At 44.1% G+C, this 51436-nt stretch carries 30 protein-coding genes; 22 read left to right on the top strand and 8 right to left on the bottom strand.

Going from position 1 to position 51436, the window contains the following annotated elements; genetic code table 11:
* Window positions 1–189 precede the first annotated feature (189 nt).
* From HMPREF2794_RS13735 to recJ, 7 genes are all read right to left on the bottom strand, one after another.
* Complete coding sequence (locus HMPREF2794_RS13735; protein ID WP_010536552.1) at window positions 190–963, bottom strand: prephenate dehydrogenase; 774 nt, start codon at window positions 961–963, stop codon at window positions 190–192.
* 100 nt (window positions 964–1063) lie between these two features.
* Complete coding sequence (locus HMPREF2794_RS13730) at window positions 1064–2125, bottom strand: bifunctional 3-deoxy-7-phosphoheptulonate synthase/chorismate mutase type II (protein WP_055268527.1); 1062 nt, start codon at window positions 2123–2125, stop codon at window positions 1064–1066.
* Window positions 2126–2215: 90 nt separating this feature from the next.
* The gene (locus HMPREF2794_RS13725) at window positions 2216–3397 is read right to left on the bottom strand and encodes a pyridoxal phosphate-dependent aminotransferase (protein WP_070751679.1); all 1182 of its coding nucleotides are present in this window, start codon (window positions 3395–3397) and stop codon (window positions 2216–2218) included.
* The gene (locus tag HMPREF2794_RS13720) at window positions 3372–4220 is read right to left on the bottom strand and encodes a prephenate dehydratase (RefSeq protein WP_070751678.1); all 849 of its coding nucleotides are present in this window, start codon (window positions 4218–4220) and stop codon (window positions 3372–3374) included. The genes HMPREF2794_RS13725 and HMPREF2794_RS13720 overlap by 26 nt, the downstream gene beginning before the upstream one ends.
* Window positions 4221–4570: 350 nt before the next feature.
* Entirely contained in the window at window positions 4571–5533 is a 963-nt protein-coding gene (locus HMPREF2794_RS13715; protein ID WP_055268529.1) for a tetratricopeptide repeat protein, read from the bottom strand.
* Between the two features lie 39 nt (window positions 5534–5572).
* On the bottom strand, window positions 5573–7477 hold the full coding sequence (locus HMPREF2794_RS13710; RefSeq protein ID WP_070751677.1) for a RecQ family ATP-dependent DNA helicase: 1905 nt from the start codon (window positions 7475–7477) through the stop codon (window positions 5573–5575).
* Complete coding sequence (gene recJ / locus HMPREF2794_RS13705) at window positions 7470–9188, bottom strand: single-stranded-DNA-specific exonuclease RecJ (RefSeq protein ID WP_010536558.1); 1719 nt, start codon at window positions 9186–9188, stop codon at window positions 7470–7472. The genes HMPREF2794_RS13710 and recJ overlap by 8 nt, the downstream gene beginning before the upstream one ends.
* A gap of 436 nt (window positions 9189–9624) precedes the next feature.
* Between recJ and HMPREF2794_RS13700 the strand changes: the two genes are divergently transcribed.
* Window positions 9625–10479: a phosphodiester glycosidase family protein gene (locus HMPREF2794_RS13700; protein ID WP_022301952.1), complete on the top strand. Its 855-nt coding sequence runs from the start codon at window positions 9625–9627 to the stop codon at window positions 10477–10479.
* Between the two features lie 232 nt (window positions 10480–10711).
* On the opposite strand, the gene HMPREF2794_RS13695 is transcribed toward HMPREF2794_RS13700, so the two are convergent.
* Window positions 10712–11149 (bottom strand): acyl-CoA thioesterase, encoded by a 438-nt coding sequence (locus HMPREF2794_RS13695; protein WP_070751676.1) that lies wholly within the window; start codon window positions 11147–11149, stop codon window positions 10712–10714.
* Window positions 11150–11227: 78 nt separating this feature from the next.
* On the opposite strand from HMPREF2794_RS13695, the gene HMPREF2794_RS13690 reads away from it, so the two are divergent.
* The 21 genes from HMPREF2794_RS13690 to HMPREF2794_RS13590 all read left to right on the top strand — a co-directional run.
* Window positions 11228–11791: an L-threonylcarbamoyladenylate synthase gene (locus HMPREF2794_RS13690; protein ID WP_055268530.1), complete on the top strand. Its 564-nt coding sequence runs from the start codon at window positions 11228–11230 to the stop codon at window positions 11789–11791.
* Window positions 11792–13588 carry a chloride channel protein gene (locus tag HMPREF2794_RS13685; RefSeq protein ID WP_022301954.1) on the top strand — a complete coding sequence of 599 codons (1797 nt, stop codon included), beginning with the start codon at window positions 11792–11794 and terminating at the stop codon, window positions 13586–13588.
* 113 nt (window positions 13589–13701) lie between these two features.
* A complete protein-coding gene (fmt, locus tag HMPREF2794_RS13680; protein ID WP_055268736.1) occupies window positions 13702–14670 on the top strand; it encodes a methionyl-tRNA formyltransferase in 969 nt (322 codons plus the stop codon).
* A gap of 52 nt (window positions 14671–14722) precedes the next feature.
* Window positions 14723–15373, top strand: a complete 651-nt coding sequence (gene rpe, locus HMPREF2794_RS13675; protein WP_010536564.1) for a ribulose-phosphate 3-epimerase — start codon at window positions 14723–14725, stop codon at window positions 15371–15373.
* 8 nt (window positions 15374–15381) lie between these two features.
* Window positions 15382–17502 (top strand): ComEC/Rec2 family competence protein, encoded by a 2121-nt coding sequence (locus tag HMPREF2794_RS13670; RefSeq protein WP_070751675.1) that lies wholly within the window; start codon window positions 15382–15384, stop codon window positions 17500–17502.
* A 45-nt stretch (window positions 17503–17547) separates the two neighbouring features.
* Complete coding sequence (locus HMPREF2794_RS13665) at window positions 17548–18585, top strand: DHH family phosphoesterase (RefSeq protein WP_010536566.1); 1038 nt, start codon at window positions 17548–17550, stop codon at window positions 18583–18585.
* A gap of 118 nt (window positions 18586–18703) precedes the next feature.
* Window positions 18704–19348, top strand: coding sequence for a BamK family beta-barrel-assembly machinery protein (locus HMPREF2794_RS13660; RefSeq protein ID WP_070751674.1), 645 nt, complete (start codon window positions 18704–18706; stop codon window positions 19346–19348).
* 30 nt (window positions 19349–19378) lie between these two features.
* Window positions 19379–20767 (top strand): phosphoglucosamine mutase, encoded by a 1389-nt coding sequence (gene glmM / locus HMPREF2794_RS13655; protein ID WP_022301958.1) that lies wholly within the window; start codon window positions 19379–19381, stop codon window positions 20765–20767.
* A 193-nt stretch (window positions 20768–20960) separates the two neighbouring features.
* Entirely contained in the window at window positions 20961–24935 is a 3975-nt protein-coding gene (locus HMPREF2794_RS13650) for a helix-turn-helix domain-containing protein (RefSeq protein WP_070751685.1), read from the top strand.
* Between the two features lie 302 nt (window positions 24936–25237).
* Window positions 25238–28381, top strand: a complete 3144-nt coding sequence (locus tag HMPREF2794_RS13645; protein WP_083312082.1) for a SusC/RagA family TonB-linked outer membrane protein — start codon at window positions 25238–25240, stop codon at window positions 28379–28381.
* Window positions 28382–28402: 21 nt separating this feature from the next.
* A complete protein-coding gene (locus HMPREF2794_RS13640) occupies window positions 28403–30337 on the top strand; it encodes a RagB/SusD family nutrient uptake outer membrane protein (protein WP_070751673.1) in 1935 nt (644 codons plus the stop codon).
* Between the two features lie 37 nt (window positions 30338–30374).
* Window positions 30375–31730 carry a basic secretory protein-like protein gene (locus HMPREF2794_RS13635; RefSeq protein ID WP_070751672.1) on the top strand — a complete coding sequence of 452 codons (1356 nt, stop codon included), beginning with the start codon at window positions 30375–30377 and terminating at the stop codon, window positions 31728–31730.
* 24 nt (window positions 31731–31754) lie between these two features.
* Window positions 31755–33110 (top strand): hypothetical protein, encoded by a 1356-nt coding sequence (locus tag HMPREF2794_RS13630; RefSeq protein ID WP_234076368.1) that lies wholly within the window; start codon window positions 31755–31757, stop codon window positions 33108–33110.
* 78 nt (window positions 33111–33188) lie between these two features.
* The gene (locus tag HMPREF2794_RS13625; RefSeq protein ID WP_070751682.1) at window positions 33189–34580 is read left to right on the top strand and encodes an alpha-L-fucosidase; all 1392 of its coding nucleotides are present in this window, start codon (window positions 33189–33191) and stop codon (window positions 34578–34580) included.
* 304 nt (window positions 34581–34884) lie between these two features.
* Window positions 34885–38832: a helix-turn-helix domain-containing protein gene (locus HMPREF2794_RS13620; protein ID WP_070751671.1), complete on the top strand. Its 3948-nt coding sequence runs from the start codon at window positions 34885–34887 to the stop codon at window positions 38830–38832.
* Between the two features lie 629 nt (window positions 38833–39461).
* On the top strand, window positions 39462–42614 hold the full coding sequence (locus tag HMPREF2794_RS13615) for a SusC/RagA family TonB-linked outer membrane protein (protein ID WP_010536576.1): 3153 nt from the start codon (window positions 39462–39464) through the stop codon (window positions 42612–42614).
* A 24-nt stretch (window positions 42615–42638) separates the two neighbouring features.
* Window positions 42639–44603 carry a RagB/SusD family nutrient uptake outer membrane protein gene (locus HMPREF2794_RS13610; RefSeq protein ID WP_010536577.1) on the top strand — a complete coding sequence of 655 codons (1965 nt, stop codon included), beginning with the start codon at window positions 42639–42641 and terminating at the stop codon, window positions 44601–44603.
* A 42-nt stretch (window positions 44604–44645) separates the two neighbouring features.
* A complete protein-coding gene (locus HMPREF2794_RS13605; protein ID WP_070751670.1) occupies window positions 44646–46187 on the top strand; it encodes a C2 family cysteine protease in 1542 nt (513 codons plus the stop codon).
* A 25-nt stretch (window positions 46188–46212) separates the two neighbouring features.
* Window positions 46213–47448, top strand: a complete 1236-nt coding sequence (locus tag HMPREF2794_RS13600; protein ID WP_010536579.1) for a DUF4302 domain-containing protein — start codon at window positions 46213–46215, stop codon at window positions 47446–47448.
* A gap of 283 nt (window positions 47449–47731) precedes the next feature.
* Complete coding sequence (locus HMPREF2794_RS13595) at window positions 47732–50017, top strand: GH92 family glycosyl hydrolase (RefSeq protein ID WP_022301964.1); 2286 nt, start codon at window positions 47732–47734, stop codon at window positions 50015–50017.
* 6 nt (window positions 50018–50023) lie between these two features.
* The coding region (locus tag HMPREF2794_RS13590) for a GH92 family glycosyl hydrolase (RefSeq protein ID WP_139147254.1) at window positions 50024–51436 on the top strand (1413 nt) is incomplete at its 3' end.

Below are 51436 nucleotides of genomic sequence, written 5' to 3'. Positions count from 1 at the left end.
ATAATTTAGTTCATTTCGGTACAGTATGGAGCTCAAACAGGCTTTTCGGACTGCCCCCTAATGTGTGTCCGATATAAGAATTAACCTATGAGGGCATAGAAATGAAGAATGATGGATGAAGAATTACTTTGCAGCGTGATAGCGCAGCTAATTCTTCATTCATCATTCTTCATTCTCCATTCAAAAGGCTTATTTGATCTTTTCCCGAATTTTCGTAAGATAGGCTTTCATGCCATCCGCGTCTTTCTTTTCGATGATTTCGAGAAGATTTTTCAACTCCGTCCGGATATTGGTTACTTGTCCCGGGGTGCGTGGGTTGAACAGGATTTCCTGAAGGAGGTAATCATCTTCGCTCAGTAGTCCTTTTGCGATAGCCATATGCTTCTTGAAAGTAGTTCCTGGAGCTTCCTGATGCTTCATCACTGCAGCAAAAACGAAAGTCGAAACGAACGGAATGGAGAGCGAGTATGCTACCGTTTCATCATGTTCGTCGAACGTGTATTCGAAGATATTCAGGCGTAGCGTCTGGTAGAGATCTTTGAAGAAAATCTTTCCCAAGTGGTCTCCTTCACTGATGATAATTGCGTTCTCGCTGCTCAGATTGCTGAGGCTGGCAAATGTCGGACCGAACATCGGGTGACTGGAGACATACCGGAATCCGCTTTCTTCGTAGAACTTCTTCAGTCCTGTCTTTACGGAAGCGATGTCACTGATGATACAGTCTTTGGGAAGCACAGGCAATACTTTGCGGAAGGCGTCCAGCGTATACTTTACTGTAGCGGCATTGATAACCAGTTCCGGTTCGAAGTCCTTGATCTCTTCCAATGTGGTGAAGCGATAGGTATTATACACGAAACGCAACTGGTGCGGGTTGACATCGAACACGGCTGTCTCATGCTGAAAGCTCAGTATATCAGTAAAGAAAGAGCCCATCTTGCCGGCTCCGAGGATTAATATTCTCATATCTATTATTTATTGGAGAGTTTTGAGTTACTATTGACTTTCTGGTCGGCCTCAGTTTATTTGTTAGTTTCCATTTGATTCTTGATTTCTCTTTCGCTTTTTATTTATTGATAATCTCGATCTGTTGGCGGACAGACTCTTCGTGGATTGCTTCGAAGATAAGCTTCATAAAGTCTGCGCTCATACCACATTGTTCTCCTTGCGCACCGCGTTTCTCCAGAATTTCATTGTAGCGTCCGGCTTGAAGAACGGTGATTCCATGTTCTTTCTTATAAGTACCGATTTCACGTGCTACGCGCATTCTTTTTGCCAGTTCCTGAATAATGTTGTCGTCACATTCGTCGATTTGCTTACGCAACTGAGTCAGACTTTCTGTGGTCTGGGTTTCTGTACGGATCACCAGTAAATTGAGAATGTAGTCGAGTACATCCGGAGTTACCTGCTGAGAAGCATCGCTCCATGCACAGTCCGGATTACAGTGGCTTTCTACGATCAGACCGTCGAAGTTGAGGTCCATTGCCTGTTGGCAGAGCGGGGCAATCAGTTCGCGTTTTCCTCCGATGTGGCTCGGGTCGCAGAAAATCGGCAGATTAGGCAGACGGCGGCGCAGTTCGATAGGAATGTGCCATTGCGGAAGGTTGCGGTATATCTTTTTGTCGTAGCTGCTGAAACCACGGTGGATAGCTCCCAGACGTTTCAGACCTGCATTGTTGATGCGCTCCAGTGCGCCGATCCATAATTCCAGGTCAGGGTTTACCGGGTTCTTTACCAATACGGGGATATCAACGCCTTTCAATGCATCGGCTATTTCCTGCACGGCGAAAGGATTGGCTGTGGTACGTGCACCCACCCAAAGGATATCGATTCCGGCTTTCAGACATTCGTAAACGTGTTTGGCAGTCGCTACTTCGGTAGAAACATACATACCTGTTTCTTTCTTTACTTCCTTCAGCCAGGCAAGTCCTTCTACACCGATTCCTTCGAAACCTCCCGGTTTGGTACGCGGTTTCCAGATGCCGGCGCGGTATATCTTTTGTCCTTTAGCTGCCAGCTGTTTGGCGGTGTCCATTACTTGCTCTTCAGTTTCTGCGCTGCACGGACCGGCAATAACAATCGGTCTTTTAGCTTCAATACCTGGTAATAAAATTGATTCGAGTTCCATATTCTTATTGTTTTTATTTTATTCTTGTTCTTATTCTTTGGGACAGACGTTTGTCTGGTCTGCCTTTTGAGTTATTCTAATCGGTCTTTTTTAAAAAAGTTTCTTGATTCTTTCTAATGCTTCCGCTAACTTGGCATCTTTGCAGCAAAGAGAAATACGGATGTATCTTGCTCCGTTGCTGCCAAAGATAAATCCCGGAGTGATGAAGACTCTTGCTTCATGCAATACTTTTTCAGTCAGTTCCTCTACGTCTTTGCAGGAAGCGGGAATCTTTCCCCAAAGGAACATTCCCACTTGATTTTCATCGTAGGTACAGCCCAGCGCTTTCATTATTTCACCGGCCAGATGGCGGCGGCCACGATAGTTGTGGTTGTTGCCTTCGTACCAGTCCGCTTCGGCTTCCAAAGCTGTGGCAGCTGCCAGTTGCATGGCACGGAACATTCCGCTGTCGATATTGCTTTTTACTTTCAGTATCCATTGTACGAATTCTGCATTCGATGCCAACATTCCGATACGCCATCCCGGCATGTTGTGGCTTTTGCTCATGGAGTTGAATTCGATGCAGCATTCTTTGGCTCCCGGTACACTGAGAATACTGATCGGCTTTTCGTTCAGGATAAAGCTGTACGGGTTGTCATTCACGATGACGATATTCTTGCGGCGTGCGAAGTCTACCAGACGTTCGTAGAGTTCCGGAGTGGCGTTGGCTCCTGTCGGCATATTCGGATAGTTGGTCCACATTAGTTTCACGCGGCTCAGGTCCATCTTTTCCAATGCTTCAAAGTCGGGCATCCATCCATCCTCTTCTTTCAGGTCATAGCTGATCACTTCCGCACCGAGTATTTTACTCAGTGAAGTATAAGTAGGGTATCCCGGATTGGGTACCAATACCTGTTCACCCGGATTAACGAAAGCCAGTGTGACATGAAGGATACCTTCTTTAGAACCAATCAGTGGCTGTATTTCCGTATTCGGGTTCAGTTCTACTCCATACCAGCGTTGATACCAGGCTGCGAAACCTTTCCGGAGTTCCGGTATGCCCACATACGGTTGGTAGCCATGTCCGTTGGGATCGTGTGCATTGTTGCACAATGTTTCGATTGTTTCTTTGGAAGGAGGCATATCAGGACTTCCGATACCCAGACTGATAACGTCCTTTCCTTCTGCATTCATTTGTGCTACCTCTTTCAGTTTCTTCGAGAAGTAGTATTCGCTGACACTTGCCAATCTTTCGGCAGGAGCGATTTTATACGTTTGACTTTCCTTCTGCATATTCGCCTAATATTTTAAGTTCTTTGGTTAATGGAGTAATTGCTGCAATAGATTGTTTATATCTCAGATAATCATTGAAAGACACGTCAACGTAAAATTGATATTCCCATTCCCGTCCGATGATCGGCAGCGATTGTATCTTTGTCAGATTGATGTTGTAGAACGAAAGAATGGATAATACTTGCGACAGGCTTCCTTCTGTGTGTGGCAATGTGAATACCATGCTTGCCTTGTTGGTCGCCTTTGCGTGATGCTGGCGGAGTTCGTCCACTTGCCACGGATCGGCAACTACCAGAAAACGGGTGAAGTTGTGCTTGTTGGTTTCGATGCCTTCTTGGAGCACTTTCATTCCGTAGCGTTCTGCCGCCGTTTTCGAGCAAATGGCTGCATGCCCTTTCAGGTTTTCTTTCTTGATGATTTCCGCGCTGCGTGCCGTATCTTCTCCTTCCACTACTTTGAGTTGCGGATGCTGATTCAGAAAATCACGGCATTGCATCAGGGCGATAGGGTGGGAGTTGACTTCTGTCAGGTCTTCCCAGTTTTCTTCGGGCAGACAGACGAAGCTATGTGAGATGCGCAGCTTGTATTCACCGATAATCTGTGTGCCGCTTTGTCTCAACAATTCATTGTTGTGCAGCAGGCTTCCCGCTATCGTATTTTCGATGGCTAGCATTCCGATAACTTGGCTGTCTTTCCGTATCGAAGTAAACACGTCTTCGAAGCTGGCACAACAGATTAACTCTATTTCTTCTCCCTCGAAGTACTTGTGTGCGGCGATATCGTGATATGAGCCGAGTGTTCCTTGAATTGCTATCTTTTTCATTGTTCTAATAGGGTTATATAAAAAAATCCCGCGTCCATATGGAAGCGGGATTTATATGATTAATTTCTTCATCTCAGTCCTTAAGCATCATGTCACTTGATACATACAAACTCCCGCTCTACTTTCTGGCTAAAGTAAAAGTAAAAAAAGAAGTAATATGCATAAGAAAATGATTTCATACGAATCTTTGTTTCTGCTTTGGTTTCTAATTCTGGGGCAAAAGTAATAATTTTCTGTTAGATGCAAACAAAAAGCGATACTTTTTTTGTTTTCTTCCCTAAAAAAGATGAAAAGGTCACCTGATATGACAGTAATGTTTCAGTTGAAAATGAGTATATGCTGCTGTCTGCTTAGAAGATTCCCGGAAGTGCTTCCGGCTTCGGTCCCAGATTCTTGAATTCTCCGTTCAGACCGGCTTCATCTTTCGGGTTCAGCTCCAGTGACTTCTTCATATCTTCTACGGAGCCGTCTTTATCACCGCTCAATAGCTTGGCACGTCCGCGTTCTTTATAGGCTTCGGCGAAATTCGGGTTCAGTTCGATGGCTTCGTCAAACAGGCTGATAGCTTCTGTCAGTTTCTTCTGATTGATATAAAGCTGTCCCAGATAGAGGTAGGCTTGTTCGTTGAATGGGTTTATTTCCGTTACAAATTTGTAGTCCGTTTCTGCTTCTTCTTCCTGTCCGTTGGCTTCTTTCACCTTGCCACGCAGCAGGATGGCGGTCTCTTCTTCCGGATTCTGGGCGATTACGGCGTCTATGTCCTCCATTACTTCCTTGTATTGCTTCATTTGTAGCAAAGCCTCTGCGCGCATCAGACGAGCTTCGATGAAGTCGTCTTTCAGAGTGATGGCTTTCGTCAGATGGGCAATGGTCATGATTTCGTCATCCTGTCCTTTGCGGGCTTTTCCCAGCAGGAAGTGTGCGACTGCATTTCCTTCTTCGATGGCGATTGCTTTGCTGGCAGCTTCTTCCATAGCTTTGTAGTCTTCCTGGATGTAGCAGACATTGGCCAATGTGAGGAATGTGCTGGTGACATGAGGCTCCATCACTGCCATTTTTTCCAGAATTTCGCGAGCCTTTTCTGTTTCTCCCATTGGGATATAGAGTTGGCTGAGGTAACCCATTGTCTCGAAGTCCTCTTCGATGGCAAGTGCCTTGGTGAAGCATTTTATGGCATAATCCGGACGTCCCATGCGCTGTGCGCGCAGACCGTCATATTTGAATATTTCGAAGTTTTTCTGATCGTTCTTTTGTTTTTCACTTTCCGGTGTTTCAGACTTACCGGAGAAAAAAGATTTAAAAAAGTTCGGCATGGTTGCGTTATTTTAGAGTTTGTCTGCAAATGTAATAACTTATTTTGAAATATGTAGCATTCCGTCCTGCATCTTCAGTCCGTCTTCGTCTAATAAATATCGGATTACTTGCCCGATATCTTCTTTTTCCGCTTTTATCTTATCGGCAATTTCGGCAGGAGTTAGTGGACTTTGACCAAGCAACTCCAGTATTTGCCTTTTCAATTCCTCATAAGATTTCTCAGATAAGTCGTTGCTGGCACGGTTGCTGAGGCAGACATCACATTGCCCGCAGTTATGTTCGTTTTTCTCTCCGAAGTAGTGGAGAAGCATCCGGCTCCGGCATACGTTTTCGGTAGTGACATATTCTTCCATAGCCTTGATACGTGCTTCATAGCGTGCCTTGCGCTCTTCGTAGACAATAGGGGGAATGTGCAGAAAGCGCAGATCCAATCGTTCGCGTGTATATATAATATAAGGAGTCTTTTTGCGGGGAATGTAATCGACGATGCGGCGTTTGGTTAATGTTACCAGTATGTTATAGATTTGCTGGCGTGTCAGTCCGGTGCGTAGGGCAAGCGATTCTTCGCTGATATAGGCATAATCAGTGAAAACTCCCGTATACGAACGAAGAATCGTTTGTATCAAGGCATCCGCTTCTTTTCCCATTTCCCGCAGTTTATACAGTTCGTCCCGACGGATGATAAAGAGGATTCGTGATGAATTATCCTGTTCGTCCGTGTATTCCAGATAGCCAGCCTGTGTCAGTATTTTCAGGGCACTGTCTACCGGCACCGGGAAGTATTTGAACTTCCGGCAAAATTCTTCCAGATTGAATTCCCGGATACATTGAAATCCGTCACCCATCGCCATTTGATAATAATACTGAAGATGTTCGTAGACATTCAGGATGTATTCTTTTTCGGGAAAGGTGTCGACAATACGTTTGTGGAGTGTCATCTTGTCGGATTTGGCGTACAGGATGACGGCATAAGCTTTCTCTCCGTCTCTTCCGGCACGTCCGGCTTCCTGAAAATAGGCCTCGGGTGAATCGGGCAGGTCGAGATGCAGCACGATACGTACATCGGGCTTGTCGATACCCATGCCGAAAGCATTGGTTGCCACCATGACACGGACTTCTCCGCTTTGCCAGCGTTTTTGCCGAAGGTCTTTGACGGCATTGTCCAGGCCGGCATGATAAAAGTCGGCAGTTATTCCTTCGTTTGTCAACAGTTCGGTGATTTCTTTGGTGCGGCGTCTGTTGCGGACGTAGATAATTGCACTGCCCGATATCCGTTGGAGGATATGCAGCAATTCTTTGGTTTTGTTATCCGTTTTGCGTACGATATATGCCAAATTCTTTCGTTCAAAGCTCATGCGAAAGACATTTCCTTCCCGGAAGTTCAGTCGGGTCTGGATATCTTTTACGACTTCGGGAGTTGCTGTAGCTGTCAGTGCCAGTACCGGTACTCCAGGCAACAGCTCCCGTATTTCTGCGATTTTCAGATATGCCGGGCGGAAGTCGTATCCCCATTGTGAGATACAGTGGCTTTCGTCCACCGTAATTATGGAGACTTTCATCGAACGCAACTTGGTACGGAATATTTCCGTATCCAGCCGTTCCGGAGAGATATAAAGGAACTTGTAATTGCCGAAGATGCAGTTTTCGAGTGCGGTAAGTATTTCTTGCCGTGTCATGCCCGAATAGATGGCAAGGGCTTTGATTCCCCGTTTCCGCAAGTTCTGCACCTGATCTTTCATCAAGGCGATAAGTGGGGTGATGACGATACAAATACCTTCCTGAGCGAGAGCGGGCACTTGAAATGTAATAGACTTACCGCCTCCGGTAGGCATCAGTCCCAGTGTGTCTTTGCCTTCGCCGATACTGGTAATGATCTCCTCCTGCAAGTCGCGGAAGGAGTCATAACCCCAGTATTGTTTTAATATCTCCTGATACTTATTCAATCGGCTTTATATCCTCGATTTGAAGTTGGACTTCGCCACGCTTATGCGTGTTCTCTTCGATTGTATAGCAGATGTCGAATGAACGCTTCGTCTTGATATAGCGCACATGAGAACTTTGTCCGAATGCGATACCGTTCATAACGTTATTCGATTTGTTGTCAACCAGTTCCAGTTTGATATGTTCCTGATCGCGTCCAACCACCTTGCTGGTACCGTAATCATAGACATGATGTGTGCAGAAGATCGGTTTGATGTTGTCCGGACCGAAAGGATTGAATTTCTTCAGGTCATTGAAGAATTTTGATGTAATATCCCTGAAATCAATCTCCGCATCTATGTTGATTACGGCACTGGTTTGTTCCGGCAGGATATGTTGTGACACATACTCTTCGAATCTTCGGGTAAAGACTTCCACATTTTCCACTTTCATGGATAATCCGGCTGCATACGTATGTCCGCCGAAGTTCTCCAACAGATCACGGCAATATTCGATTGCCTTATACACATCAAATCCGGAAACGGAACGTGCGGAACCGGTTGCCATGTCATCTGTTCGGGTGAGTACGACTGCCGGTCGGTAGTAAACTTCTGTCAGACGGGAGGCTACAATGCCGATGACACCTTTATGCCATTCCTCGTTGTAAAGCACGATGGAACGGCGTTCGGAGAGTCCTTCCAGATTGGCAACAATATTGTTGGCCTCTTCTGTCATGCTTTTGTCGAGATCTTTCCGGGTTTCATTGTATTGGTTGATTTGTCCGGCTTTCTCCAATGCTGCCGAGAAGTCCTTTTCCGTGAGCAGGTCTACGGCCTCTTTCCCGTTCTGGATACGTCCGGACGCATTGATGCGTGGTCCGATCTTAAAAACAATATCACTGACGGTAATTTCCTTCTCGGAAAGTCCGCATACGTCGATGATGGCTTTCATGCCAACGCTGGGATTACTGTTCAGTTGTTTCAGACCGTGATAGGCGAGAATACGGTTTTCACCCATGATGGGGACAATGTCCGATGCAATACTCACCGCTACAAGGTCGAGCAGCGGAATCAAGTGATGAAACTCAATACCGTTGTTGATTGCAAATGCCTGCATAAACTTAAAACCGACTCCACAGCCGGAAAGGTGTGTGTATGGATAAGTGTTGTCCAGACGTTTGGCATTCAGAATAGCGACGGCAGGGGGGAGGATATCGTCTGGTACATGATGGTCGCAGATGATAAAGTCGATTCCCTTTTCTTTCGCATACGTGATTTCCTCTACTGCTTTTATGCCGCAGTCGAGTACGATAATCAATCCTACGCCGGTTTCAGAGGCGTAGTCGACTCCTTGTTTAGAAATGCCATACCCTTCGTTGTAGCGGTCGGGTATGTAATAGTCAATGTTCGAATAGAACTGTTGAATGAACTTGTAGACCAATGCTACGGCAGTAGTACCGTCTACGTCATAATCTCCATAAATCAGAATACGCTCTTTCTTTCCCATCGCCCTGTTCAGACGCTCCACTGCAATATCCATATCCTTCATCAGGAACGGATCGTGCAGGTCGGGCAACTGCGGGCGGAAAAACTTCTTGGCATCTGCTGCCTTCGTTATTCCCCGCTGCACCAGAAGTTGTCCAAGTATCGGGCTAATGCCTAATTCCTGGGCCAATATCTGGCTTGTCTCTGCCTGTTCGGGTGTAATGGGTTGATAATTCCATTTGTGATTCATTTTATATATTGTTTTTTCTTTTTCTGTTCTCAGGGGCTGGAAAGGCACTACTTTCCAACAAGGGGTAAAAGTACGAAAAAAAGCGGAAGGGTACAGTAGTTATGACGAAAATATTTCAAAACCTGCGGAATTAGCTCCTTACGGGGTTGGTATTCAAATGGAGTAAATTCGTACAGAAATGAACAAAATTATAAATTGAGGATTAGGCACGGATTACACGGATTTCACGGTTTTAGTGCTATGATTAATTACGTAAAACGACCGTGTTCATCCGTGTCATCCGTGCCTAAATATATTCTTTTCCGATTCAGTTTGCCTCAAATCCGTACAAATGAATTAATTTATATCCGGGTATATTGGTAATATGACAGGAGAAGTATATCTTTGTATGATTAGTTATTACACGAAATGTGAACCCAAAACTTACAGACTGTTTATGAGAAGAAATCTTGTTGGTATCATTGTTCTAATCTTGTTGTCCGTTAAAGTCGTAAATGCACAGACTGTTGCTGATTCTATAGCAATAGTGACAGCTCATTGGGAAGTGGTGACCGTAGAAAATGGAATTGTACATAAGCGGGCTTCCATCCCTTTTCTTTATCAAGGCACTCAGTCCATTAATATATTGGAGATAAATCCGAAGGCTGGCAAAAAGGTCGGTATTGCCTTTACCGGACAATTGGAGAAAATAAGCCGGATTGCCCCGAAACATCAGGCAATCGGAGCCATCAACGGTTCCTATTTCGATATGACGAAAGGAAACTCTGTCTGTTTTCTGAAGGTGGGAAGTCAGGTTGTGGACACTACTTCGTTGGATGAATTGAAGTTGCGGGTGACAGGAGCGGTTTATGAGAAGAAAGGAAAAGTGAAGCTCATTCCTTGGGACAGGCAGATCGAGAAGAACTACAAGAAAAATAAAGGTTCCGTGTTAGCTTCCGGTCCGTTGATGTTGAAAGACGGGAAGTACTATGATTGGAGTCAGTGCGATGCCAATTTTATAGAAACCAGGCATCCGCGTAGTGCTATTTGTCTGACTGAAGAAGGAAAGATTCTGTTTGTTACTGTCGATGGGCGATCTCCGGAAAATGCTGTCGGAATCAACATTCCGGAACTGGCACATCTGCTTCATGTATTGGGTGGAAAAGATGCGCTGAATCTGGATGGAGGAGGTTCTACCGCCTTATGGCTGTCCGGGGCACCGGAAGAGGGAATTGTGAACTTTCCCTGTGATAACAGAAACTATGATCATCAAGGAGAGCGTAAGGTGGCAAACTTCCTTTATGTTCATTAAGAGAGTATTCACATGGTTGCCGTTCACTTTTGGAGAGAGGAATTATATATAATATAATGTATAGGCAAGTAATTTCTATTATATAGCGGACATGATTCAGTATAAAACTTTTTTTATCACTCAGGTTTGGGCTCTCCAAAGTCAGGCACCGATGAGGAATGGTCCCGGCACCGGGGAAGGCCCCCTCCGGCACCGATGAGGAGTATCCCCGGCACCGGGGAACTTATTTCTTTCAGTTTTTCTTCTTGCGTAAGTCTTTTCCTTCAAATTTGCAGATTGCTTCTATCCAATCTTCGGTTAGCGGCATCGATTCATGTTTTTCCAGGTCGAAAGTAACCATGATCGATTGGCAGACACATTTGACTTCCTGCGTTTTCGTGTCAATCACCCGTTGGATGAGATGAAAGCTTTTTGTTCCAATTTCAGAAACGGCGGTTTGTACAGCGATATGATCAGATGCGAAAATCTGCTTTACAAAGTTGGCTTCGATATGAACAACGACTATGCCGATCTTTTCCCAGTCCACTCCCGGACATACAGAAGCAAAGTATTCAGTCTTCCCCAAATCATAGAAAGAAAAGTAAACGGTATTGTTGACGTGGCCGAATTTGTCTACGTCGTTGAAGCGCAACTGGATAGGCAGTACATGATGAAATACGATTTCTTCCATTGTTTTCCCTTAATCTTTTTTATTTCGATGCAAAAGTAGTACTTTTGCGTGTTATTCTCAACAGAAATAGTTCAAGAAATGATAGAAGATATTAAAAAAGCCTGTCAGGTGATGAATGAAGGAGGTGTTATCCTTTATCCCACCGATACCGTATGGGGTATAGGCTGCGACGCTACTAACGAAGAGGCTGTACGCCGGGTGTATGAGATAAAAAAACGTGCCGATAGTAAGGCTATGCTGGTACTGGTGGACTCTCCCGTGAAGGTGGATTTTTATGTACAGGATGTTCCTGATGTGGCATGGGATCTGATAGAAGTAGCCGACAAACCATTGACTATTATTTATTCCGGTGCGCGAAATCTGGCTCCGAACCTGTTGGCAGAGGATGGCAGCGTAGGTATCCGGGTGACCAATGAAGATTTTTCCAGACGACTTTGTCAGCAATTCCGTAAGGCGGTTGTTTCTACTTCCGCCAATATCAGCGGAGAGCCGGGGGCAGCCAACTTTAGTGAGATCAGCGACGAAGTCAAGGCGGCGGTTGATTATATTGTCGGTTTCCGGCAGGATGATATGAGCCGTCCAAAGCCCTCGAGTATTATAAAGTTAGACAAAGGCGGAGTGATCAAGATAATTCGTGAATAAATGAAGAGAGAGGAGAAACTGAGCTTGTTACAGCGTTGTATCAGATGGCGGGAAGCCAATATCAAGGAAAAGCAGTTTATCCTTATATTAAGTTTCCTGGTCGGAATCTTCACTGCGATTGCTGCTTTATTTTTGAAGTTCCTTATTCATCAGATACAAAATTTTCTGACTGACAACTTTAATGCGACATCAGCCAACTACTTGTATTTGGTATATCCGGTAATCGGTATTTTTCTGGCCGGATGGTTTGTGCGCAATATTGTGAAGGATGACATCAGCCATGGAGTTACCAAAATTCTATATGCGATATCGCGTCGTCAAGGACGCATCAAACGGCATAATATCTGGTCGTCTACGATTGCCAGTGCTATCACGATCGGCTTCGGTGGATCGGTTGGAGCGGAGGCCCCGATTGTTTTAACAGGATCTGCCATCGGTTCCAATCTGGGAAGTGTTTTCAAGATGGAACACCGTACGCTGATGTTGCTAGTCGGTTGTGGTGCGGCAGGTGCAATTGCAGGTATCTTTAAGGCTCCGATTGCCGGACTTGTATTTACGTTGGAAGTACTGATGATCGACCTCACGATGTCATCTCTGCTTCCTTTGCTGATTTCCGCCGTAACGGCGGCAACCGTTTCTTATATCACGACCGGGACAGAAGCCATGTTCAAATTCAACCTCGACCAGGCTTTCGAACTGGAACGTATCCCTTATGTGATTCTGCTGGGTATTTTCTGCGGATTGATTTCTCTCTATTTCACACGGGCAATGAACTCTATAGAAGGGGTATTCGGGAAACTCAAGAACCCCTACCAGAAGCTAGCTTTTGGTGGTGTGATGCTAAGTGTGCTGATCTTCCTTTTCCCTCCGCTCTATGGCGAAGGTTATGATACGATCAATCTTTTGTTGAACGGAACTTCAGCAGCGGAATGGGATACGGTCATGAACAACTCTATGTTCTACGGCTATAGTAATCTGTTGCAGGTTTATCTGATGCTGATTATTTTACTGAAAGTGTTTGCTTCCAGTGCGACGAACGGTGGCGGTGGTTGCGGTGGTATTTTCGCACCTTCGCTTTATCTGGGCTGTATTGCCGGATTCGTATTTTCCCATTTCAGTAATGACTTAGCCTTTTCTGCTTATCTGCCCGAAAAGAATTTCGCATTGATGGGAATGGCGGGTGTTATGAGTGGAGTCATGCATGCTCCGTTGACAGGTGTATTCCTGATTGCCGAACTGACCGGAGGTTATGACCTGTTTCTTCCCTTGATGATTGTATCTGTCAGTTCCTATCTGACGATTATTGCTTTCGAGCCTCATAGTATCTATTCGATGCGTCTGGCCAAGAGAGGGCAGCTCCTCACACATCATAAGGATAAGGCGGTATTGACCTTGATGAAAATGGAGAATGTGGTGGAAAAAGACTTCGTGGTAGTGCATCCGGAAATGGATTTGGGAGAGTTGGTGAAAGCCATTGCCGCTTCCCATCGTAACGTGTTTCCGGTGACGGATAAAAAGACCGGTGAATTGTTGGGAATTGTCCTGCTCGATGATATCCGCAACATCATGTTCCGGCAAGAACTTTATCATCGCTTTACTGTTAATAAATTAATGACATCTGCTCCTGCCAAGATATTCGATACGGATGGAATGGAGCAAGTGATGCAGACATTTGATGATACCAAAGCATGGAATCTTCCGGTTGTCGATGAGGAAGGGCGCTATCAGGGATTTGTCTCCAAATCGAAGATATTTAACTCGTACCGTCAGGTATTGGTACATTTTTCCGAAGATTAACCGCAGGTGTACATTTTCAAGTATGGATGATACGGATTAAGCTTGTTGCTCTATGTAACTTCTGACTACCGTGAAATCCGCGTCATCCGTGCCTAAATAATATACTTAAGATGATGAAGAAAGAAGATTTAAGAATCGTTTATATGGGTACTCCCGATTTTGCGGTGGAGGCCCTGCGGCAATTGGTAGAGGGCGGCTATAACGTGGTAGGCGTGATAACGATGCCCGATAAGCCAGCCGGACGCGGACATAAAATTCAATATTCTCCTGTCAAGCGATATGCACTCGAACAGAATTTGCCGTTGCTGCAGCCGGAGAAACTGAAAGATGAGGCTTTTGTGCAGGCCCTTCGTGACTGGAAAGCGGATCTTCAGATTGTGGTTGCTTTTCGTATGTTGCCGGAGGTGGTCTGGAATATGCCGCGGTTGGGTACTTTCAACCTGCACGCTTCGTTGCTTCCCCAGTATCGGGGTGCTGCTCCTATCAATTGGGCGGTTATCAACGGCGATACGGAGACTGGTATCACTACCTTCTTCCTGCAACATGAGATTGATACCGGAAAAGTGATTCAGCAGGTACGTGTACCTATTGCAGATACGGATAATGTGGAAGTGGTGCATGATAAACTGATGGTGCTTGGTGGAAAACTGGTACTTGAAACCGTAGATGCTATATTGAATGATACAGTGAAGCCGATTGCTCAGGAAGATATGGCAGTGGTAGGAGAACTTCGCCCTGCTCCAAAGATTTTTAAAGAGACTTGTCGGATTGACTGGCATTCTCCGGTGAAGAGGGTCTATGATTTCATTCGTGGACTGTCGCCTTATCCTGCTGCATGGAGTGAATTAGTCAGTCCGGAAGGAGAAGCGGTAGTAATGAAGATTTTTGAGAGCGAGAAGATTTATGAGGCACATCAGCTGGCTGTCGGAACAGTTGTGACAGATGGCAAGAAATATATAAAGGTGGCTGTGCCCGATGGATTTGTTTCTGTTCTATCTTTGCAGCTTCCCGGCAAGAAACGTCTGAAGACCGATGAATTGCTTCGTGGATTCCGCTTGTCGGATGGATATAAAATGAATTGATAGAATGAACTGACCACGGTCAAGCTAACTTAGAACTTAAAACAATAGAATGATGAAACCGATTATTTCTCCTTCCATCCTTTCTGCCGACTTTGGGTATTTGGCGAGAGACCTTGAAATGATAAACCGCAGTGAAGCGGAGTGGGTGCATATTGATATAATGGATGGGGTATTTGTTCCTAATATTTCATTTGGCTTTCCGGTACTGAAGTATGTGGCGAAGCTGACTGACAAACCGTTGGATGTACATCTGATGATTGTCAACCCGGAGAAGTTCATTCCCGAGGTAAAGGCATTGGGGGCACATACGATGAATGTCCATTATGAGGCTTGTACTCATCTGCACCGGGTGATTCAGCTAATTAAAGAAGCCGGAATGCAGCCGGCTGTAACTATAAACCCGGCAACTCCTGTTGCTTTACTTCAGGATATTATTCAGGATGTATATATGGTGCTTGTTATGAGCGTAAATCCAGGATTTGGCGGACAAAAGTTCATTGAACATTCTGTAGAGAAAGTCCGTGAACTGCGTGCCTTGATAGAACGAACAGGTTCGAAAGCATTGATTGAAGTAGATGGTGGAGTGAATCTGGAAACTGGTGCCCGCCTGGTGGAAGCAGGGGCAGATGTACTGGTAGCCGGTAATGCAGTCTTTGGAGCACCGGACCCGGAAGAAATGATTCGTCAGTTACACAGGCTGTAACGAATACATTGAATACTGCCTGTTTACATCAGTATCCTTATATACGCCTGATTATCCCGTGGATAGCAGGCGTTTTTTGTGGAGATTGGTTCTTTGATCAATCGGCGGAGCTACTTTGGAGCATTCTGGCCTTTTGTCTCTTTACCGGTCTGTCCATTGCTTTTTATTACTTGGAGCGTTATTCTCTCCGGTGGTGTTTCGGAGTTTCTGTCTTTGCTCTTTGTTTCGCAGGAGGATGGGGAAGTATCAGCTGGCAATTAAAACAAACGGTGTATGACTTTCCAGAAAAGGAAACTGTCTATCGGGTACAGTTAACGGATACTCCTGAAGCGAAAGAACGAACTTTGCTTTGTAGGGTATGGCTTGAAGGACAGCATGATTCATCATACGTATGTCCGATAGGACGGAAGGCGATTCTTTACTTACAGAAAGATTCATTGGTCACTCAATTGAAGGTGGGAGATGAACTGTTTATATCTGTCCGTATTTCTCCACCTGTCAATGGGGGGAATTTCGATGAATTTGACTATGTCCGGTATTTGATGCGGCATGGTATTAGTGGAACGGGCTATGTACCCTCTGGAAAGTGGGTGTGGTTGTCGTCATCCGCCGTGACTTCTTCTCATGCTTCCGGTTTTCTTCATTTCATCCAATATACTGCCATTTCTTATCGGGAAAAGGTGATTGACCTTTATCGAAAGCTGGGATTTGAAGGAGATGAGTTGGCTGTACTCTCTGCGCTGACTGTAGGAGAAAAAGCCGATTTGAGCGAATCTATCCGTGAAAGCTATTCTGTATCCGGTGCCAGTCATATTTTAGCTTTATCCGGTTTGCACATCGGACTTTTATATGCTTTGTTCTTTCTTCTTCTGAAACCTCTTGTACGGAGGTGGCGGGGCATCCGATATTTCCGTTCCGTGCTGCTTCTTGTCTTATTGTGGTCTTTTGCCTTTTTTACGGGACTGTCTCCATCTGTAGTCCGTTCAGTAAGTATGTTTTCAATTTTGACAATTGCTGATCTGTTTGGGGGGCGGTCATTGTCTTTGAATACACTGGCTGCTACTGCATGGGTAATGTTGCTTGGTAATCCGGCCTGGTTATTCGATATTGGTTTTCAATTATCTTTTCTCGCGGTGCTTTCTATTTTGTTGCTTCAGAAGCCTGTCGGTCGGCTGTTACCTGTGAAGAACCGAATAGGAAAATATGTATGGGGATTGATGAGCGTATCCATAGCGGCGCAAATAGGGACCGCCCCACTTGTGCTGCTTTATTTTTCCCGCTTTTCCACTCATTTCCTGCTGACTAATTTAGTGGTTATTCCTTTGGTAACCCTGGCTTTATATACTACCGTCTTTATGCTTTGTCTGACTCCGTTGCCTGCCGTTCAGTACCTTGTGGCAGAAGTAGCCAGATTCTTATTGAAAGCGCTGAATGGTTTTGTCCGATGGATTGAACAACTGCCTTATGCCTCTTTGGATGGTATCTGGGTTTATCAGTTGGAAGTACTGGGCATCTATATATTCTTTCTACTCTTCTTTTATTATTCAAAGACCCGGAGATTCCGGAACTTAGTCATTTGTCTTTCTTTCCTGTTGTGTCTGGGTATCTGTCACACAGTAATGTATGGGTATGACCGTCCTCATTCAAGCCTTGTATTTTATAATGTCCGTGGTTGTCCGGTGGTGCATTGCATCGGAGAGGACAGGCGCTCTTGGTTGAGCTATGCTGATACTTTGCCAGATAAGCATCGATTGCAGATGGTAGCTGCTAATTATTGGAGTCGTCATCAACTCCTGCCTCCGGTAGAAATTACGACTGATTGTCAGGGAGTTGATTTCTCCCGTCATCAGCAGATCGTATTTTATCACGGTTGTCGCATTTGCATGGTGACTGACAATCGTTGGCGAAACAAATCTGCCGTTTCACCGTTATCTATTAATTACATGTACTTGTGCAAAGGTTATAGTGGTCGTCTGGAAGAACTGACCAGACTTTTTTCTCCATCCTTTATCCTATTGGATGCTTCCCTCTCAGATGATCGCAAACGGCTCTTCCGGGAGGAATGTGAGAGGCTGGGTTTACATTTTCTCTCTTTGTCCGAAGAAGGTTCTGTGCGGTTTTTGCTCTAAGTACAAAGAATTATCGTACATTTGCAACTCGAAAAAGAATATGGTATGTTGACTAAAGTAATCGAACAGGCTAAAATCGACCATTTTACAAAATGGTTTGAACGCGCTGACAAAATAGTAATCGTTTCTCATGTATCGCCCGACGGCGATGCTATCGGCTCTTCACTGGGGCTTTATCACTTTCTCGATTCACAAGAGAAAACAGTAAATGTAATTGTTCCTAACGCTTTCCCCGATTTCCTGCGTTGGATGCCGGGAAGTAAGGACATCCTTTTATATGATCGCTATAAAGACTTTGCGGACAAACTGATTGCCGAAGCTGATGTGATCTGCTGTCTGGATTTTAATGCCTTAAAGCGTATTGATGACATGGCAGATGCTGTTGCTGCTTCTCCCGCGCGCAAAGTGATGATCGACCATCATCTTTATCCCGAAGAATTCTGTAAGATCACCATGTCTTATCCTAAGATATCTTCCACTTCAGAATTGATATTTCGTCTGATTTGTCGTATGGGGTACTTTAGTGATATCTCAAAGGAAGGCGCAGAATGTATCTATACCGGTATGATGACGGATACAGGTGGTTTTACCTACAATTCCAACAATCGCGAGATCTATTTTATCATCAGCGAACTCCTTTCAAAAGGGATTGATAAAGACGATATCTATCGCAAAGTGTACAATACTTATTCGGAGAGCAGATTGCGTCTGATGGGGTATGTGTTGTCAAATATGGTGGTTTACTCAGATTACAATGCCGCATTGATATCGCTGACAAAGGAAGAACAAAGTAAGTTTGACTATATAAAAGGTGATAGTGAGGGTTTTGTGAATATTCCCCTCACAATCAAAAACGTTTGTTTCTCCTGTTTCTTGCGGGAAGATACAGAGAAGCCGATGATCAAGATTTCTCTTCGTTCAGTCGGTACTTTCCCATGCAATCAGCTCGCTGCCGAATTCTTTAATGGGGGTGGTCATTTGAACGCTTCGGGCGGTGAATTTTTCGGAACGATAGAGGAGGCGAAAGCCGTTTTCGAACAGGCACTGGAGAAATATAAACCTTTGTTGACAGCCAAAAGCTAAGAATGGAAGGTTAAAAGTAGACAGAGAAAGGTTAAAAGTTACCAACTTTCAACTTTCCCCTTTCATCTTTCAATGAATTTGAGATACATTTGTGCAGAATATAGCTAAATAACAGATAATGAAGAAACTTGTATTTTTATTTCTCTCTTTGTTGGCAGCCGGAGGTATATTCCAGGCATGCGACGATTCAAAGACTTACGCTGAAATGTTGGAGGACGAAAAGAATGCGGTGAATAAATTCATCAAGGATAAAGGAATCCGGATCATTTCACAGGACGAATTTGAGAAGAATGATACTGTCACCAATTTGGACCGGAATGAATATGTAGCCCTTTCCGATGGTGTATATATGCAGATTGTAGATCGTGGAAGTGCTGAAAACAAAACGGATACTTTTGCAAACAACAATGAGATTTGTGTTCGTTATATCGAGGAAGATATAATGGCACGTGACACTACTTGTTTCAATGTTTTTCTGGAAGAGTGGGGAGATGCAAATCAGCTTTATACGAATCCTGCTGTATTCCGTTATGTAGCTGAAGGCAGCTATGTGTATGGTACTTTCATTCAGATGGACTATTACTGGGCAAGCTACTACCAGTCAACAGCCGTACCTGCAGGCTGGTTGCTGGCGTTACCGTTTGTGCGCAACTATGCTCACGTACGTTTGATCGTTCCTTCCAAGGTAGGACATTCGTCAGCGCAACAATACGTCAATCCATACTATTATGATATTTGGACATTCAGCAAAGCACTGAATTAAAACACCAATATAAATCTTAGTTAAAAACCTATGACTCTAATCAAATCTATCTCTGGAATCCGCGGAACTATTGGCGGAACAGCGGGTGAGGGACTAAATCCGCTTGATATTGTAAAATTCACCTCGGCTTATGCTACTTTGATTCGTAAGACCTGCAAAGCGCAAAGCAACAAGATTGTAGTGGGACGCGACGCCCGCATCTCTGGTGAAATGGTAAAAAACGTAGTTGTTGGTACATTGATGGGAATGGGATGGGACGTTGTAGACATTGATCTGGCTTCCACTCCGACTACAGAATTAGCTGTGACGATGGAAGGTGCCTGTGGCGGTATCATCTTGACAGCCTCTCATAATCCCAAACAGTGGAATGCACTGAAACTACTCAACGAACACGGCGAATTTCTGAATGCGGAAGAAGGTAACGAAGTGCTTCGCATTGCTGAGGCTGAAGAATTCGATTATGCCGATGTAGACCACCTGGGCTCTTATCGCAAAGATCTGACTTACAATCAAAAACATATTGACAGTGTGCTGGCTCTCGACTTGGTGGATGTAGAAGCGATCAAGAAAGCTGATTTTCGTGTAGCTATCGACTGTGTGAACTCTGTAGGAGGTATTATCCTTCCGGAACTTTTAGAACGTCTGGGCGTGAAGCATGTAGAGAAACTCTATTGCGAACCCACTGGAAATTTCCAGCACAATCCTGAACCGCTTGAAAAGAACTTGGGTGATATCATGAACCTGATGAAAGGTGGAAAAGCCGATGTTGCTTTTGTGGTAGATCCGGATGTTGACCGTCTGGCTATGATTTGCGAGAACGGTGTCATGTATGGTGAAGAATATACATTGGTGACTGTAGCCGATTATGTATTGAAGCATACTCCGGGTAATACGGTCTCTAATTTGAGTTCTACCCGTGCGTTGCGCGATGTAACTCGCAAATATGGAATGGAATATAGCGCTTCAGCTGTAGGAGAAGTAAATGTAGTAACCAAGATGAAAGCTACAAATGCCGTAATCGGTGGTGAAGGAAACGGTGGAGTAATCTATCCGGCCAGCCATTACGGACGTGATGCTTTGGTAGGTATCGCTTTATTCCTCAGCCATCTGGCTCATGAAGGAAAGAAAGTGAGCGAACTTCGCGCTACTTATCCTCCTTACTTCATCGCCAAGAACCGTGTAGACCTGACTCCGGAGATTGATGTAGATGCTATTCTGGCTAAAGTAAAGGAAATCTATAAGAACGAAGAAATCAATGATATCGACGGTGTAAAGATTGACTTTGCGGATAAATGGGTACATCTGCGTAAGAGTAATACGGAACCGATTATTCGTGTGTATAGCGAGGCTTCCACAATGGAGGCTGCTGAGGAGATCGGACAGAAGATTATGGATGTAATCAATGAACTAGCCAAGTAGACAACGATTTATTTGTTGTGAAGATATAGAGAAGGGAGAGCTTATTTATAAGTTCTCCTTTTTTATGGTCTCCTGTTCCGTTTTAACTGTTAATATAGGAGTTGTCTTGGCGAAGACAGAAGAAAGTTTTGGAAATCTGCGACTGAAAATATACCTTTGTCACATTATACATCTGTTTAGTTATCAATATGCTATGAAAAAATACTTACTCCTGATCTTTGTTATATTGATTCATTCATTTGCTGTCTTGGCTGATAATGTAAAGGATACTTATCTTTTCCGCAAGGTGGATTATCAGTTAGGGTTATCTAATAGTGCTGTATTGTCCCTTTTTCAAGATAATGAGGGGTTGATGTGGTTTGGTACTTACGATGGTGTAAACTGTTACGACGGGAAAAGTATGGAAGTCTTTCGTTCGGACTTTTCGGAACAAAAGACTTTGAGCAATAATGTCATTCATTCTATCCAGCAGGCTGACAGTAGTTGCTTGTGGATTACCACTCATTTAGGTGCCAACCGTTTCTCCAAAGATTCGCGTCAAGTGATTTGTAACTATGAGTTCGGCGGTGATTTTGTAATTCACTCCAATCCGAAGGGGAATACCTGGGCTTTGGGGTATGGATGGATTTCCTATTATAATACCCATCATCGTCGTTTTGTCAATGTGCCGATGCCGGACATTCATATGCTGAAGGTAGATACCCGTGCTTTTGTGACGGATGAGGGCGAGTTATATCTTTTCCCTTATCAGAGCGGCGATCTTTACCGTTTTTCTTTGAGTTCTTTTGATCAGGATACGTTGAGTACCCGGCTTGATGTCACCCCTTCCCGTTTCCACTCGAAAACGATAGAATACGTCTGTTACCAGAACGGCGTATTCTGCTTCTATGATTCCGATAAGGATTTATTTGTATATGATATCTCCAGAAAGTCGAAGATATATATACGTAACATTGGCGATATGGTGCGGAAGTATGGGACAATTTCCGGTATTGTACCTTTCCATGAAGATATTATGGTTGCTTTCCAGACAAATGGGCTGATACGTCTGCGCATGTCACAGAAATATGCCGAAGAAGTAGTCAATCGTAATATACGGATTTTTGCCATCTATAATGATCCCCGACAGGGAGTATTGTGGATAGGGTCTGACGGACAAGGAGCAATTATGTATTCAAGGAAATACTCCATTGCTACCAATGTGATGCTGAATAGTCTGTCACCGAATCTGAGTCGGCAGGTAAGATCTGTTTTGACCGATAAGTATGGAGGGCTTTGGTTTGGCACCAAAGGGGACGGGCTGTTGCACATCCGGAATTATCGCGATGGTGTACAGGTTGCCAATGCAGAAATTTATTCACCTGATGGCAAGCAGAATGTGTCTTCTTATGTCAAACTGGATCGGGAATTTCAAGTGTATGCCATGACGGAAAGCCGTTATATGAATGGATTTTGGATAGGTACTGGTTCATCATCGGGGCTATGTTATTATTCTTTTGACGATGGACGATTGCATGAACTTACGTTGGAAAAGACACAGGAGATAGATGAGGTACATTCTATATTTGAAGCGAATGATACTACATTATATGTAGCTTCATCAGGAAGTGGCTTTTGTAAAGTGATACTTGATAAAGGTAAACCGGGAGATATTCGGATAAAGTCGAGCAAGCATTATCGTTTCTTCTATGAGCAGCAGGAACTCAATCTTTTTTATAGTATGGTATCCGAAGGTGACTCCTTATTGTGGCTAGGCAGTCGGCAGCGGGGATTGATACGCTTCAACAGAGAGACGGATGAGTATCAGATTTACTCATTGAATGAAATGTTGCATAAGTCGGTTGATGATATTCTCTGTCTGCATTGGTATAAAAAAGATCAATTATATGTAGGTACTACCTCCGGTTTGGTGCGTGTCACCTTTAGAGGACGCAAGCTTGAAGCGGACTATATCGGACGCGAACATGGATTGCTTAATGACATGATTCATAGTATTCTCGAAGATGATAACGGATTACTCTGGCTGGGGACTAACCGGGGGCTTATCAAGTTCAATCCGGATAATTCATTCTCGCATGCTTATTATTATAGTGGCGGCATACAGATCGGAGAGTTCAGTGATGATGCCTATTATCATTGTCCCTATACCGGTAACCTTTTCTTCGGAGGAATCGATGGATTGCTTTATTTGGATAAGAAAGTTTCTGCGGTCCCCGAATATTATCCGGAAATATTGTTGCGTAAGTTAGTGATTGAGAAGACATCTGTCAATCTGCAGGACCACTATTTGCCCGACAGGAAAGGTCTGGAAATGAAAGGTGCGAAGGTGTCTTTCTCCCTTTTCTTTGTGGTGCCCGATTATGCCAGTGGCGGTGACGTGGAATACTCATACATACTTGAGGGATATGACAAGGATTGGGGAGCTTTCAGCAGTGTCAACGAAGCATCCTATTTTAATGTTCCCTCCGGGCACTATCTCTTTAAGGTACGATACAAGAAAGATGTATTTGCTACGGAATACAAAACCTTTTCCATTCCGGTTTACATTCTGCCGCCCTGGTATCTGACGGTGTATGCATATATTATTTATTTGCTGCTGGGGCTTGTATTGACGATCTATGTGATTCACTTGTTCCGCAAGTATTTCCGTCACGAACGGGTGTTGCAGGAATTACTGGAAACGGAGCACCGTAACACTTCTCTGGTGGCAGACAGTTATAAAGAACGTGAAGTACTCGACAATTGTACTCTTATTTATCAGGCATGCGACCGGTTGAATGACAAGAGTCTTTCACCGGTTGAGCATACTGCGAAAGTAAATCAGATTCGTGAATCCGTCATGGCATTGCTTTTTGGCGTTGGTGTCGGAGATGAGTGCTTCCGCCTGTTGTCCTCGTTGCAATTTTCTGTTACGGGCCGGCTGTATATGTTGAAATTGGCGGAAGAAGTACATCGTGTACTGGAAAAGGAAGGTTACCATATGTCTCTCATTCGTCTGGATATCCCGGACAGTTTTACTTTTCTTGCCTATAAAAACGCATTACGCTGTATTCTTTATTTTAGTTACCTCTATATAGCCAGCCGGAACGGGGCGGAAGTGTCTCTGACCGCAAAAGAGGAAGATAACAGAATGCTGCTGTCGTTTTTTTCCTCCGACCATACGGTAAAGGGATTGTATGATGTACTATCCGATCAGGAACCTTTGCCCGTAAAAGGAAAAGATTCGGATGACCAGTTCCGTATCAGGACGATGCAGCGTTTCGTCTTTTCGGCATTGAAACAGCAAAACTGCACTCTCTTTTATGCCACTGATGCAGAGCAGGTGAACAGGCTGACCATTACTTTTGATCCGGCTGCTATCGCAGAGCAGAACGAAACTCGTCAAACGGTTTTATTACTGGAAGACAGAGAGGAGATGATTTGGCTGATAAGCGGACTACTATCCGATGAGTATGAAGTACGTCCGGTGAGAAGTATACAAGCGGCATTTGATGAGATGCATACTTCAGCTCCGGCATTGTTTCTGGTAGATATGCTGATGTATACCGATGCGGAGAGCACTTTCATGAAATACATCAATAAGAATCGTTCAATGCTTTCAAAGACTGCATTTATTCCGATGCTGACCTGGAAAGTCAGTACGTCTATGCAACGCGAACTGATTTTGTGGGCAGATTCCTATCTTGTCCTTCCTTATGACATACCCTTCCTGAAAGAAACTATTCATAAAACATTCTATGGGAAGCGGGAAGCCAGACAGGTATATCTGGAAGAGCTGGAGGGCTGGAGCAATTCCATTGTCTGTACTACTGCTGAGCAAGCAGATTTTGTTCGGAAATTCCTGCAGGTGGTAGAGCAGAATCTGGATCGCGAAGATTTGGGATCTACTTTTGTAGCGGAGCAGATGTTGATGAGTCCCCGTCAGTTTTACCGTAAACTGAAGGAGATATCAGGAATGTCTCCAAGTGATCTGATTAAAGACTATCGGATGGAAAAGGCTGCCAGGTTATTGCGTGATGAAGCGTTGTCGATACAGGAAGTCATTGCTGATGTCGGTATTTCCAGCCGTGCTTATTTCTATAAGGAATTTACCCGTAAGTTCGGCATGACTCCGAAAGTGTACAGAGAAAAAACTCTGGAGAATGACGGACGTAAGGGCCGGGAATGAGGAATAAGACCGGACCGGCAGTCGGGTACAGGCTGTCGGTAAAGACTCAATTCTATGCTGGACTATGCTGTTTGTCATGGAAAACGCCCTTGTACTCTCTTTTTCAAAAGGACTATCTATATTGTTGATATATAGAGTGCTATGCTGTACTCTGTTTTACCATTTGTACTTTAAACAGACATTCTTTTTCCTCCCTGCTTTTTGGCGTACAAGAGTATTCGGTTTCCTCGTCTATTCCTTTAATTTGCATCAACGTGATAAACGTATTTGATAACCTTATTAATTAATTAAAAACAAGTAGTATGAATTTGTTTGAAATGAAAAAACATCGCATCAGGTCATTATGGCTACTGCTATTGTTACTTACGTGTAGCGTAACAGTATGGGCGCAAGGAAGTTCCGTCACAGGCCGTGTCTCTGATGAAAAAGGAGAACTGCTCATAGGGGTGAGTGTTCAGGAAAAAGGTACAACGAATGGTACCATTACCGATATGAACGGTCAGTATACCTTGAAGCTTTCAACAGGGAATCCTATTCTGCTCATATCTTATATAGGATATAAGCCGCAAGAGGTAAAGGTAGCAAAGCAAAAAATCGTAGATGTTGTTTTGGCGGAAGATGTGTCGTCACTGGATGAAGTGGTAGTAGTGGGTTATGGCAATCAGCGTAAAGTATCCGTGGTAGGCGCTCAGTCTACGATGGATGTGAAGGACATTAAGATGCCTGCTGCAAGTCTGTCTTCTGCTATTTCCGGACGCATTGCCGGGGTAGTTGCCGTTCAGCGTAGCGGCGAACCCGGTCACGATGAATCGGATATATGGATTCGTGGCTTATCTTCCTTGCTCGGGCAGAGTTCCAGTCCGCTTGTACTCGTTGATGGGGTAGAACGTAGTTTCAACAATATCGACCCTGAAGATATCGAATCGTTTACAGTGCTGAAAGATGCCTCCGCCACTGCAGTATATGGTGTACGTGGTGCCAACGGAGTCGTGATCGTGAAAACCAAACCCGGTAAAGTAGGCAAACCGCAGTTTAGTGTGGACTATTACGAAAGTTTTACCCGTCTGACCAAGAAGGTAGATATGGCAGATGCCTACACTTACATGGATGCACGTAACGAGGCGCAGATGAATACAAGCGGTACACTTAAATACTCGGCTGCTTATATCGAAGCGACAAAGAAGTCCAACGGTTTATTGCCGAATGACAATCCCCGTTTGTATAATCCTTACCTGTATCCGGCCATCGACTGGGCAGATAACCTGTTCAACGACTGGGGACACAACCGTCGCGGGAATATTAATATCCGTGGGGGTGTGCCTAATGCAAACTACTATGCTTCATTGAGTTACTATGGAGAAACCGGTATGACCCGCAACTTCAAGCTGGAGAACTACAATACTCAGATGAAGTACGACCGTTATAACTTCACCTCCAACCTGAATCTGAAGCCGACTTCCAAAACGACGGTTGATCTGGGTTTTTCCGGTTATCTGGGACAGGGACATTATCCGCAGAGCAGTACCAGCTCACTGTACGCAGCCTGTATGGATGTGAATCCGGTTATTTATCCTTTGTTGCTGCCCAACGGTACCGTGTCCGGTATCAACTCACAGCAAAAGTTCAACCCTTACGGTCTGCTGGCTCGCGGAGGTTATTATGATGAATTTTCCAGCCAGTTAAATTCTAATATCCGCGTGAAGCAGGACTTGGATTTCTGGAAGTGGAGCAAAGGACTTTCCGCTTCTGCGATGGTAGCTTTCGATACTTACAATTCACGTAAGAGAAAGTATAACCGGAACGAACCGATGTACACCTTTGCCGGTAAAACGGACGAAAACGGAATCTGGATAGAAGACACCTTGTTTGATGAAGAAACAGGCGATTACCTCTACTCGGTGCTGAAAGAAGCGGACGGCAGCCTGTCACTCCAGACACCGGAGCAATGGAGCAGCCGCACGGTATATACGGAAGCATCCTTGAATTATGACCGTAGTTTCGGTGCTCATCGGGTAGGAGGTCTGTTGCTTTACAATCAGAAAGTATATTGGGATTTGAATGCGACGGATGTCATTGGCGGTATGCCTTACAAGCAACGCGGTTTTGCCGGACGTGCTACTTATTCATGGAACGACCGTTACTTCGCAGAATTCAATCTCGGTATCAATGGTTCGGAGAACTTCAGCCCGGGCAAGCGTTATGGTGTCTTCCCCGCTTTTGGTCTGGGATGGGCAGTCTCCAATGAATCTTTCTGGAATCCGGTCCGCAAATACATTTCCTTCCTGAAATTCCGCTATACAGACGGATGGGTCGGCAGTGATACCGCAACAGGCAGACGCTTCATGTATCAGGGTGTGTTCACCGGTCTGACAGGAACCATGTTCGGAACCAATTATACAAGTGCCAACGGTTATGGAGAAGAAAAGTACGGTGTAAATGTCACTTGGTCTAAATCCAGAAAGCAAGACTTGGGTATCGATATCAAGTTTCTGAATGATAATCTGTCCTTTGTAGTCGATCTTTTCAAGGAACGTCGCGACAATATTTTCCTGCAACGCAGTACAATCCCCAGCTACGCCGGATGGATCGAAAACCCTTATGCTAATCTGGGTGTCGTAGAAAACAAAGGCATCGAGGTAGCGATGGACTATACACAACGGCTGGGCAAGAAGACATTCCTTACGGTACGTGGCAATCTGACTTTCAATAAAGACAAGATTATAGAGAACGACGAACCGCCGGTAGACTATCCTTGGATGGAGACACGCGGTACGAATGTAAATGCGACTTGGGGATTCATAGCCGACGGACTCTTTACTAGTCAGGCGGAGATTGAAGACCATGCCACCCAGTTCGGAACCGTACATGTAGGCGATATCAAATACCGGGACTTGAACGGAGACGGTGTGATTGACAACTATGACAAGACGGTCATCGGACGCGGTGATGTCCCCAGAATCTATTACGGATTCGGTGCCGACCTACAGATCGGAGACTTTTCTATCAGCGCCCTGTTTCAGGGAACCGGACAGGCCGACCGCTATCTGGACGGCATTTGTATCAAGCCTTTCTGGGATGACGAAGGCCGTGACAATGTCTTTGCCAACATCCACGACCGTTGGAGTCCCGACGATCCGACCAATCAGGATGTGTTCTATCCGCGCATGTATGTCGGCAGTGACGCCAACACGAACAATGTTCAGAAAAGTTCGTGGTGGGTGAAAGACGTCAGCTTCCTGCGTCTGAAGCAACTGAACATATCCTACAATATACCGAAAAAGCTGCTGGACAGATGTTTCCTCAAAAGTGCAAGCGTCTACCTCATGGGTACGAATCTGCTTACCTTCTCTAACTTCAAGCTGTGGGACCCGGAACTGAATACGAGCAACGGAACAGCTTATCCGAATGTATCCAGCTATTCGGTCGGAGTCAAGTTTAGTTTTTAACCCTAAAGTCAAATAATCGTTATGAAGAATAGAATAAAACAATACCTGTTGGCTGCATCGATGTGTGTCGGACTGACTGCTTGCAGTGATTTCTTTGAACCGATTCCCGGTGTACAGTTTGGACTGGACGAAACGTTTGCCTCCAAGCAAAGGACGGAAGAATATCTGAACAATGTATACAGCTACGTGCGTGAAGTGACAGATGCCATTCATCCGAACACCTACGGAGGTATCTTTACGGAAGCATCGTTGGACGGAGCAAACCGCTGGAACAAAACGTATGCGGAATGGACCAACGGCTCCTTTAACTCCGCTTCAGCTCAGGCAAGTGAATACTTCTCAAAGTACTATCAGGCAATAGCCAAAGCAAGTACGTTCATCCAGAACGTAGATAAATGTACAGAAGCCGCCGCCTCTACACGTGGAAAGTGGAAATCGGAAGCACGTGCATTGCGGGCATACTATTATTTTGAATTGCTGCGCCTTTACGGTCCCATTCCGTTGATTGGCGAAGATCCCATTCCTCTGGACGCTTCATTGGAAGAGCTGATTAAAGAACGTAATTCGGTAGACGAATGCGTAAACTTCATTGCTACGGAATTGCAGAGCGCTATTGATTCCGGCGATTTGCTCCAGAGAGCCGGGAAGGCAAACCTGGGACGTATGGATGTCGCCACTTGTATGGCACTCAAGGCAAAGCTGTACCTCTATTGGGCAAGTCCGCTTTTCAACGGAAATACAGATCAGGCGTCAGTCAAGAATAAAGACGGCAAACAACTTTTCCCCCAGACCGAAGATCACTCCAAATGGACTCAGACGCGCGATGCGTATGAACGGTTTATGACCTTCGCCACCGGACAGGGATATAAGCTGACCGAAGTCTATACGAATGGAAAGCTGGACCCTTATGCTTCGTGCAGGGCTGCGGGCGAGTTTTTCACCACAACCTGGGAAGCTGTTGATGAACTGATTTTTGTGAAGCTGAGAGATTTGTACGACTATACTTACTGGGTATGTCCTAAGTTTACCGACTTCCAGGATACCGACGTGACTGGCGGCGGTGGCTATTATACAACACAGGAAACGGTAGACCTGTTCTTTACAAAAGACGGACTGACCATCGAAGAAGATCCCGGCTATGATAAATTTGAGGGTATACCGGGTGCCAACAACTTCACATCCGGAAGATATTACGATCCCAACAACCCTTCCCGTCTTTACTTTGACGCCGATAAGTCCAAAGTGCTGAAACAGTGGAAAGACCGTGAACCGCGCTTTTATGTGAATATTACCTATAGCGGCTCTATCTGGCTGAACGAAGGTAAGTACAATGAGGAAATGCGCACAGACTTCACCAACGGTGCAAACGGAACCTGCGGCAAGTCCAAAGCCTCCGGCGACTGTCCGGATTCGGGATACTTGATCCGTCGGGGTGCGAAAGCCTCCAACAACAACGGTTCGAAACACTTCTCTCCGGTACTTCGTCTGGCAGATATGTATTTGGGATATGCCGAAGCACTTTGTATGTGCAGCGATCTCGACAATGCCCTGACTTATCTGAATAAAATCCGTGTCCGTGCAGGCATTCCCGAATATACATTTACCGCAACAGCCGGCAAGATAACCTGTCCGAAGACACAGACCGACCTGCTGAACCGTATCCGCCGCGAACGTCTGGTTGAACTAGTCTTCGAATGGAACCGCTATTTCGATGTGCGTCGCTGGAAAGTGGCGGAAGGACAGAATGACCCCGAACATTGGATCTATCCGGCATATCACACCGGAGGCGAAGGAGGCAAAGTATACGGTATGAATATGGACAAGGATTATCCGGCATTCTTCGAAAGAACCTCTTTTGAGACTCGTGTGGCATTTACGAAAAAGCAATATTTCATGCCGATACCTTATGATGACCTCCGTCGTATCCCGTTGCTGGTACAAAACCTGGGATGGTAATACGATATTCGAACAATAACGCTTAAACAAGAAGATTATGAAACATTGGAAAGATATAGCTTTCGGGTTGTTTGTCTCACTGACACTGGCTGCCTGCTACGGTGAGGAAGACAGCTTCGCAACTCCTGACATCTATAAAGATTATCAGCCTGTACTGAAAGACGGGAATACCGTAGCCGGATACGCAGCTGCCCCTCTCAAAGAGGCGAAATATGATGAGGTGCTGAATGAACTTTACCTCACGTGGGACGGCAGTAACTCCGGCTGGGAAAAGAGAGATGAATATGTGGGAGTGGAAGTAGAATTCAACTCCCTGCTCTCCGGCAAAAAGATAAAGCGCGTCATGATACCGAATGTCGGTGATTTTGGCAACCTGACTGTGAAAAGGCGGGACTATGGCAACGAGCCGACCACTCTGCGTCTGAGTAAATATCGTACAGTAGTGGTTACAGACCGTTACGGTGTAGAGGAACTTCGTTTCCGCTCTATCTACAAAGATGCCGACGGTGCCCGGCAGACAAGTGACTGGACGAATCTGAGCGATCAGGCGGATAAGTATGAACTTCAAGTGGATATGAACTATGCTGCCTGGCAGTATTTTAAAACCAGCCAGGCGGCACAAGTTCAGATTTCCTTTGAGAGTGATTCGGAGATACGTCCCGTTTCTGCATTGTATAATCTGATAGGTAACGGAGACGAGGCTGCTACTCAGGAAGAGTTCCGGAAATGGTATTATATGGATTGTGCGGCCATGTCATTCGACCCCTATAATCTGGCTTTCGACCCTTACAGCAAACTGCGTGTCTTTATCAAGAAAGACCAGACCGGAGGAGCGTATGCGATAGATTATCCCACCCATAACGAAGGAAGAGGCATTGTTTATCCGGCTTCGGAAAGCAATCCGAACGATGCGTGGTGGAAATTGCCGGACATGCAGCATGTGTTTATGCACGAGATGGGACACTGCGTGCAGTGGATGCCCAAACAAGGAAAATATATCATGGAAGGTGTGCAGGATTGTGACCGGCAGGGATATCAGGAAGGATGGCCGGACGCTGTGAAAGTAGCGAGCAAAGGATATATTCTGGCTACGCAAAAAGAAGAGTATCAGGCCGCTATCGCCAAGTCTTACCGGAATCCGCAGAGTGATAAATACTTTGTCTGGCAGGTTGACTACAATACTTCCGGTGCTTTTATGAGCTGGCTGCGTCTTTATAATGGCGACTTCGTGCGTATGTTGCCGTGGACGGTGCTGATGGACGAACTGACCAACCAGTGGAGCCTGGAGGATGCAGTGAAGTATATCCTGAAGGAGAGCTATCCGGACCTTACGATGGAAGAACTCTGGAACGAATACAAGACAGAGGTGGAAGCGTTCCTGCAAAATAACTAATAGAGCAACCTTTAAAAAACAACTATGATGAAGAAAGTATTATTTGCATTAGCTGTGCTGTGCACGGGCTTTTGGAGTTGCAATACCTTGGATTTGAATGACGTGGGCTACGGAGAGGGTGACCGTCTGAAGGCTTCCTCCGTTAAAGAAATATTGTATGGCACAGCCGATGGCTGTTGGAAAGCCGACTATCAGGGACACGAGTTTTACTTCCAGTTTCATGAAGACGGAACAGTAACACTGGATTCGGACTTTCTGGAGATGGCGGTAGAAGGAAAAACATCATTCTCTGCCAAAGGTAAGGAAGTGGCACTGGATATTGAGAATTGCGATGTCCATCTGCAAAACCTGGGAAGTGAATTTGTAGATACCAAGTTTGTCGTATCAGAGATTCCGGCAGAAGGAGAGGCACCGCAGCTGAACTTATACGGTGAATCTACCGGCAATACCATTGAACTGCAGCCGACTACACAGGCATACATCGATGGTAAAGTCGCTTCAAAAGCGGACTTTACCGAACTCTTCGAGAAAAACTTATTGGATAATCAGTCCATCTGTGACGCTTCCGGCAATTTTATCGGTTATTATGGCCTGGTACTGAATGGTGTCAACGATCTTTCTGTCAAAGTAATAACGATTGAAAACAAAGATGGAAACGATGCGAACGGCCATACGCAATACTATGAATCGAAATTGACGAAAGAAGGGCAAATCTTCAAACTGGATACGCCGGTGGAACAGATTAAATCGGTGAACGGAGCCACTTATGCCTTCAAAGCCATTGACTGCACCGGTGATGCGGTGGCGGTAGACGGTATGTCAAATGTAACCCTGACCTCCAACAAGGGAGCGGTCAATGACTTCGACTATGTGACTTCCGGAGGAAAATTTACACTCGGAAAAGCGCAGGATCACGGTGCCGCTTGCGATGAAATATGGGCGGGAACAGGCGGACAGGCTACAAGCTCCGGCGGAACAATCGCCGATATAAATGCCATGAGTTATGACTACGGATGGAGTGGAAGTCCGAAACAAAGACCGCTCGTTATCTGGACATGGTGGTTTGCAAACCTCGCTTTCCCGAGCAGTGAAGAAGGAGCAAGCATCCTGATGAATAATTCCGATAAAGACCGTGTCCTATTTAAGAACATATCCGGCAGCGGACAGACCTGTGGCGGCGGTACTCTTAATGCGACGGAAGTGGCCGAGATAAATGCTTACTGTAAAGACCTTATAGATACTTGGTTCAATGAGAAAGGACTTTTTGTCGTTCGTCACGACCGTCAGAGTGCAGGAGATAAATTCTACATCTATCTTTTGTGTCCCGATACGGAAGCCACTTCGAAAGGTGGAATGTGGATGAAGTATCAGAGAGACTGAGAATGAATGTGGATAAGATAGTATAAGCTGATGATGCTGATGTACTTAACTAATTAATAATTAATAAATGAATAGATGATGAAAAGACTGTTTTTACTGATGATCCTAAGTGTAACTTCGGTGTTATGCTTGAATGCTCAAACCAAGTCGTTGCACCAACTGCAACAGGAATTCGTTGATTTACGCTGTGGTATGTTCATTCATTTCAACATGCCGACCTTCTTTAATGAGGACTGGCCGGACCCGGATGCTGCTCCCGAACTTTTCAACCCTGTCAGGATGGACTGCAAACAATGGGCAAAAGCGGCAAAATCAGCCAACATGACCTACGGATGTCTGACAACGAAACATCATAGCGGTTTCTGTATATGGGATACTAAAACGACAGATTATAGCGTAATGAGTAGCCCCTTCAAACGTGACGTGGTAAAAGAATACGCCGACGCATTCCGTGCCGAAGGGATGAAAGTGATGCTCTATTATTCGATCCTCGATACGCATGCCCGGCTGCGTCCCAAGTGTATAACTCCGCAGCATATCGAAATGATCAAGGAGCAACTTCGCGAACTGTTGACCAACTATGGTGAAATAACAGCTTTGATTATTGACGGTTGGGATGCCCCGTGGTCACGTATCTCTTACGATGACGTACCTTTTGAAGATATTTATCGTCTGGTCAAATCAATCCAGCCTAACTGTCTGGTGATGGATCTGAATGCAGCGAAATATCCTGCCGAGGCTTTGTTTTACACGGACATCAAGTCTTACGAACAAGGAGCCGGACAGCATATCTCGAAAGATACCAACCGTCTGCCTGCCTTGTCTTGCCTGCCGTTACAGCAGAACTGGTTCTGGAAAGAAAGTTTCCCGACTACCCCTGTGAAGTCTCCGGCACAAATGGTCAATGATAATATCATCCCGATGGGCAAATCCTACTGTAACTTTATCCTGAACGTAGCTCCTAACAGAGACGGCTTGATGGATGCCAACGCATTGAGAGCTCTGAAGGAAATAGGTAAACTGTGGAAGAACGATGGTCGTGTGGCAACGGTTCCTGAAGCGGATGCTCCTATTATTTCTTCCAACATTGCCAAATATCAGCCTGCCGAAGGTACATGGAGCAGTGACTATGCTATCATGGACTTTGCCAATGATGATGATTTCGGAACATGCTGGAATTCTAATCCAGAAGTGAAGGTGCCCTGGTATTCGGTGACTTTCGAGCGCGAGAAACCTTTCAATATGGTGGTTATTACGGATCGTAACAATGACCGTTTGCAGGAATACCGTCTGGAATACCGTACGGGTGGTACATGGAACCTTCTTTACGAGGGTAAGGCTCCTACCGGTCTGCGTGTGAAAATCCACCGTTTCGATACGGTTTGGGGGGATGCGGTACGAATGACTGTCTTAAATTCTAATGGTACTACTTCCATTGCAGAGTTTGGAGTATATTGTGAGAGAAGATGATGAATTTATCTTAGAGTTAAATCATTGAATTTATATAAAATCACCATCAGGTAAAGTCGTGTTTTTTGATGGTGATTTTATTTCATCCAACTCTTTATCGTACGTCTATATTTCCCTTTTTGTAGGACTTGCGTGTAGAATAATATTTGGATTTAGGCCAAACATTTGTATCAGCTTTCTAATGGTCGATCCGATGGCTTTTGTTACTTTTCTTGCTTATTAATGTTTCATTTATATTATATTTAGTATATTTGTTCCCGTTTCATTTAATAAGACATGAACAATAATACTTGCTATTAATATAATGAGAAGATGTCTGATATTATGCCTTTTTACATTTATTAGTTCGTTGGTCTGTTGGGCTGATGCGGGTAAAGATGCTTATCTTTTTCGGAAAGTCGATTATCAACAAGGGCTTTCTAATAGTGCTGTGCTTTGCCTCTACCAGGATAAAGCAGGGTTGATGTGGTTTGGCACTTATGATGGCGTGAATTGTTATGATGGGAAAGGTATCGAGGTCTTTCGTTCTGATTTCTCAATGAAAAAGACGTTGAGTAACAATGTCATTCATTCTATTCAGCAGGCAGATAGCAGTTGTTTGTGGATTACTACACATTTGGGAGTTAATCGTTTCTCGCAAGATTCGCGTCAGGTAGTGGGATATTATGATTTTACAGGTGATTATTATCTGCATTCCAATCCGAAAGGAGATACTTGGGTAGTAAGCAATGAAGGAATCTTTTATTATAATACTTATCATAAAAAGTTTGTCCATCTCAAAAATATAGAGACTCCTGTCGAGAATATGGATCACCGTGCTTTTGTCACGGATGATGGTGTCTTATGGACTTTTCCACGGAATACAGGTAGTCTGATTCAATGTTCATTAGATGGCTTCGACCTGGATACATTGTCTGTCCATCCTACTGTTTCATCTTCTGATTTTCATGCAAAACCTATCGATAATGTATTTTATCAGAATGGCATTCTCTGTTTTGTGGATGCAGAGCGGGATCTTTATGTATATGATATTTCCAGAAGATCTAAAATCTATATTCGTAACCTTTCTTCGTTGGTGCAACGATATGGGAAAGTTGTGGGAATTGTTCCTTTTTATGAAGACATTATAATTGCTTTTCAAACCAATGGTTTAGTACGTTTACGCACCTCGAAAAAATATGAAGAAGAAGTGGTGGACCGTAATGTACGTATATATGATATTTTCCGCGATCCTCATCAGAATATTCTTTGGGTAGCTTCTGATGGGCAGGGAGCTGTCATGTATGCTAAGAAGTACTCGATAGCCACTAATCTGATGCTTAGCAAACTATCATCCAATCTAAGTCGGCAGGTACGTTCTGTCATGACAGATAAATATGGCGGATTATGGTTTGGCACGAAAGGAGATGGACTTTTACATGTACATGACTATGAAGGTGGTATGGATGCTTCTGCTACTACAGTTTACTCTCCAGTAGGCAGGCAGGATGCTTCATCTTATACCCGTTGGAATAGAGAGTTTCAAGCATACTCATTAAAACAAAGCCGTTATATGGATGGCTTTTGGGTAGGATCGGGTAATCCTGGACTGTTTTACTATTCTTTTGCAGATAAAGCCTTGCATTGTGTTGAGGATAAGTCTGCAGATCCTATTATCGAAATACATGATATCTATGAAGAGAATGACAGCGTACTCTATGCGGTTACAGCTGGGGTCGGATTTCGTAAATTGATATTGGAGAGGAAACAAGGGGAGATTCACCTCAAATCGCAAAAGCGTTATCATTTCTTTTATGAACAAAAAGAGATAACCATGTTTTATCCTATGTTAGCTGAAGGAGATTCCATTCTTTGGTTGGGAAGCCGGGAAAAAGGGTTAATTCGATTTGATAAACAGACAGAAGAATATAAAGTCATTTCTTTGAAAGAAATATTGCATAAATCTGTTGATGATGTACTTAGCCTGCATCGTGCTAAAGATGGTAGGATGTATGTAGGAACAACATCGGGACTAGTGTGTTTGACCTTTAATAAGAAACAAATCAGTGCCTCCTATATCGGTAGAGAACAAGGGTTGCTTAATGATATGATTCATGGCATATTGGAGGATGCAAATGGTTTTTTATGGCTTGGCACTAATCGTGGACTTATTAAATATAATCCCAAAAACACTTCTTCGCATGCTTATTATTATGCCGCCGGTGTGCAGGTGGGCGAGTTTAGTGATGATGCCTATTATCAATGTCCTTATACCGGACGTCTTTTCTTTGGAGGCATTGACGGTTTGCTTTATTTGGATAAGGAAGTGGCGACAGCTCCGGAATTCTATCCGAACATATTATTACGTAAGCTAATGATTGGACGTAAGGAGGTTAATCTGGGGGATTATTATACCGATGGTGGCAAAGCGTTAAGTTTTAAAGGAGCGAAGGCTTCTTTTTCCCTTTCTTTTGTTGTTCCAGACTTTCTTACTGGAGGGGATGTGGAGTACTCCTATATGCTGGACGGATTTGATAAAGACTGGACCTCGTTTAGTAGTATAAATGAAGCATCGTATCTAGAAATACCTTCGGGTAGCTATGTTTTAAAGGTCCGTTATAAGAAAGATGTATTTAATACGGAATATAAGGTGTTTTCTATCCCTTTGTACATTCTTCCACCTTGGTATCTTTCTACGGTAGCCTATGTCATTTACTTGCTGTTTTTCATATTAATAGCCGGTTATCTGATTCATTTATTAAGAAAATATTTTCTCCAGAAGCGTATGATGCAGCGGCTGTTGACAGCAGAAAGCAATGAAGCTCTACCGGAGTCCGCCAGTCTTAATCGTGAGTTACTGAATCGCTTTACGTCCATTTATCGCTCTTGTGATCAGCTGCGTGCGGAAAATCTCCCTTATGAACAGCGTCTCAGAATTATGGAGCAGGTACACGAGACGGTTATTGCAACTCTTTTCCGTCCAGGAACTTTGGCTGTAGAAGAACTTAAGTCATTTTTCCCTACGGAATATGCGATTACTGGTTGTATGTGCATGAAAGAGCTCTCTATAGAAGTCTTGCATGTGTTGGAAGGACAGGGCGTTGATATATCTTCTGTAAAACTTGCTATACCAGAACACTTTGTTTATCCTGTTTATAAGAATGCTTTACGCTGTATGCTCTATTGGTGTTACCTTTATATTGGCGGAGTAAAACATAAGTCGGATATTGTAGTGGATGTAAAGGAAGAGGAAGGACAGATGTTGCTGCAGTTCTCTACTGTAGATGATACTTTGAAGGAATTATATAAGCAACTTTCCGGTTCGGAAGAAGAGGGAAGAAGAGATAGTAAGGAAACAGAAGAGGCGATAACTACCCGCCAATTACTGTTTTCTGTGCAAGCGGCTTTGAGACAGCTGCATGTCACGCTCCACTATGCCGACAGAGAAAAGGATCATTTATTGACGTTAGCCTTTGAACCGGCTATCATCAAGGAGACTGAAGAGCATGGGAAGAAAACGGTTCTTCTGCTGGAGGATAGGGATGAAATGGTATGGCTGATAAGTGATCTCCTAGCAGATGAATTTGTTGTTTGTCCGGTGAAAAGTGTACAACTTGCATTTGAAGAAATACGTAGATCAGCTCCTGCTTTGTTACTAGTTGATATGTTGATGTATGCAAAAGCAGAGAGTGACTTCCTGGAATATGTGAATAAGAATCGTACTCAACTTTCGAAAACGGCATTTATTCCAATGTTAAGTTGGAAAGTAAGTTCGTCCATTCAGCGTGAATTGATTATGTGGGCTGATTCATATATTGTACTTCCTTATGATATTATATTTTTGAAAGAAGCCGTCAATAAAGCTATTTACGGTACTCGGGAGGCAAAGCAGATTTATATGGAAGAGCTTGGTGACTGGGCCGGACGCATTGTTTGTACTACAGAAGAACAGGCGGATTTTATCCGGAAACTGTTACAAGTGATAGAACAAAATCTTGACCAGGAAGAATTGGGATCAACCTTAATTGCCGACCGCATGGCGATGAGTCCGCGTCAATTCTATCGCAAGTTTAAAGAAATATCCAATGCGGCTCCCAGTGACTTGATAAAGAGTTATCGGATGGAGAAGGCTGCACGATTGTTGCAGAATGAAGAACTTTCTATTCAGGATGTTATCGCTGAAGTTGGTATTTCCAGCCGTTCCTATTTTTATAAAGAGTTTACCCGCCGATTCGGAATGACGCCGAAAGATTATCGGGAGCAACTCCGATAATGCTATCCCCACTATCTTATTCTTTACTAATTGAGTTTTATGGATGTATTACCCGAATCCTTAGATCAGTAATTCCGGATAATTAAGTCTTTCGAGGTCCTTATTTATTCGTTCCACTATAGTTGGGTGTAAGAGGAACTATAGTGCTTCTTGCGTCCAACTATAGTGGAACGAAAGGAAAACTACAGTAGAACGAATGAATTTGGACTGATAAGAAATTAGTTTTTCAAAGTCTTTCGGTTAATGATTCGGGATTCCTTCATTCCTTCTGTTCTTTGGTCGTTTGGGTGACAGATATATTTGAATTCATGTCTGTATAGATTTTATTTACTACTGCTTACGAATAAACTTTTTAATAAAAGTGGCGAAAAGGCGGCTATTATAACTTGATACAATGTGCGCAAACTTGTGCTCTGTTTGTGCGCAAATGAATGCTATGTGTTGATATATAGATGTTTATAATGTGCTTTATTTCTCCTTTCTGTTCTATGAATGAGCATTTTTATTTTGACATAATTTTGTCACTTCTGCGGAATATTCTTAATATTAAAAGTTTTTAATTTGCCTCCGCTTATAAGAATATATAGGCGATTGATAACCTTAGTATTAATTAAAAAAAACAAAGTAACATGAATTTGTTTGAAATGGAAAAACATCACACAAAGACATTGTGGCTATTGGCATTACTGCTAACATTTAGTACAGTAGTGTGGGCACAAGGTACTCCTGTAACAGGGCGTGTGTCTGATGAAAAAGGCGAATTGCTCATTGGAGTGAGCGTTCAGGAAAAAGGTACTACGAATGGTACCATAACAGACACCAATGGTCAGTATAATCTGAAACTGACGAGTAACAATCCCATTCTTATCGTATCCTATATAGGATATAAATCACAAGAGGTAAAAGTAGGCAAACAGAAAGTGCTGGACGTAATTCTTGCAGAAGATGTATCGTCACTGGACGAAGTGGTAGTTGTGGCTTACGGACATCAACGTAAAGTGTCGGTAGTAGGTGCGCAGTCATCTATGAAAATAGAAGATATAAAGATGCCGACAGCTAATTTATCTTCTGCTATTGCTGGACGTTTGCCGGGTGTAGTAGCTGTGCAACGTTCAGGAGAACCGGGGCATGATGATTCTGATCTTTGGATCCGTGGTATTTCTACACTGGCGGGTCAGAACTCTAAACCACTGGTATTGGTGGATGGTGTGGAACGTAGTTTCAATAATATCGACCCTGAAGACATTGAGTCGTTTACGGTGCTGAAAGATGCTTCTGCCACAGCTGTATATGGAGTACGCGGTGCTAATGGTGTAATTCTGATTAAAACCAAACCGGGTAAGGTGGGCAAGCCGCAATTCTCAGTAGACTACTATGAAGGTTTTGTGACATTGACAAAGAAACCTGAAATGGCGGATGCCTTTACGTATATGGATGCTGCCAATGAAGCGTATATGGATACTAGAGGCAGTATGTTATATTCTCCTCAATATATTGAGGCTACGAAGAAAGCCCATGGATTACTACCGAATGATAATCCACTGATGTTCAATCCTTATTTGTATCCGAACGTTGATTGGATGAACGAATTATTCAATGACTGGGGACATAATCGTCGTGTAAATGTAAGTGTGCGTGGTGGTGTACCTAATGCCACTTACTACGTTTCATTGAGTTATTATAATGAAAAAGGTCTGACACGTACCGCTGAAATGGAGAACTATGATGCTAACATCCGTTACGACCGCTACAATTATACCGCCAATTTGAACTTGAAGCCAACAGAAACGACTACTATTGATTTGGGCTTCAATGGTTTCCTTTCTATGGGTAACTATCCGCAGCAATCTACCAGTGACTTGTTTGCGTCAGCCATGGAGATTAATCCAGTCTATTTGCCGTTAATGATGCCTGATGGTTCTGTACCAGGTATCTCTACCAATGGTGACCTCCGTAACCCGTATGCCGATTTGACTCGTCGTGGTTACAAAAATGAAGCAAGAAATCAGTTGAACTCCAACATTCGTTTGACGCAAGACCTTGGTTTCTGGAAGTGGAGTAAAGGGCTTACCGCCTCTGCCATGTTGGCTTTCGACGTGCATAACAGTCGTGACCTGAAGTATAACAAACGTGAAGATACTTACAATTTTGCCGGAACTAAAGACGAAAACGGATTGTGGAATGATGATGTATTTGATGCAGATGGCAATTATCGGTATGCACTGACCTATACAGGACATAAAGATCTTGCATTTGACCAAGGCGCTTCCGACTCTAGAAGTACTTACTTTGAAGCTTCTTTAAATTACGACCGTTCGTTCGGTTTGCATCGGATAGGTGGTCTTTTGCTTTATAACCAGAAGATTTACCGTTTGAGTTCTGACAATCTGATCGGTTCTTTGCCCTATAAGCAACAAGGCTTGGCTGCCCGTGCTACTTATTCCTGGAACGACCGTTATTTTTTCGAGGCAAACCTTGGGTATAATGGTTCCGAGAACTTCAGTCCAGAAAAACGTTTCGGTTTCTTCCCTGCATTTGGTCTTGGCTGGGCTATCTCTAATGAGGCTTGGTGGGAATCTTTACAAGAAACTGTTTCTTACTTTAAAGTGCGTTATACAGATGGCTTAGTTGGTACGGATGCTGTAACAGGACGGCGTTTTATGTACCTAGACCAGATGGCGAGTGTAGATGGTTATCGTTTTGGCGACCAGAATAACGGTGTTGGTGGTTGGGGGTTCAGCAAGTACGGAGCCAATGTCGGTTGGTCTACTTCCCGCAAGCAAGACTTAGGTGTTGACTTAAAATTTTTCAAAGACAATCTTTCGCTGACATTAGATATCTTTAAAGAACATCGTAAAGACATCTTTATTACCCGACGCGTTATTCCTGATTATTCTGGATTCGTAGAAATGCCTTATGCTAATTTGGGAGTGGTAGACAATAAGGGTTTTGAAGCTACATTGGAATATACACAGCAACTCGGTAAGAAATGTTTCCTGACTGTCCGTGGTAACTTCTCATGGAATGAAGATAAAATTATAGAGAACGATGATCCCCGGGTACAGTATCCGTGGATGGAAAAAAGAGGAACGAACGTGAACGGACGTTGGGGATGGATCGCCGAAGGGTTATTCACTAGTGAAGAAGAGATCATGGACCATGCCAAGCAGTTTGGTGAAGGGCATCCGGGACAGATTTCGAAAGTGGGTGATATCAAATATAAGGATTTAAATGGTGACGGAGTAATTGACGATTATGATAAATGTCTGATAGGTCAGGGTGACGTACCTAAGATTTATTATGGTTTCGGTGCAGATTTACAATTAGGTGATTTCTCTGTCGGTGCGCTCTTTGCCGGAAATGCCAAGGCAGACCGTTGTTTGGGAGGCAATGCCATGTATCCTTTTAATGATGGTTCAGGTATTACGAACTTGTTTGCAAACATTACTGACAGATGGTCTGCTGACAATCCGACTAATCAGGATGTATTCTATCCTCGTTTGCATCATGGAAACAATGCGAATCAAAATAATATGAAAACCAGCACATGGTGGCAGAAAGATGTCAGTTTCCTGCGTCTGAAACAGTTGACTATTGCTTACCAACTCCCGAAGAAGTTGATTAATCAAACATTCCTGAAGAGTGCGCGTATTTATGTGATGGGCACCAACCTATTGACATTCTCTAAGTTCAAATTATGGGATCCGGAGTTGAATACCAATAATGGTACTGCTTATCCTAATGTACGTACTTATTCAGTAGGTGTGAATGTAAGTTTTTAATAATAATCAGTTAGCAAGAAGGATATGAAAAATATATTTAAAATAGGAACTTTGGCGCTGTGTTTGGCGGTCGGACTTAGTTCGTGCAATGATTTCTTCGATGCAATCCCCGGTGAACAATATGACTTGGAGGATACGTTTACTAATCGCTCGAAGACAGAACAGTTTTTGAATAACGTGTATAATTATGTGCCCGATGAAACATTAGAACGTTCTGCAAGGAATACGATGTCGGGGATCTGGACAACCGGTTCGTTGGAATGCAAGCTTTCATGGGACGGAAATAATGGTAGCGAATGGGCTTCCGGAGCCACCTATGCAGGTTCCTCATGGATAAACTTCTGGTACATCGAGTATTATAAAGGAATTTCTCGTGCCAGTACATTTATCATGAATGTAGACCGTTGTTTGGAAGCTTCGGCCGCACAACGCAAACAGTGGAAAGCGCAAGCCAGAGCTTTGCGTGCTTTCTATTACTTCATGATTTTCCGTTCCTACGGTCCATTTGTGATTTTGGGGGAAGAACCGATTCCATTGGATATTTCTACTGCTGAACTGCTGAAAGAACGTAATACGGTAGATGAATGTGTGGATTTTATGGCGAAGGAATTTGATGATGCGGCAAATGAGCTTCCTGATAGATATGACGGATCCAATTTGGGACGTATAGACAGAGCTGCATGTAAAGCTTTCAAAGCGAAAATGTTGTTGTATGCGGCAAGTCCGCTATTCAATTGTAATCCCGATTATGCCGCCATCGTTAATCCGGAAAGTGGCAAGCAACTCTTCCCGCAAGATAAATCGCAGGAAAAAGCGAAATGGGAGGCTGCTCGTGATGCTTACAAAGAATTCTTTGATGAATACGGTAACACTTTCTCTTTATATACGGAGAAAACAGCCGATGGAAAGATTGATTTCTATGAATCTTATAGAAAAGTGACATCGGGAGTTTTGTACGGCACAGAGAATAAAGAACAGATTTTCATTCGCTTGGCAGACCATGATTACCGGGCTTACGAGACCACGCCTTATCACAAGGGGTACGATGATAATAATGGTGCTTTGAGAGGTGGTCTGGGATTTGGTGTACCTCAGGAAATGGTGGACTTGTACTTTATGAAAGACGGTCGCCGGATTGTTGACGATACGAACTATAAAGAATATGAGGGGGTACCTTCTAATGAATATTTGGGATGGTCGAGTGACTATACTGACGAAGTAGTTCCTTCCAGAACCTATTTCAAGAGCAATTTGAATCAAACATTGAAACAATGGGCTAATCGCGAACCGCGTTTTTATACGAACATTACATTCCATGGTTCTACTTGGTTGAAGACAGATACTCCGCGTGGAGAAATAACCACAGAATTGACTTATAACGGTAATTCCGGTTATGCTAATGCCAATTGGGATGCCCCTTACACAGGTTATGGTATGCGTAAAATGGCTTCAAAAGAAGGACGTAGCGGGGCTAACAGGCATTGTGCAACTTTGCTTCGTTTGGCTGACATGTACTTGGGATATGCTGAAACGTTGAGCGCTTGTGACCAACGTAATGAAGCGATTAAGTATGTAAATAAGATACGCGCCCGTGCTGGTATTCCTGGATATGGTGCGGTAGGTACTACGGACGATAATGGATTTGCATGCATTCCTTATGAAGATACACGTGACGGAGTGGACAAACGTATTCATCGTGAACGTTTGGTTGAGCTGATGTTCGAATGGAATCACTTCTTTGATGTACGTCGTTGGAAAGTAGCCGATATGGCTGTAGGCGATGATTGGATTTATCCTAAATATCATAGAGGTGGAGAAGGCGGACCTATTCATGGTATGGCTTTCCGTTCGGATGCTCCTGCATTTTTTGAGAAGGTAGTAGTAGAAACACGTACATTTTTGCCTAAACATTACCTCTTCCCGATTCCTGACGAAGATGTACGTCGTAATCCGAAGATGGTACAAAATCTGGGATGGACAACGGAGTAATATACTTCGGATGTCCGATCTGCGAATGAATGAAAGAAATTAATGAAAAGAAAAACAATGAAGATACCTCAAATAAGATGTAGCGATGTGAATGCAGTGAAGAGAATCATTTTTCTTTGGGTGCTGCTAATTCCCTTTTGTCTGGCAGGATGTTCGTCCGACGATGATGAAGGAGATAATGGAGAAGAAGGTCCGAACGAAGATGCTCCGGTTTCTTATGTACTTGGTTCGGGTAACACGAATATGCCCTCCAGTGGTACAATTATAGCGCAATATGCTGATGCTCCTGTCGGTTCGGAAATCAGACGTTTGGTAGACGATAATGCTGACACGAAGTATGTTACTTATCATAGTAGTTTCAACATCACTTGGAATGGAAATAGTAGTAAGGCTGTCACTGCCTATTCGTTGACCTCGGCTGCCGATACTCCCGAAATGGACCCGAAAGATTGGACACTCTATGGTTCTAATGATAATACTACGTGGACAGAACTGGATGCGCAGACAAACCAACTTTTTGCAGCGAGAAAAGAAGAGAAAAGCTATGAAGTGGATAATGCAACTTCCTATCGTTACTACAGACTTTCTGTTGAAGCGAACAATGGTGGTGCTGCCACGCAGATAGCTGAATGGAAACTGGTGGCCATGCGTTCATATACGGAGAATATCAACGACTTGATTGCTAGTAAAGGTTCCAGTACGTTTAGTGCGATAACTCCGATGGGCAGACAGCATGAGAATGACAGAGAAGCTACGGCAGCAGACTTGAAATGGCTTGCCGATCCTGCTGAAGAACCTGAACCATTTGGAGATGGTGGGACGAAGATGGCTTGGAATACATTCAATGTTGTATCCATTTATCCAAATGGAAATCCTGTGATGTCTGATGTAAATCAGCGTTGGGTAGGTGACTGCTGTGCTTGTGCGGTGATTGCTTCGATGGCATACCTCTATCCCCGTTTCGTAAAACACATTATCAAGGATAATATGGACAAAACATACACAGTTACTATGTATGACCCGAAAGGAAAACAAATATCAGTTGGTGTAGGTGGCGACTATTTTATCGGTAATAGTGGCGATTTAGGTGCCTTAGGCGGCAGAAATAAAGAAGTCACTTGGGCTACGATTCTCGAAAAGGCTATGATTAAGTGGAATCAGATCTATCAAGGTAGTTCTAATGTCGGTGGTATTGGTACTGAATATGTTTCTGCTATCTTTACCGGCGACGGGGAAAGTGTAGGTTTCGGTGCAAATGCATTGATTGCCGAAGACTTGCAACGCGCGGTGGAAGTGTCGCTCAAACAAGGTAGACTGGTGATCGGTGGTTTTACAAGAAGCGGTGAACAGGTAGATCAAAACTGGCAGACGACCAGTGGGCATGCGTTTACGTTTATCTTGCCGGATGATAATACTCATCTTTTCAAGATGCGGAATCCTTGGGGAGGTACTACCGACGGTGTGATGAAAGTGAAGGATGACGGACGGATTCCGCCGATGATCGACTTACGTATTTGTGCGCCGGGAGCAGCCAAGAATTATGGAGTGGGACCGGACTTGGGAGGATATATACCTAATTTCTAATTTCAAATCTTAAAAGAAAAACATCATGAAGAAACTTATTTATATAATGTTGTCGTTGTGTTGCCTGGTTTTTTATAGCTGTGGCATGACGGAACCTTGGAAAGACTGGGAACATGAAGGTGACATGAGTGCAGACCGCTTGCGTCCTTCAGAAGTAAAAGAACTGCTGTGTGCGGCAGACGGATGGAAAATGATTTATCAAGGAATAACGTTCTACTTTCAGTTTGATGAAGAAGGAAATGTAGCATCGGATTCAGACGAAACGTTGTTGAAGAATGAGGTTGGAACAGATTATTCTCTGGATTTCCAAGGGGAAAAAGCGGTGTTGCTTACCTTGCTGAATGGAGGAATGCTACAATATTTGAACGAAAACTCGGAGACGACATTTGTCATTACGGGGTATTCTGATTCACAAATTACAGCTGTAGGACAGACGCATGGCAAAGAAATGATCTTGACTCCGGTCTCAACTGCAGCTTTGCAACAAGCTAAGGAGAGAAAACGATTGGCTATTATTGCTTACAATAAAGCACAGGCCATGGATTTGCTTAAAGGAGAGTTGAATAACGGTGTATTTCGTAGGTCATCCTCTTCTTTCCTTGCACACTATTTGATTATTTGCGACGAGAGCAATAATTGGAAAGTGAAGATTTCTGCAATAGATAACGGTGTGGTAAAACACACAGAGTATCCGATGATAATTGATACAACGAATGATGAAAATGCAGTGTTGACTTTGGGTAGCAATGTGACGGTAGATGGGATAAGTTTGAATAAACTCTATTATAACTATTTGAATGGTGAAATTGAAACTGACAATGCTAATGTTGTATGTGATACTCGGAAAGCCTCTGATATTGCAGCATGGTATGCAGATGGTTGGAAAACCCATATAGTAGATCAGGATGAGATTCATGCGGACTTTAAGGGAATCTTCCACTCTGGTGTGGAGTTTGATGATCGTAATCCGAGAAATTTGATTGCTTGTCCGTGGAGTGGTATGGGATCTTATATTGGCTTTGCGGTTACTATGACAGCAGATAATGCTACTGGTCGTATATTCATCAGCTTGGGCGAACCATATGATTTATTCGGATGGAATAATAATCCGGCTGATTATAACCGTGTACAGCAGGATTACAGTAAATTCCTCTCTTTCTGTGTTTCGGAAGACGGCTTCTATTGGAGTTATGATGACAACGACAATATGGTGTATGTGCTAAGTGCTACAGGTGAGCGTTGGTTTAGAATGAAGAAGTAACCAGTCTTTGAAAAAAGCAAGAAAGTAAACAGAACATAATCTCGATTACTTTCTTGCTTTTGTTTTTGTTTGTACTCTATTTGTATTTTTTTTATGGGCAATTATTTGATTATTAGTAATTTAATTTGTGCTCTGTTTGACTCCTAGTTCTCTACTCTGACATTCTCGTCCGGACGTGCTTTTTGTCACGTTAGAGTATAGTTATTAATTTTCTATTGCGTTAATTTGTAACGTGAATAATAACACTCGCTAATCTAATATTAATAGTTTAACTCTTAGTATCATGAATAAACAGAAACTACTGTCTATCACAATGACCCTGCTATTGGGAGTCTCTTCTGTTTTTGCACAAAAGCAGCCGGTGGATTACGTGAATCCCCTGATGGGAACCGACTCCAAAATTTCGCTCTCCAACGGAAATACTTATCCTGCCATCGCACTTCCCTGGGGGATGAACTTCTGGATGCCGCAGACCGGAAAGATGGGCGACGGCTGGGCTTACACGTATGCTTCTGACAAAATCAGAGGTTTCAAGCAGACCCATCAGCCCAGTCCCTGGATCAATGACTACGGACAGTTCTCCATCATGCCGATGACCAAACAGCTGAAGATAGATCAGGACAGTCGTGCTTCCTGGTTTTCGCACAAAGCAGAGAAAGCAACTCCCTATTATTATAGCGTTTATCTGTCAGAGTATAACATGACAACGGAGATTGCCCCGACAGAGCGTTGTGCATACTTCCGTTTCACGTTCCCCGAAGCATCCGATGCTTATGTGGTAATAGATGCCTTCGACCGAGGTTCGTATGTGAAAGTGATTCCTGAGGAAAATAAGATTATAGGTTATACGACACGCAATAGTGGCGGTGTTCCACAAAATTTCAAGAACTACTTTGTGATAGAGTTCGACAAGCCTTTTACATTTAATAAAGTATGGGCGGACTACCATCTGGTAGAGACGCATCTTGAACTGCAATCCAATCATGTAGGTGCTGCCATCGGTTTTTCGACAAAGAAAGGCGAGCAGGTGCATGCCAAAGTGGCTTCCTCATTCATCAGCCCCGAACAGGCGGAACTGAATCTGAAAGAAATCGGAAACAAGACATTCGAACAGACCAAGGAAGCCGGACGTAAAGCTTGGAATGACGTACTGGGACGTATCAAAGTCGAAGACGATGATGAGAACCGGATGCGTACCTTCTATTCTTGTCTGTATCGTTCGGTATTATTCCCCCGTATGTTCCATGAAGTGAATGCGAAGGGTGAAACCGTACATTACAGTCCTTATAACGGTGAAATCCGTCCGGGCTATATGTTTACCGATACCGGATTCTGGGATACATTCCGTTGCCTGTTCCCCTTCGTCAATCTGGTATATCCTTCGATGGGCGAGAAGATGCAGGAAGGACTGTTGAATACATACCTTGAAAGCGGATTCTTCCCCGAATGGGCAAGTCCGGGACATCGTGGTTGTATGGTCGGAAACAATTCGGCTTCTGTAGTGGCAGATGCTTTCATGAAGAACGTGACCAAGGCAGATGCAGAGAAAATGTATGAAGGTTTGCTCAAGGGAGCCAACAGTGTACACCCGAGAGTTTCTACAACAGGACGTCGTGGATACGAATATTATAATAAACTGGGCTATGTACCTTACGATGTGAAGATTAACGAGAATGCTGCCCGTACGCTGGAGTATGCATACGATGACTGGTGCATCTACCGTATGGGTGAAAAGTTAGGCCGTCCGGCGGAAGAACTGGAAGTTTATAAGAAAAGAAGCCAGAACTATCGCAACCTGTTCGATCCGGAGACTAAACTGATGCGCGGAAAGAATGCTGATGGAACTTTCCAGACTCCTTTCAACCCGTTCAAATGGGGAGATGCCTTTACCGAAGGAAACAGCTGGCACTATACGTGGTCTGTATTCCATGATGTACAGGGACTGGCCGATCTGATGGGCGGAAGAAAGATGTTTGTCAGCATGCTCGATTCAGTATTCAACCTTCCACCGATATTTGATGATAGCTATTATGGAGGTGTGATTCATGAAATCCGTGAAATGGAGATTGCTAACATGGGGAACTATGCGCACGGCAACCAGCCTATCCAGCACATGATTTACTTGTATAACTATGCAGGCGAACCTTGGAAAGCCCAGTACTGGCTGCGTGAAGTGATGAACCGCCTTTACTTTGCCACTCCCGACGGCTATTGCGGCGATGAAGACAACGGACAGACTTCTGCCTGGTACGTGTTTACTGCTTTGGGCTTCTATCCGGTATGTCCGGGCAGCAATGAATATGTGATGGGTGCTCCTTATTTCAAGAAAGCGACGATCACACTGGAGAACGGCAAGAAGCTGGAAATCTCCGCTCCCAAGAACAGTGATGACAATCGTTACATCCGTTCGCTGAACTATAACGGCAAGAACTATACAAAGAATTATCTGAATCACTTCGACTTGCTGAAAGGTGGACGTCTGGTATTTGATATGGATAATAAACCGAATAAAGGAAGAGGTATTAACGAATCCGATTTCCCCTATTCCTTCTCTCGTGATAAAAAGTAAGCAGGTATGAATAAGATGAAAAAGAAAGTATTGATGATGACTATGGCGGCGGCAACCTTGTCTGCCGTAGCTCAGCAACCGGTAGATTACGTTAATCCGATTATCGGAACCAATGGTATGGGGCATACTTTTCCCGGTGCCTGTACACCTTTCGGATGGGTACAATTGAGTCCGGACACAGATACAATACCACATAATATAAACGGTGCATATCAGAAAAACGCTTATGAGTATTGTGCCGGTTACCAGTATCGGGACAAGACCATTGTCGGTTTCAGTCACACCCACCTCAGCGGTACGGGACATTCGGACTTGGGAGATATCCTGCTGATGCCTGCTGTCGGTGATCTGAAGCTGAACCCCGGACGGGCGGATCATCCGGAAGAAGGATACCGTTCGCGTTTCAGTCATGCCACCGAAAAAGCAACTCCCGGATATTATGAGGTAATGCTGGACGACTATGGCATTAAAGCTCAGATGACTGCCACACAGCGGGTCGGTGTACATAAATATACGTTCCCGAAAGGAAAAGACGGTCATCTGATCCTGGACTTGGTGCATGGCATCTATAATTATGACGGCAAAGTATTGTGGGCAAATCTGCGGGTGGAAAATGATACATTACTGACAGGATATCGTATCACTAACGGATGGGCACGCACGAATTATACCTATTTTGCTATTTCCTTGTCACAACCGATCAAGGACTACGGTTATAAGGATAAGCAAAAGGTACTGTACAACGGATTCTGGCGTCGCTTCAACATGGAAAAGAATTTTCCCGAAATCACCGGACGTAAGATTGTTGCCTATTTCAACTTCGATACGGCTGAAGACCCGGAACTGGTTGTGAAAGTAGCGCTTTCGGCAGTCAGTACGGAGGGGGCTGTTAAAAATCTCCGTGCCGAAGCTTCCGGAAAAAGCTTTGAACAGCTGGCTGAAGCTGCCCGGACAGACTGGAACAATGAGCTAGATCATTTCGAAGTAGAAGGTACCCCCGACCAGAAGGCAATGTTCTATACTTCGCTTTATCATACCATGATTAATCCGTCCGTATATATGGATGTGGACGGTTCTTATCGTGGTTTGGATCACAATATCCATCAGGCCAAAGGATTTACTAACTATACGATTTTCTCGCTTTGGGATACATACCGTGCGGAACATCCGTTCCTCAATCTGGTGAAACCGGAACGCAATGCGGATATGGTAGAATCTATGATCAAGCATGAGCAGCAGAGTGTACACGGCATGTTGCCGGTCTGGAGTCTGATGGGAAATGAGAACTGGTGTATGAGCGGTTACCATGCCGTATCGGTGTTGGCGGATGCCATCACCAAAGGAGTCTTTTCGAATGCTGACGAGGCGTTGGCGGCGATGGTCAGTACCTCTACCGTACCTTATTACGAAGGAGTAGCC

The organism is Bacteroides sp. HMSC067B03, from assembly GCF_001811315.1.
GTDB classification, from domain to species: Bacteria; Bacteroidota; Bacteroidia; order Bacteroidales; family Bacteroidaceae; genus Bacteroides; species Bacteroides faecis.
This window is presented reverse-complemented; position numbering and strand designations above follow the sequence as displayed.

What these genes read in the sequence shown, in the direction of transcription:
- HMPREF2794_RS13735 (WP_010536552.1), bottom strand. Translation starts at nt 963, where the DNA reads ATGAGAATATTAATCCTCGGAGCCGGCAAGATGGGCTCTTTCTTTACT.
- HMPREF2794_RS13730 (WP_055268527.1), bottom strand. Translation starts at nt 2,125, where the DNA reads ATGGAACTCGAATCAATTTTATTACCAGGTATTGAAGCTAAAAGACCG.
- HMPREF2794_RS13725 (WP_070751679.1), bottom strand. Translation starts at nt 3,397, where the DNA reads ATGCAGAAGGAAAGTCAAACGTATAAAATCGCTCCTGCCGAAAGATTG.
- HMPREF2794_RS13720 (WP_070751678.1), bottom strand. Translation starts at nt 4,220, where the DNA reads ATGAAAAAGATAGCAATTCAAGGAACACTCGGCTCATATCACGATATC.
- HMPREF2794_RS13715 (WP_055268529.1), bottom strand. Translation starts at nt 5,533, where the DNA reads ATGCCGAACTTTTTTAAATCTTTTTTCTCCGGTAAGTCTGAAACACCG.
- recJ (WP_010536558.1), bottom strand. Translation starts at nt 9,188, where the DNA reads ATGAATCACAAATGGAATTATCAACCCATTACACCCGAACAGGCAGAG.
- HMPREF2794_RS13700 (WP_022301952.1), top strand. Translation starts at nt 9,625, where the DNA reads ATGAGAAGAAATCTTGTTGGTATCATTGTTCTAATCTTGTTGTCCGTT.
- HMPREF2794_RS13695 (WP_070751676.1), bottom strand. Translation starts at nt 11,149, where the DNA reads ATGGAAGAAATCGTATTTCATCATGTACTGCCTATCCAGTTGCGCTTC.
- HMPREF2794_RS13690 (WP_055268530.1), top strand. Translation starts at nt 11,228, where the DNA reads ATGATAGAAGATATTAAAAAAGCCTGTCAGGTGATGAATGAAGGAGGT.
- HMPREF2794_RS13685 (WP_022301954.1), top strand. Translation starts at nt 11,792, where the DNA reads ATGAAGAGAGAGGAGAAACTGAGCTTGTTACAGCGTTGTATCAGATGG.
- fmt (WP_055268736.1), top strand. Translation starts at nt 13,702, where the DNA reads ATGAAGAAAGAAGATTTAAGAATCGTTTATATGGGTACTCCCGATTTT.
- rpe (WP_010536564.1), top strand. Translation starts at nt 14,723, where the DNA reads ATGAAACCGATTATTTCTCCTTCCATCCTTTCTGCCGACTTTGGGTAT.
- HMPREF2794_RS13665 (WP_010536566.1), top strand. Translation starts at nt 17,548, where the DNA reads ATGTTGACTAAAGTAATCGAACAGGCTAAAATCGACCATTTTACAAAA.
- HMPREF2794_RS13660 (WP_070751674.1), top strand. Translation starts at nt 18,704, where the DNA reads ATGAAGAAACTTGTATTTTTATTTCTCTCTTTGTTGGCAGCCGGAGGT.
- glmM (WP_022301958.1), top strand. Translation starts at nt 19,379, where the DNA reads ATGACTCTAATCAAATCTATCTCTGGAATCCGCGGAACTATTGGCGGA.
- HMPREF2794_RS13650 (WP_070751685.1), top strand. Translation starts at nt 20,961, where the DNA reads ATGAAAAAATACTTACTCCTGATCTTTGTTATATTGATTCATTCATTT.
- HMPREF2794_RS13645 (WP_083312082.1), top strand. Translation starts at nt 25,238, where the DNA reads ATGAATTTGTTTGAAATGAAAAAACATCGCATCAGGTCATTATGGCTA.
- HMPREF2794_RS13640 (WP_070751673.1), top strand. Translation starts at nt 28,403, where the DNA reads ATGAAGAATAGAATAAAACAATACCTGTTGGCTGCATCGATGTGTGTC.
- HMPREF2794_RS13635 (WP_070751672.1), top strand. Translation starts at nt 30,375, where the DNA reads ATGAAACATTGGAAAGATATAGCTTTCGGGTTGTTTGTCTCACTGACA.
- HMPREF2794_RS13630 (WP_234076368.1), top strand. Translation starts at nt 31,755, where the DNA reads ATGATGAAGAAAGTATTATTTGCATTAGCTGTGCTGTGCACGGGCTTT.
- HMPREF2794_RS13625 (WP_070751682.1), top strand. Translation starts at nt 33,189, where the DNA reads ATGAAAAGACTGTTTTTACTGATGATCCTAAGTGTAACTTCGGTGTTA.
- HMPREF2794_RS13620 (WP_070751671.1), top strand. Translation starts at nt 34,885, where the DNA reads ATGAGAAGATGTCTGATATTATGCCTTTTTACATTTATTAGTTCGTTG.
- HMPREF2794_RS13615 (WP_010536576.1), top strand. Translation starts at nt 39,462, where the DNA reads ATGAATTTGTTTGAAATGGAAAAACATCACACAAAGACATTGTGGCTA.
- HMPREF2794_RS13610 (WP_010536577.1), top strand. Translation starts at nt 42,639, where the DNA reads ATGAAAAATATATTTAAAATAGGAACTTTGGCGCTGTGTTTGGCGGTC.
- HMPREF2794_RS13605 (WP_070751670.1), top strand. Translation starts at nt 44,646, where the DNA reads ATGAAAAGAAAAACAATGAAGATACCTCAAATAAGATGTAGCGATGTG.
- HMPREF2794_RS13600 (WP_010536579.1), top strand. Translation starts at nt 46,213, where the DNA reads ATGAAGAAACTTATTTATATAATGTTGTCGTTGTGTTGCCTGGTTTTT.
- HMPREF2794_RS13595 (WP_022301964.1), top strand. Translation starts at nt 47,732, where the DNA reads ATGAATAAACAGAAACTACTGTCTATCACAATGACCCTGCTATTGGGA.